General features: G+C 35.7%; 51 protein-coding genes (1 of these 51 only partly in view). 15 read left to right on the forward strand and 36 right to left on the reverse strand.

The features are described from left to right. Positions 1 to 110: 110 nt before the first annotated feature. From fsa to PQF83_RS21245, 9 genes are all read right to left on the reverse strand, one after another. Positions 111 to 758, reverse strand: a complete 648-nt coding sequence (gene fsa / locus PQF83_RS21205) for a fructose-6-phosphate aldolase (protein ID WP_000667661.1) — start codon at positions 756 to 758, stop codon at positions 111 to 113. 34 nt (positions 759 to 792) lie between these two features. Continuing rightward, positions 793 to 1,719, reverse strand: a complete 927-nt coding sequence (gene rbsB / locus PQF83_RS21210; RefSeq protein WP_000758976.1) for a ribose ABC transporter substrate-binding protein RbsB — start codon at positions 1,717 to 1,719, stop codon at positions 793 to 795. Between the two features lie 14 nt (positions 1,720 to 1,733). Then, entirely contained in the window at positions 1,734 to 2,669 is a 936-nt protein-coding gene (locus tag PQF83_RS21215) for an ABC transporter permease subunit (RefSeq protein ID WP_001074635.1), read from the reverse strand. A 2-nt stretch (positions 2,670 to 2,671) separates the two neighbouring features. Further along, positions 2,672 to 4,156, reverse strand: coding sequence for a ribose ABC transporter ATP-binding protein RbsA (gene rbsA / locus PQF83_RS21220; protein ID WP_001217681.1), 1,485 nt, complete (start codon positions 4,154 to 4,156; stop codon positions 2,672 to 2,674). Positions 4,157 to 4,174: 18 nt separating this feature from the next. Then, complete coding sequence (gene rbsD, locus PQF83_RS21225) at positions 4,175 to 4,570, reverse strand: D-ribose pyranase (RefSeq protein ID WP_000716155.1); 396 nt, start codon at positions 4,568 to 4,570, stop codon at positions 4,175 to 4,177. Then, on the reverse strand, positions 4,567 to 5,463 hold the full coding sequence (rbsK, locus tag PQF83_RS21230; RefSeq protein ID WP_001132854.1) for a ribokinase: 897 nt from the start codon (positions 5,461 to 5,463) through the stop codon (positions 4,567 to 4,569). Before rbsK ends, rbsD begins: the two co-directional genes overlap by 4 nt. 13 nt (positions 5,464 to 5,476) lie before the next feature. Next, positions 5,477 to 6,448 carry a ribose operon transcriptional repressor RbsR gene (gene rbsR, locus PQF83_RS21235; protein ID WP_000104043.1) on the reverse strand — a complete coding sequence of 324 codons (972 nt, stop codon included), beginning with the start codon at positions 6,446 to 6,448 and terminating at the stop codon, positions 5,477 to 5,479. Positions 6,449 to 6,585: 137 nt separating this feature from the next. Continuing rightward, positions 6,586 to 8,199 carry an MDR family MFS transporter gene (locus PQF83_RS21240; protein WP_000437635.1) on the reverse strand — a complete coding sequence of 538 codons (1,614 nt, stop codon included), beginning with the start codon at positions 8,197 to 8,199 and terminating at the stop codon, positions 6,586 to 6,588. Positions 8,200 to 8,218: 19 nt separating this feature from the next. Then, on the reverse strand, positions 8,219 to 8,677 hold the full coding sequence (locus PQF83_RS21245; RefSeq protein WP_001132356.1) for a MarR family winged helix-turn-helix transcriptional regulator: 459 nt from the start codon (positions 8,675 to 8,677) through the stop codon (positions 8,219 to 8,221). A 271-nt stretch (positions 8,678 to 8,948) separates the two neighbouring features. Here PQF83_RS21245 and glpT point away from each other — a divergent pair, with 271 nt between their 5' ends. The 6 genes from glpT to opp4A all read left to right on the forward strand — a co-directional run bounded on the left by glpT (position 8,949) and on the right by opp4A (position 16,217). Next, complete coding sequence (gene glpT / locus PQF83_RS21250) at positions 8,949 to 10,298, forward strand: glycerol-3-phosphate transporter (RefSeq protein ID WP_000466372.1); 1,350 nt, start codon at positions 8,949 to 8,951, stop codon at positions 10,296 to 10,298. A 283-nt stretch (positions 10,299 to 10,581) separates the two neighbouring features. Beyond that, positions 10,582 to 11,601 carry an ABC transporter ATP-binding protein gene (locus PQF83_RS21255; RefSeq protein WP_000795374.1) on the forward strand — a complete coding sequence of 340 codons (1,020 nt, stop codon included), beginning with the start codon at positions 10,582 to 10,584 and terminating at the stop codon, positions 11,599 to 11,601. Further along, positions 11,588 to 12,514: an ABC transporter ATP-binding protein gene (locus PQF83_RS21260; protein WP_001196380.1), complete on the forward strand. Its 927-nt coding sequence runs from the start codon at positions 11,588 to 11,590 to the stop codon at positions 12,512 to 12,514. Before PQF83_RS21255 ends, PQF83_RS21260 begins: the two co-directional genes overlap by 14 nt. A 14-nt stretch (positions 12,515 to 12,528) precedes the next feature. Then, complete coding sequence (opp4B, locus tag PQF83_RS21265) at positions 12,529 to 13,497, forward strand: oligopeptide ABC transporter permease (protein WP_000265445.1); 969 nt, start codon at positions 12,529 to 12,531, stop codon at positions 13,495 to 13,497. Positions 13,498 to 13,515: 18 nt separating this feature from the next. Further along, positions 13,516 to 14,421, forward strand: a complete 906-nt coding sequence (locus PQF83_RS21270; protein WP_000880733.1) for an ABC transporter permease — start codon at positions 13,516 to 13,518, stop codon at positions 14,419 to 14,421. 14 nt (positions 14,422 to 14,435) lie between these two features. Beyond that, on the forward strand, positions 14,436 to 16,217 hold the full coding sequence (gene opp4A / locus PQF83_RS21275; protein WP_001039724.1) for an oligopeptide ABC transporter substrate-binding protein: 1,782 nt from the start codon (positions 14,436 to 14,438) through the stop codon (positions 16,215 to 16,217). Positions 16,218 to 16,321: 104 nt separating this feature from the next. On the opposite strand, the gene PQF83_RS21280 is transcribed toward opp4A, so the two are convergent. From PQF83_RS21280 to PQF83_RS21295, 4 genes are all read right to left on the reverse strand, one after another. After that, positions 16,322 to 16,447 carry a DUF4027 family protein gene (locus tag PQF83_RS21280; RefSeq protein WP_000738299.1) on the reverse strand — a complete coding sequence of 42 codons (126 nt, stop codon included), beginning with the start codon at positions 16,445 to 16,447 and terminating at the stop codon, positions 16,322 to 16,324. A 208-nt stretch (positions 16,448 to 16,655) separates the two neighbouring features. Then, on the reverse strand, positions 16,656 to 17,078 hold the full coding sequence (locus PQF83_RS21285) for a universal stress protein (protein ID WP_000278002.1): 423 nt from the start codon (positions 17,076 to 17,078) through the stop codon (positions 16,656 to 16,658). A gap of 65 nt (positions 17,079 to 17,143) precedes the next feature. After that, entirely contained in the window at positions 17,144 to 18,595 is a 1,452-nt protein-coding gene (locus PQF83_RS21290; protein ID WP_000487887.1) for a SulP family inorganic anion transporter, read from the reverse strand. A gap of 157 nt (positions 18,596 to 18,752) precedes the next feature. Then, on the reverse strand, positions 18,753 to 20,000 hold the full coding sequence (locus PQF83_RS21295; protein ID WP_000738893.1) for a cell wall-binding repeat-containing protein: 1,248 nt from the start codon (positions 19,998 to 20,000) through the stop codon (positions 18,753 to 18,755). Between the two features lie 173 nt (positions 20,001 to 20,173). Between PQF83_RS21295 and PQF83_RS21300 the strand changes: the two genes are divergently transcribed. Further along, positions 20,174 to 20,851 carry a response regulator transcription factor gene (locus PQF83_RS21300; RefSeq protein ID WP_000565459.1) on the forward strand — a complete coding sequence of 226 codons (678 nt, stop codon included), beginning with the start codon at positions 20,174 to 20,176 and terminating at the stop codon, positions 20,849 to 20,851. Positions 20,852 to 20,862: 11 nt separating this feature from the next. Beyond that, a complete protein-coding gene (locus PQF83_RS21305) occupies positions 20,863 to 22,254 on the forward strand; it encodes a sensor histidine kinase (RefSeq protein ID WP_000822577.1) in 1,392 nt (463 codons plus the stop codon). Positions 22,255 to 22,267: 13 nt separating this feature from the next. Here PQF83_RS21305 and PQF83_RS21310 read toward each other — a convergent pair whose 3' ends face one another. Next, complete coding sequence (locus PQF83_RS21310) at positions 22,268 to 22,789, reverse strand: dihydrofolate reductase family protein (protein ID WP_000085793.1); 522 nt, start codon at positions 22,787 to 22,789, stop codon at positions 22,268 to 22,270. A gap of 76 nt (positions 22,790 to 22,865) precedes the next feature. On the opposite strand from PQF83_RS21310, the gene PQF83_RS21315 reads away from it, so the two are divergent. Beyond that, entirely contained in the window at positions 22,866 to 23,861 is a 996-nt protein-coding gene (locus tag PQF83_RS21315) for a helix-turn-helix transcriptional regulator (RefSeq protein WP_001996681.1), read from the forward strand. 29 nt (positions 23,862 to 23,890) lie between these two features. Here PQF83_RS21315 and PQF83_RS21320 read toward each other — a convergent pair whose 3' ends face one another. From PQF83_RS21320 to PQF83_RS21395, 16 genes are all read right to left on the reverse strand, one after another. After that, positions 23,891 to 25,309 (reverse strand): DUF4367 domain-containing protein, encoded by a 1,419-nt coding sequence (locus PQF83_RS21320; RefSeq protein ID WP_000185093.1) that lies wholly within the window; start codon positions 25,307 to 25,309, stop codon positions 23,891 to 23,893. Continuing rightward, on the reverse strand, positions 25,275 to 25,832 hold the full coding sequence (locus PQF83_RS21325; protein ID WP_000869279.1) for an RNA polymerase sigma factor: 558 nt from the start codon (positions 25,830 to 25,832) through the stop codon (positions 25,275 to 25,277). Before PQF83_RS21325 ends, PQF83_RS21320 begins: the two co-directional genes overlap by 35 nt. Before the next feature lie 178 nt (positions 25,833 to 26,010). Further along, entirely contained in the window at positions 26,011 to 26,448 is a 438-nt protein-coding gene (locus PQF83_RS21330; RefSeq protein WP_000969619.1) for an HIT family protein, read from the reverse strand. 59 nt (positions 26,449 to 26,507) lie between these two features. Further along, positions 26,508 to 26,885 (reverse strand): OsmC family protein, encoded by a 378-nt coding sequence (locus tag PQF83_RS21335; RefSeq protein WP_000778858.1) that lies wholly within the window; start codon positions 26,883 to 26,885, stop codon positions 26,508 to 26,510. Then, on the reverse strand, positions 26,860 to 28,281 hold the full coding sequence (locus PQF83_RS21340; protein ID WP_001187115.1) for an amino acid permease: 1,422 nt from the start codon (positions 28,279 to 28,281) through the stop codon (positions 26,860 to 26,862). Before PQF83_RS21340 ends, PQF83_RS21335 begins: the two co-directional genes overlap by 26 nt. Positions 28,282 to 28,484: 203 nt before the next feature. Continuing rightward, complete coding sequence (locus PQF83_RS21345; RefSeq protein ID WP_000345989.1) at positions 28,485 to 29,129, reverse strand: amino acid ABC transporter permease; 645 nt, start codon at positions 29,127 to 29,129, stop codon at positions 28,485 to 28,487. Continuing rightward, a complete protein-coding gene (locus PQF83_RS21350; RefSeq protein ID WP_001112658.1) occupies positions 29,130 to 29,786 on the reverse strand; it encodes an amino acid ABC transporter permease in 657 nt (218 codons plus the stop codon). Positions 29,787 to 29,856: 70 nt separating this feature from the next. Next, on the reverse strand, positions 29,857 to 30,687 hold the full coding sequence (gene glnH / locus PQF83_RS21355) for a glutamine ABC transporter substrate-binding protein GlnH (protein ID WP_000916479.1): 831 nt from the start codon (positions 30,685 to 30,687) through the stop codon (positions 29,857 to 29,859). 12 nt (positions 30,688 to 30,699) lie between these two features. Beyond that, positions 30,700 to 31,428, reverse strand: coding sequence for an amino acid ABC transporter ATP-binding protein (locus PQF83_RS21360; protein WP_074564835.1), 729 nt, complete (start codon positions 31,426 to 31,428; stop codon positions 30,700 to 30,702). Between the two features lie 136 nt (positions 31,429 to 31,564). Next, complete coding sequence (locus PQF83_RS21365; RefSeq protein WP_000387151.1) at positions 31,565 to 33,025, reverse strand: alanine/glycine:cation symporter family protein; 1,461 nt, start codon at positions 33,023 to 33,025, stop codon at positions 31,565 to 31,567. 157 nt (positions 33,026 to 33,182) lie between these two features. Then, positions 33,183 to 34,154 (reverse strand): phosphotransferase enzyme family protein, encoded by a 972-nt coding sequence (locus PQF83_RS21370; protein WP_000401656.1) that lies wholly within the window; start codon positions 34,152 to 34,154, stop codon positions 33,183 to 33,185. Positions 34,155 to 34,177: 23 nt separating this feature from the next. Further along, the gene (locus tag PQF83_RS21375) at positions 34,178 to 34,864 is read right to left on the reverse strand and encodes a CPBP family intramembrane glutamic endopeptidase (protein ID WP_002163753.1); all 687 of its coding nucleotides are present in this window, start codon (positions 34,862 to 34,864) and stop codon (positions 34,178 to 34,180) included. A gap of 305 nt (positions 34,865 to 35,169) precedes the next feature. Further along, positions 35,170 to 35,769 (reverse strand): TasA family protein, encoded by a 600-nt coding sequence (locus PQF83_RS21380; RefSeq protein WP_000023363.1) that lies wholly within the window; start codon positions 35,767 to 35,769, stop codon positions 35,170 to 35,172. Positions 35,770 to 36,023: 254 nt separating this feature from the next. Continuing rightward, positions 36,024 to 40,265: a S8 family serine peptidase gene (locus PQF83_RS21385; protein WP_272792338.1), complete on the reverse strand. Its 4,242-nt coding sequence runs from the start codon at positions 40,263 to 40,265 to the stop codon at positions 36,024 to 36,026. Positions 40,266 to 40,666: 401 nt separating this feature from the next. Then, positions 40,667 to 41,308, reverse strand: coding sequence for a response regulator (locus PQF83_RS21390; RefSeq protein WP_000590668.1), 642 nt, complete (start codon positions 41,306 to 41,308; stop codon positions 40,667 to 40,669). Between the two features lies 1 nt (position 41,309). Next, positions 41,310 to 43,142, reverse strand: coding sequence for a GAF domain-containing sensor histidine kinase (locus PQF83_RS21395; RefSeq protein ID WP_002163754.1), 1,833 nt, complete (start codon positions 43,140 to 43,142; stop codon positions 41,310 to 41,312). A gap of 352 nt (positions 43,143 to 43,494) precedes the next feature. Here PQF83_RS21395 and gerKA point away from each other — a divergent pair, with 352 nt between their 5' ends. From gerKA to gerKC, 3 genes are read left to right on the forward strand one after another with little or no spacing between them, the layout of a single operon-like run. Further along, a complete protein-coding gene (gene gerKA / locus PQF83_RS21400; RefSeq protein WP_000139275.1) occupies positions 43,495 to 44,997 on the forward strand; it encodes a spore germination protein GerKA in 1,503 nt (500 codons plus the stop codon). Then, entirely contained in the window at positions 44,978 to 46,084 is a 1,107-nt protein-coding gene (locus PQF83_RS21405; RefSeq protein WP_000185779.1) for a GerAB/ArcD/ProY family transporter, read from the forward strand. The genes gerKA and PQF83_RS21405 overlap by 20 nt, the downstream gene beginning before the upstream one ends. Further along, entirely contained in the window at positions 46,065 to 47,189 is a 1,125-nt protein-coding gene (gene gerKC / locus PQF83_RS21410) for a spore germination protein GerKC (protein ID WP_000474039.1), read from the forward strand. The genes PQF83_RS21405 and gerKC overlap by 20 nt, the downstream gene beginning before the upstream one ends. 31 nt (positions 47,190 to 47,220) lie before the next feature. Here gerKC and treC read toward each other — a convergent pair whose 3' ends face one another. From treC to treR, 3 genes are all read right to left on the reverse strand, one after another. Continuing rightward, positions 47,221 to 48,882: an alpha,alpha-phosphotrehalase gene (treC, locus tag PQF83_RS21415; protein ID WP_000656119.1), complete on the reverse strand. Its 1,662-nt coding sequence runs from the start codon at positions 48,880 to 48,882 to the stop codon at positions 47,221 to 47,223. A gap of 13 nt (positions 48,883 to 48,895) precedes the next feature. After that, positions 48,896 to 50,323, reverse strand: a complete 1,428-nt coding sequence (gene treP / locus PQF83_RS21420; RefSeq protein WP_000513946.1) for a PTS system trehalose-specific EIIBC component — start codon at positions 50,321 to 50,323, stop codon at positions 48,896 to 48,898. A 137-nt stretch (positions 50,324 to 50,460) separates the two neighbouring features. Next, entirely contained in the window at positions 50,461 to 51,171 is a 711-nt protein-coding gene (gene treR, locus PQF83_RS21425) for a trehalose operon repressor (protein WP_000987250.1), read from the reverse strand. Between the two features lie 450 nt (positions 51,172 to 51,621). On the opposite strand from treR, the gene PQF83_RS21430 reads away from it, so the two are divergent. Beyond that, positions 51,622 to 53,019: an amino acid permease gene (locus tag PQF83_RS21430; RefSeq protein ID WP_000448454.1), complete on the forward strand. Its 1,398-nt coding sequence runs from the start codon at positions 51,622 to 51,624 to the stop codon at positions 53,017 to 53,019. 31 nt (positions 53,020 to 53,050) lie between these two features. On the opposite strand, the gene PQF83_RS21435 is transcribed toward PQF83_RS21430, so the two are convergent. The 3 genes from PQF83_RS21435 to PQF83_RS21445 form a co-directional block, all read right to left on the reverse strand. Next, a complete protein-coding gene (locus PQF83_RS21435) occupies positions 53,051 to 54,754 on the reverse strand; it encodes a putative bifunctional diguanylate cyclase/phosphodiesterase (protein ID WP_000893367.1) in 1,704 nt (567 codons plus the stop codon). A gap of 292 nt (positions 54,755 to 55,046) precedes the next feature. After that, a complete protein-coding gene (locus tag PQF83_RS21440; RefSeq protein ID WP_001106388.1) occupies positions 55,047 to 55,385 on the reverse strand; it encodes a hypothetical protein in 339 nt (112 codons plus the stop codon). A gap of 30 nt (positions 55,386 to 55,415) precedes the next feature. Next, complete coding sequence (locus PQF83_RS21445; protein WP_000274352.1) at positions 55,416 to 55,652, reverse strand: hypothetical protein; 237 nt, start codon at positions 55,650 to 55,652, stop codon at positions 55,416 to 55,418. 234 nt (positions 55,653 to 55,886) lie between these two features. Here PQF83_RS21445 and PQF83_RS21450 point away from each other — a divergent pair, with 234 nt between their 5' ends. Both PQF83_RS21450 and PQF83_RS21455 read left to right on the forward strand, forming a co-directional pair. After that, positions 55,887 to 57,416, forward strand: a complete 1,530-nt coding sequence (locus PQF83_RS21450; protein ID WP_272792339.1) for a cardiolipin synthase — start codon at positions 55,887 to 55,889, stop codon at positions 57,414 to 57,416. Between the two features lie 127 nt (positions 57,417 to 57,543). Further along, positions 57,544 to 57,671 carry the start of an ATP-binding protein gene (locus PQF83_RS21455; RefSeq protein WP_000892977.1) on the forward strand. Its footprint extends 766 nt past the window's final position, so 128 of the gene's 894 nt are visible here — the first part of the coding sequence; it begins with the start codon at positions 57,544 to 57,546; the stop codon falls past the right edge of the window.

The following is a 57,671-nucleotide window of genomic DNA, read 5'->3' on the forward strand; positions in this document are numbered from 1 at the left end:
TAAATAGTTTATATAACAAATTTAAAAGACAATATGCAAAATTGCATGAAAATTCTCTTAAATACAAAAAAAGAATCCTAGTCACTTAAACTAGGATTCTTGATTTTCTATTATTTCTCTTGTGTTTTTTCCCAATCAGCTAAGAATTTCTCAATTCCTTGATCTGTTAGTGGATGCTTCACTAATGAAGCAATTACGTTTGCTGGGATTGTTGCAATATGTGCACCATTTAATGCTGCGTCAGTTACGTGAACACTGTGACGTACAGATGCTGCGATGATTTCTGTTTCGATGCCGTGAATTGCAAAGATTTCTGCGATTTGGCGAATTAAGTCCATACCGTTATGACCGATATCATCTAAGCGACCTAAGAATGGTGAAACGTATGTTGCACCAGCACGAGCTGCAAGTAATGCTTGAACTGCTGAGAACACTAATGTAACGTTTGTACGAATTCCTAAGTCAGAGAACGCTTTTACTGCTTTTAAACCTTCTGTTGTCATTGGAACTTTTACAACAACGTTTGGAGCAATTTTCGCTAACTCTTTTCCTTCTTCGATCATTTTATCTGCTTCTAAGCTAATTACTTCTGCACTTACAGGTCCTTCTACAACGTTGCAAATTTCACGAATGCGCTCGTGGAAGTCTACGCCTTCTTTTGCTACAAGTGATGGATTTGTCGTTACTCCAGCTAATACGCCTAATGCATTTGCCTCTTTAATTTCGTTAATGTTTGCTGTATCAATAAAGAATTTCATTTGTTATTCTTCCTTCCTAATTTTCATTTTATATTTATTTATTTTTCTTAATAAGCTCTAATTCAATCGGAATAGATTTGTCCACTTTTTTACCTTGCGTGATCTCTTTTGCTGTTTGCATCGCCTTCTCTCCGATTAATTCCGGTTTTTGAGCGACTGTTGCAGCCATACGCCCATCGTTAACCGCTTTCACAGCATCTTCTGTTGCATCAAATCCAACAACGACTACATCCGTTTTTCCAGCAGACTTCAATGCTTCAAGTGCCCCTAATGCCATTTCGTCGTTGTGCGCAAACACGGCTTTAATGTCGCTATTCGCTTGCAAAATGTTTTCCATAACAGATAATCCTTTTGCTCTATCAAAATCAGCCGCTTGTTTAGCAACTACTTTTAAAGATTTATCCGCTACGTTATGGAATCCTTTCCCGCGCTCACGAGCAGCAGAAGATCCAGGGATTCCTTCTAATTCAGCAACGTTTGCTCCTTCGCCGACTAATTCACGAATGTAATCACTAGCCATTTGACCACCTTCGATATTATTAGATGCAATGTGAGAAACAACCTTACCTGAATTCGCAACGCGGTCTACTGTAATAACAGGAACATTTGCTGCATTTGCTGCACTTACTGCTGAAGCAACAGCATCTGAATCAGTTGGATTAATAACAACTACATCGACACCTTTTTGAATTAAATCTTCAACATCATTTGTTTGCTTTGCTGCATCATTTTGTGCATCAACAGCAATCAATTCGATGCCACTATCTTTCGCTTTCTTTTCTGCACCTTTTTTCAAAGTTACAAAGAAGGGATTATTTAAAGTTGAAACAGAGAATCCAACTTTAATAGTTTTATTTCGACCTTTATCGCTAGAATCCTTTGCCCATTCTGGTGGTTCCATTGAACAACCAGCAGTAATGACCATAATACATGCAACGAGTATAAGTAACCATTTCTTCATGAACTGTCCCTCCATTACGCTTCTTTTCTGCGATCAATTAATACAGCTAGTAAGATTACAAGTCCTTTTACAACTTGTTGGAAGAAAGAAGATACACCTAATAAATTTAAACCGTTATTTAGTACACCGATAATAAGTACACCGATGAATGTACCAACAATCCATCCTCTTCCCCCAGAAAGACTAGTTCCACCTAATACAACTGCTGCAATTGCATCTAATTCGTAAGAAGTACCTGCAGTCGGCTGTGCAGAATCTAGTCGTGATGTTAAGACAATACCTGCAAGCGCTGCCAAAACTCCGGAAAGACCGTAAATCATTACTTTAATTCTCGTAACATTAATACCTGATAATGCTGCTGCTTCTTCATTTCCACCAATTGCAAATGTACGGCGACCAAATGTCGTTTTCTTCAAAATGAAGTACAGCACTGCGAAAGCGATCATCATTGTAACAGCTGGTACTGGAATACCAAGAAAATAACCGCGGCCAAACATTTGGAACATTAAATGATCACCAAGACCAGTGATCGGACGTCCGTCCATATAAACAAGCGTCAACCCGCGAAAAATAGTCATTGTTGCTAAAGTCGCAATAAATGGAGCTACTTTTCCCTTCGCTATGATGATACCGTTTACAATTCCCATTACAAGACCAGCTAATAATCCAACTGCCATCGCAAGGAACGGGTCCATGCCACTTGCCATCATTCCAGCAACAAGTGCACTTGATAATGCTAAAATAGAACCTACCGATAAGTCAATACCCCCTGTTAAAATTACAAAGGTCATTCCGAATGCAATAAGCGCATTAATCGATACTTGACGCAGTATATTAAATAAATTTGGAATTTCAATAAACGCTGGATTTAAAGCCGTAATTACTACAATAATTAGCGCTAGTCCAATTAAAGACCCAAGTTGTTGTAATACATTCCCCTTCTTAGCCATCCTTACTCTCCCCCTGTAGCTAGTGCCATAATAGACTCTTGTGATGCCTCATCTTTCTCTAAAATGCCGCCGACTTTTCCTTCATGAATAACAAGAACGCGATCACTCATCCCTAAAACTTCTGGAAGCTCAGATGATACCATAATAACGGCATCTCCTTCTTCGGTAAGCTTATTCATAATAGAGTAAATTTCTTTTTTTGCTCCAACATCAACACCCCTTGTTGGCTCATCTAAAATGAGTAACTGCGGGTGGATACCTAGCCATTTTGCAATTACAACCTTTTGCTGATTTCCACCAGAAAGAGATTTTACCGCTTGCTCTCCACTAGATGCTTTCACATTAAGAAGCTTCATCATGTCCGCCGTAAACTGTTGTTCTAGTTCGTTACTTACGACACTCCCCTTTGAAAGACTTTCTAAATTCGTTAAAGCCAAATTTTCCCGAATTGAGAAATCTAACACTAATCCTTCAGATTTTCTATCCTCTGTAATGAAAGCGATTCTTTGTCTAATCGCATCTATCGGACTATCAATCTTTACTTCTTGTCCATTTATAAAAATTTGGCCAGAATCTAAAGGTTCGTATCCAAATATCGCTTTCATAATATCTGTACGGCCAGCTCCCATCAAACCAGCAACACCAAGGATTTCACCTTTTCTCACCTGAAACGATACATTTTCAAACTTCCCTTTTTTCGTTCCATTACGCATCTCAAAAATCACATCGCCAATTTGACTATTTCGTTCTGGGTAACGTTCACCAATGCTGCGCCCCACCATCATACTCACTACTTCATCAAATGATGTTTCTGGAATTAATCTCTTTCCCACGTATTCTCCATCACGCAAAATCGTAATAGCATCACATATTGAGAAAATCTCTTCCATACGATGCGAAATGTACACGAATGAAACACCTTCTTTACGTAACTTATTGATTACTGTAAAGAGCGTTTCGATTTCACGATCCGTCAGTGCCGCAGTAGGCTCATCCATAATAATAACGCTTGCATTTGTCATTAGTGCTTTCGCAATTTCGATAATTTGCTGTTGTCCAACCGATAACTCTCCTGCCAACATAGCTCCTTTTACATGTAATCCTAACTCTGCTAGTTGCTGCTGCGCAATCGCGTTCATTTGGCGCGTACGTAAAATACCTGTCTTCCCATACATTAACTCTTTACCGAGAAACATATTTTCAGCTACTGTTAAATTCGGTAATATGTTCAATTCTTGATGTATAAATGCAATACCGTACTCTTCAGCTTCTTTCGCATTTTTAAAAGTTCGTTCTTGTCCATCAATCGTGATCGTTCCACCATCTCTTTTGTATACACCTGTTAAAATCTTCATGAGCGTTGATTTACCCGCTCCATTTTCCCCCATCAATGCATGGACTTCTCCTGTTTCAATCATAAATTGTGCATTCTTCAAAACAGGATTTCCATTGAACGCCTTTGAAATATTTTTCATTTCAATACGCATTCCCATCACTTCCCTTTATTAAAAAATCACGCCTGCATGTAAAATTACATTGGCATAAGGCGTAGCCTCGCCTGTACGAATAATGGCCTTCGCTTTCTTTGTATGCTCTTTAAATTGTTCATGAGATACATATTCAAACGCTGGCTCTACTAATTTCAGCTCAATCTCTTTATTTATTTCCGCATTATTGTTAATAACCTCTTCTGCTAACGTCACTTTTTCAATTGCCATATCATCAGCTACCACTTGCAATACATCTAAAAAGCTAGGTTTTCCTATTTCAACAGCTAAATCAATTCTTTTTACTCCGTCAGGAATTGGTAAACCGCAATCAGCAATTACAATCGTATCCGTATGCCCAAGTGAAGCAAGGATTGATGCAATCTCACTATTTAATACGCCGTGCTTCTTCATCCGACAATCACCTGCACTTCACGTACTCTATCTCTCGTTGGCATACCGCCTTGCGCCCCAAGTTTCGTTACAGAAAGACCACCAGCAATATTCGCAAAACGAATTGCTTTTTGAAGTGTTTCTCCTTCAGAAAGCGCAACTGCTAATGCACCATTAAATGTATCACCAGCTCCAGTCGTATCTACTACATCAACAGCAATGCTAGGAACATGTACAATCTCTGTACCATTATGGAAACGTACACCGTTAGAACCTTCTGTCATCAATAGTTTGTTTGGATATTTAGCCAGTAACTCTTCAATTGGTGATGTGAAATCATCTAATACGATGCGACACTCATGTTCATTTGGCGTAATATAAGTTGCCTTTTCTAAAATATCTTCTGATAACACTTGTGCTGGCGCTGGGTTTAACATAACCGGGATTTTGTGTTCCTCACAAATAGCTAATACATATTTTACTGTTTCAAGCGGAATCTCTAGTTGAAGCACAACCATATCAGCTTTTATAAGAAGATCTTTTGAACGATTTACAACCGACTCATTGACAAGAGCATTCGCTCCTTGCACGACAACAATACTGTTATCCTCTTCTGCTAAAACGATATGAGCAATTCCTGTCGCCGCATCTGTAACCGGTACCACATAGTCGATAAAAACGCGTTCGTTCTCTAAATTTTTTCTAACTACAGTTCCATAATTATCGTCTCCTACCGCTCCAACCATCGCTACATTTGCGCCTAATCTAGCTGCAGCAACCGCCTGGTTAGCTCCTTTCCCTCCTGGAATTGTATGAAATGCTTCACCAATTACTGTTTCCCCTGCTTTCGGACGTTTTTTTGAAACGGCCACTAAGTCCATTGAAATACTACCTACTACTGCAATATTTGGCATCTATTTCATCTCCTTACTTCGTTGTATTTCGTTCTATAATTTCAATCGGTAAACGATAATGTTTCTCTTCTAATACGTTTCCTTCCATCTGCTCTAACAGCAGTTCTGTTGCAATTTTCCCCATTTCATAAATTGGCTGTGCAATAGTTGTAATAGATGGATACATCATCTCTGTTAAAGAAATTCCATCGAATCCGATAATTTGTAAATCATCCGGAATAGAAATCCCCTTTTGAAGCGCAGCCTTTACGATACCTATTGCAATTAAATCATTCCCAGCAACAATTCCATCAATATGCGGGTATTGTTCTAATAGTTCCACCGCTACACGCTCACTATTAGCTGGATCAAATGTACTCTCTGCAATCATATAAGAAAGATTATTTTGTGTAATAACGTCTACAAAGCCTTCAAAACGTTCATTTGCTGTGCTTACGTCACGCGGTCCACGAATATGTGCAATATGTTTACAGCCCTTATCTATTAATAACTTTGTCGCTACCTGACTTCCCGCATAGTTATCTGCATACACAGCAGGTATACGCTCATTAAACATACGGTCAATTGCAACGACTGGTACTGACAAGTTCATGTAATTCACACTATTTTGTGGATTTGTCGCTACAATAAATCCATCTACATTATTTTGCCTAAGTACATCAATATATTGCTTTTCTTTCTCTAAACTTTCATCAGAGTTACAAAGTACAACTGTATACCCTTGCTTATGCGCTACATCTTCTACGGCACGTGCAACTTCTGGAAAGAATGGATTCACGATATTTGGAACAACTAAGCCAATTAAACGAGATTTTTTATTATACAGTGAACGCGCTACTGTACTAGGCTTATAGTCTAGCATCTCAATCGCTCGTTCTACTTTCTTTAAAGTATCTTCATGAACATATCCATTTTTATTTAACACTCTGGAAACGGTCGCAACAGATACTCCCGCTAATTTTGCAACGTCTTTAATCGTACTCATTTTCTTTCCTCTCCATTTCATGTAACCGTTTACAGAAAATAATATAACGTATTTCTAGAAATACGTCAATCATTTCTCACGAAAAAGCTTTTAAGGTTATACTCAAAAAAGCACCGCCATAAGGCGATGCTTTTTCATTACGAATAGGATACAGTTTGTTCTTTTTCCTCTGTAGCTGGCTCTTCAGCATCTTTTTTACGATCTGACAGTTTAATCTTCTGTAAGAAAATCGTAAAGATAGCGCCTACTACGATAAATACTAATCCTGTTAAGAATACAGTATGAAGTGAGTCTACTAAAGAGTTTTTCAAAATTGGTACAATGCTATTAGCGAATGCTTCTGGCATTTGTTTTAATGCCTCTGGACTAAATAACATTGAATATAAGCCTTGCGGATCTGTATGAATCATATCTTTAAATTTCGTTACCATTTGTCCCGCTTCTTTTGGGAATGTATCTAATACAGGTACTAAATTTTTTGTTAACGTTGTACCTGAAGTGTTATTCATGATTGATCCTAAAATTGTAATACCAAATGTTCCGCCGATTTGACGGAAGAACTGACTTGATGATGTTACGACACCAAGATCCTTTTTCGGGAAGCTTTCTTGTAACGCTAATGTTAATGTCGGCATTACAAGACCCATTCCTAAACCGATAACCATCATATAAGAAGTAGCAGTCAATTTAGTTGTGTGCATATCCATCGTTGTTAATAACCAGAACCCTCCAGCCATTATAAGCATTCCTGTAATAATTTGTGGTTTTACACCAACTTTTAATACAAGTTGCCCGCCAATAATACTCATCACAATCATTGTAATCATCATTGGCGTCATAATTGTTCCTGATTCAGCAGCACTTACTCCTACAATTCCTTGCATGAAGAATGGTACGAACATAATCGCACCGAACATTCCAATACTCATAAAGAATCCAATCGCATTTAGTAATGTAAATGTACGATTTTTAAAGAAATGCATCGGTAAAATTGGTTCTTCCGCTTTCGTTTCAACGATAACAAAGCTAACGATACCAATTAAAGCTAATGCAAATAACCCGATAATTTGCCAAGAATCCCATGCGTAATCTTTTCCACCAAACGTTAATGCAAGTAATAAACTTACAACACCGAGAATCATCGTAAAGATCCCAGCGATATCAATTTTAATTGGTCCTGTTTGTTTATGTGATTTTAATCCCATTGCAATAAAGATTGTTGCTAAAATACCAACTGGCAAGTTAATGTAGAATACCCATCTCCAGTTCACTGCATCTACAATCCAACCACCCACTTGTGGTCCAATTACAGAAGCAAGACCGTATAACGCACCAAAAATACCTTGCCATTTCGCACGTTCTTTCCCCGTGAACATATCTCCGATAATAATCATAGCCATTGGCATCATAATACCGCCACCAAGACCTTGAATACCACGGAAAATAATTAATTCTGTCATACCATTTGCCATACCACATAATGCTGAGCCAACCATAAAGATAACTAGCCCTGTTATATATACGTTACGACGGCCAAGTAAATCCGCTAATTTACCTGCGATTGGTACAACTGTCGTTGATGTTAACATATAAGCTGTTGTTAACCACGTCATTAAGCTTAATCCGCCTAGTTCACCGACGATACGCGGCATTGCTGTACCAACGATTGTTCCATCTAAGGCAGCAAATAGCATCGCAATGATTAAACCGATTAACAACAACTTTCTATTTATATTTTCTTGTTGCTCCATGTAATCTCCTCAATTCCTCTTAGTTATTCTCTTTTTTCTCTTGTGTCCCGCAAATAATTGTTTCTAACTTCTCAAAGAGGCGTAACAAATCTTCTCTTTCTTGTAATTCTAAATGTGAGAAATATTTTGCAATGTGCTCATTACGAGCGGTCATTGCCTCTTCTACTCTAGCTTTCCCCTTTTTGGTTAACTCAATGACGACAACACGACGGTCCTCTTTGTCGTGATAACGCTCTACAAGCTCTTGGTCAATTAAGCGATCGATCATCACTGTAATTGCACTAGGCTTTACATACATCTTTTTTGCTAATTTTGTCGCCCTTGAAGCTCCATAATGATCTAAAATCTTTAAAATATAAAACTGCGGTGGTGTAAGTCCTGTTGCTTGCATTTGTTCTAATAACTCCGTCTGCATTTTCTTTCCAATTGAAAAGGCAAGAGCTTGAATTTTATCGATATGCATCATATCATTTGGCATGTTATCCACCTCTTATTTAAACAATAAAATATTTAATGTATTTAAATATTAATCCGACGAATAAAATCCGTCAACGTTTTTATTTATAAAAACGTTTACATTTTTGTCACAAAGTTGTATAATTTTCGACGAAGTTAATATTGACAGTCACGGAGAATCGGAGTACACGGCTATGAATCATAAAAAAGGAAACTTTTTTATATTTCATGGCCTTTTTATATTCTCTCTGACTTACGACACTTCGAATTAATTTGGGGAGGATTTTCATTTTATGTTTTTTACACAATTCTTTAAACCTGCGCCCCACGCGGAACGCTTACCAGCTGACCGCGTTGATAGTGAATACCGTAAACTACGTTTACAAGTATTTTTAGGTATCTTCATCGGCTATGCAGGTTATTACTTTGTTCGAAAAAACTTTTCACTAGCAATGCCATACTTAATTGAACAAGGCTTTAGTAAAGGGGAACTTGGGGTTATCCTTTCAGCAGTTTCTATCGCTTACGGATTAAGTAAATTTCTTATGGGTATCGTATCCGATCGTTGTAATCCTCGCTACTTTTTAGCAGCTGGGCTATTTTTATCAGGTATCATTAATATTATTTTCGGCTCATTTTCTTTCATTACAACGAGCATTATACTTATGTTTGTACTTCAGTTTTTAAATGGATGGGTACAAGGGATGGGATGGCCTCCTTGTGGTCGTACAATGGTTCACTGGTTCTCTATTAGTGAACGTGGTACAAAAATGTCTATTTGGAACGTCGCTCATAATGTCGGTGGCGCACTTATGCCTTCCCTTGTAACATTAGGGTTATATTTCTTTGCAAATGACTGGAAAAGTATTTTTTACTTCCCAGGTATTCTTTCAATTTTAGTTGGTATTTATGTATTAATTACGATGAGAGATACACCTCAATCTTGCGGATTACCTTCTATTGAAGAACATACTGGAGAATATCCACCAGATGAAAAAGTACAAGATCGCGAACGCGAACTTTCAGTAAAGGAAATTTTATTTACATACGTACTAAACAATAAATTTTTATGGTACATCGCTATTGCGAACGTTTTTGTTTATTTCGTACGTTACGGTGTTGTAGACTGGGCTCCTACTTATTTAGTAGAAGAAAAAAGCTTTACTCATAGTAGCTCACGTACAGCTTATGCTCTATATGAATGGGCTGGTATTCCAGGTACACTTCTTTGCGGCTGGATGAGTGATAAACTATTTAAAGGACGCCGCGCACCTGCTGGTATTTTATTCATGGTTGGTGTATTTATCGCCGTTCTTGTATACTGGCTAAACCCTCCTGGTAATCCAATGGTTGATAGTATCGCACTTGTTGCAATTGGATTTTTAATTTACGGACCTGTTATGTTAATTGGTCTACACGCTCTTGACTTAGCACCAAAGAAAGCGGCTGGAACTGCAGCTGGATTAACTGGCTTCTTCGGTTACTTAGGCGGAGCAGCTTTCGCTAGTGCTGCTATGGGCTTTATCGTCGATGCATTCGGATGGGATGGCGGATTCATCTTATTACTTGTATCTTGTGTACTTGCAATGTTCTTCCTTGCTCTTACTTTAAAGACAGGATCTCCAAAACAAAAGCAAGCTTAAGCACTAATATTATTCTTATCAAAAAAAGAGAGTCTGTTCTTTCCAGAACGTCTCTCTTTTTTCTACATATAATACTTTTTTCTTACAAAAGATTTATTTCCCTTTCTTATACATGTTAGCGTTTTCAAAGCGCTTCAACTACTTATATACATGCATCCAATCTCTATATAAAAAGATTTTTGAATATTTTCTCAACTTATGCTTGTCAAACATTGTCAATTTATATTAAAATAACAACAACATACAAAATATTTAGTCTTTTCAGAAAGATGGAGGGATAGCCATGAAGAATCCACTTCTTCGCATTGAAAACTTACAGACTTCCTTTCGCATACAAGATCAATATCATGCCGCAGTTGATGATGTTTCGTTAACTGTCCATGAAAATGAAATTGTCGCGATAGTTGGTGAATCAGGTTGCGGAAAAAGTGCACTTGCCCTTTCCATTATGCGACTGCATAATGAAGCAAATACAAAATTACAAGGGCAGCTTAACTATAGAGATAAGGATTTACTAACGATGTCAGCCGCAGAGATGAATAAAGTACGCGGATCAAACATCGGTATGATTTTCCAAGAACCTCTTACAGCACTCGATCCTCTTATGACAGTTGGAAAACAAATCGAAGAAAATTTAGACTACCACACAAGCCTTTCAAAAGTTGAAAAGAAAGAACGCACCTTAGAACTACTTCATCAAGTTGGTATTCCAAAACCAGAACTTACATATAAACAATACCCACACGAATTATCTGGCGGAATGAGACAAAGAATTGTTATCGCAATTGCAATTGCTTGTAACCCAGCACTTATTATTGCAGATGAGCCAACAACGGCTCTTGACGTAACCATCCAAGCACAAATTTTAGACTTACTAAAATCTATTCAAGAACAAACGAAAATGGGCATTATTTTAATTACTCACGATTTAAGTGTTGTCGCAGAAACAGCCGATCGTATCGTCGTTATGTACGCTGGACAAGTTGTAGAAACAGGAAAAGTTGAAGAGATTTTTAACAACCCTCTTCACCCATATACTCGTTCTCTATTAAACTCCATTCCATCTGCGTATGCTGAAAAAGAAAAATTGCATGTAATTCAAGGGGTGGTTCCTTCGTTAGCGAAGATGCCTCGCACAGGTTGCCGCTTCCAAGCTCGAATTCCATGGATTAGACCTGATCAGCACGAGGAAAATCCAATTTTACATGAAGTAAAACCAGACCACTGGGTGCGTTGTACTTGCTACAAACATTTTAACTTCCAAGATAAGAAAGGAGATGACGTAACTCATGGCACTGCTTAAAGTAGAAGATTTAAAAGTACACTTTCCAATTAAAGGTGGTGTTTTCGGTCGTACATTAGATTACGTTCGTGCTGTTGATGGCGTAAGCTTCGAACTACAACCTGGCGAAACGTACGGAATCGTTGGGGAATCTGGGAGCGGCAAATCAACAACTGGAAAAGCAATTATGCACTTAACAAAAGCAACAGGCGGTAGCATTCATTTTAATAATAGAGATTTAACAAAATTAAGTCGCTCAGAACTAAGAGAACAGCGAAAAGATATTCAGATGATTTTTCAAGATCCTTATTCATCCTTAAACCCGAAGAAACGTGTTATGGATATTATCGCTGAACCACTTCGGAATTTTGAGAAACTCTCACCTGATGAAGAGCGTAGAGCTGTTCAAGATTATCTTGATAAAGTTGGCTTAAATCCAGAGTCTATTTATAAATACCCACATGAATTTTCCGGTGGACAAAGACAGCGGATTGGTATTGCACGCGCACTTACACTAAAGCCGAAGCTTATTATCGCAGATGAACCTGTATCTGCACTCGATGTGTCAGTACAAGCGCAAGTTTTAAACTTCTTACAAGATTTACAATCTGAACTCGGACTAACATACTTATTTATTAGTCATGATTTAGGTGTAATTCGCCATATGTGTGACCGTATCGGTGTTATGTATCGCGGACGCATTGTGGAAGAAGCAACTAGTGCTGAAATTTATAATAACCCACAGCACATCTATACGAAGCGCCTAATATCAGCTATTCCTGATATTCGTCCGGAAAACCGCGAACAACAGCGTAAATTGCGTCGTGAAGTAAGCACTGAGTACGAAAAATCATACGAAAATTATTTCAATGAAAATGGACGTGCTTACGATTTAAAACCAATCTCGCCAACTCACCGGGTGGCATTACCATAAGGGAGTGATAAAACATGTGGAAATTTATATTACGCCGGATTTTAGTTATGATACCGCAATTATTCGTATTAAGCGTACTCGTCTTTACACTTGCTAAAGCAATGCCAGGTGATGCATTAAGTGGCGCTGAACTAGCAAACCCAAAAGCCGATCCAAAAGTAATTGAAGAACAACGTGAGAAACTTGGGTTAAATGATCCTATTCCCACACAATATGTAAGGTGGATTTCAAACGCCGTACAAGGAGATTTCGGTATTTCTTACGCACATAAAATACAAGTAACAGATATTATTGGGGAACGCCTTGGTAATACAGTGCTGTTAGCTCTTCTAATTCTTATTCTTACTTATTTAATTGCCATTCCACTTGGCGTTATAAGTGGGCGTTGGAATGATACGTGGGCTGACCGACTCATTACACTCTATAACTTTTTAGGATTTGGTACACCCCTATTTATTTTCGGATTAGTAATGTTATTCTTATTCGGCTTTTTATACCCGATCTTCCCTACAAGTGGTAGCGTTGATCCACAAGTGGCAGCCGGATCATTTGATTACTATTTAAGTAAATTAAATCATATGATTTTACCAGCTTTATCTGGGGCATTAATTGGCACTGTAGGAACTGTACAATATTTACGAAGTGAAATTATTGATACGAAACATAAAGATTTTGTACGCACAGTAAAAGCAAAAGGTGTACCAGAATCTAAAGTATATTCCAGACATATTTTACGAAATTCATTTTTACCAATTGCAGCATTTTTAGGATATGAAATTACAGGTTTAGTTGGTGGCTCTATTATTCTAGAAAATATTTTCGGCTACCCAGGAATTGGACAACTATTTTTCCAATCTATCACTCAACGTGATTTCAGTGTCGTAACTGCTCTTGTATTATTTACTGGATTCGCAACGCTACTCGGGACTCTTCTTTCCGATATTATTCTAAGCATCGTTGATCCACGTATTCGTATTGATTAATGGAGGTGAAGAAACGTTATGTTAGCAAATCCTGAAAAACAAACTGAGGTCATTCATTACGAAAAGAGCCCTTCTGGTTTCTCCATTATGTGGCGAGAATTTCGTAAAGATAAACTAGCAATGTTTTCCCTATTCTTTTTAGCTTTAATATTAATAGCCGTTTATACAACTTCATTTATTATGAAACAAGAAGATATCGTTCGAGTCGATCTGTTCGCCATTTATGATCCTCCTTCTGCTGAACATTGGCTAGGAACTGATTATGGAGGCCGTGATATTTTCGGACAATTAATTATTGGTACACGTAATTCCTTTACAGTTGGTTTAGCCATCACTCTTTTATCAACTCTTATCGGTCTTACAATGGGACTAATTGCTGGCTATTTTGGAGGAGTTGTCGATAACATCATCATGCGTTTTATCGACTTTATGATGATTTTACCATTCTTAATGATTGTTATCGTATTTATCTCACTCGTTCCAACTTTCAATATTACTACATTTATTCTCATAATGACCGCTTTCTTATGGGTCGGAAAAGCAAGACTTATACGCTCTAAAGTATTAACTGAGAAAGAACTTGATTACGTATCTGCATCTAAAACGTTAGGAACACCAAATTGGAAGATTATCTTCCAGCAAATATTACCTAATTTGAGCTCTATTATTATTGTAAATATTACATTAAATCTTGCTGGTAACATCGGGATTGAATCTAGTTTGACTTACTTAGGCTTCGGTCTACCAGAAAGCACACCGAGTCTTGGTACACTTGTAAGTTATGCAACAAACCCAGATGTATTGCAAGAAAAATGGTGGATTTGGTTACCCGCATCAATCATGATTTTAGTGTTGATGCTGTGTATAAATTTTATTGGTCAAGCGTTAAAGCGTGCGGCTGATGCGAGACAAAGAAAAGGTTAAGGGGTGGAGAAGTTATGAACAAACCAAAATTGTACAAAGTATTAAGTACACTTGCTGCTTCAACATTATTACTATCTGCATGTGGGGGTGCTGATAGCGGTAGCAAAAAAGCAAATACGAAAAAAGTAGAAACAAATAAATTTAGTGCTGCTGTAAAAAATGATGGTAAAGAAATTAAAGACGGATCATTAACTTATGGACTCGTTTCAAATTCACCTTTCGCTGGTGTTTTAAGTAGGGTATTATATGAAGTTGCTCCAGATTCAGAAATTATGGATTTCTTTGATGAACAATTATTAGCTACAGATAAAAACTGGGAAATTACAAATGATGGTGCTGCAACTTATACAATTTCTGAAGATAAAAAAACAATTACAATTAAGATTAAAGATAATGTAAAATGGCACGATGGTAACCCTTTAACAGCTGAGGATTTAGAATATTCTTACTTAATTATTGGGAATAGCAAATATACAGGTATTCGTTACGATACACAAATGCAAATGATTGAAGGTATGGAAGAATATCACGCTGGAAAAGCTGACAAAATTTCTGGTATTAAAGTAGTCGATCCAAAAACAATTTCTATTACTTATAAAGAAGTAAACCCTTCACTGAAAACTGGTATTTGGACATATCCTACACCAAAAAAATATTTAGGTGATGTACCAATTGAAAAACTAGCTGAATCAGATAAAATCCGTCAAAATCCAATTGGATTCGGACCATTTAAGGTGAAGAAAATCGTCCCTGGTGAATCAGTTGAGTATGAGCGCTTCGATGATTATTGGGGTGGCAAACCTAAACTAAAAAATATAACGCTAAAGGTTGTAAATCCATCTATTGTTAGTGCATCTCTGAAAAAAGGTGATATTGATATTGCAGCAATTACTGCTGATCAATATCCGAACGTAAGTAAATTAAAAAACACACAACTAATTGGTAAAACTGACCTTGCTTACACTTATATCGGATTTAAGTTCGGACATATGGACAAAGCAAAGAATGAAGCTGTAATGGATAACGATAAGTTCAAAGACGTTCGTTTACGTCAAGCGATGGCACATGCAATTGATAGAGAAAAATTGGCAGAGAAAGTATATCACGGCCTTCGCGTTCCAGCTAACTCTCCAATTCCACCATCTATGCCAAAGTACCATAATAATGATGTTGGTTCATATAACTTAGATGTAGATAAAGCGAAAAAACTATTAGATGAAGCTGGCTATAAAGATAAAAATGGTGATGGATTCCGTGAAGATCCAAAAGGTAATGAATTTAAAATTAACTTCCTAGCTAGTAACGGTAGTGAAACAAGTGAACCACTGGCTAAATTCTATATTCAATCTTGGAAGGATATCGGCTTAAAAGTAGAACTTGTTGATGGACGCTTACATGAATTTAATGCTATGCGTGAAATGATTAAAAAAGATGATCCAAAGGTTGATATTTTCTCTGGTGCTTGGAACACTGGTTCTGATCCTGACCTTTCTGGTCTATGGGGTAAAAATGCTGGTTTTAACTATCAGCGCTGGGTAAATGATGAAAATACGAAGTTATTAGATGCTGGATTATCAGAAAAAGCTACTGATGAAAAATATCGTAAAGAAGTATACGATAAATGGCAAAAATTAATTCATGACGAAGCACCGATGATTCCAATTCATTACACATTTGATTTAACAGGTGTTAATAAGCGCGTAAAAGATTTTGATGTCAATGCTGAAGTGAATCAAATAACTTCACATTGGAAAGACGTTACTGTAACAAGTGAGAAGCCAGAAGTAGAAAAATAATCATAAAAATAGCTCCTAGCATCTATATACATGCCAGGAGCTATTTTTTATTTACAACCTTTTTAGTGCTATTAATAACAACCAATTCCTTCCCCACTCTAAAATTAAAAGATTTGATGAATCATCTTTATTACAACAGCTAATGTAACAGATGCAGCAAATCCCCCTAAACAAATAAGACCGACACCTTGGCTATATGATAAATTTTGAAGTGCTTTCATCTTTTTCATCCTCCCTATCTCCCCTTCGTTATTTTTATTTTACCAATGGAATAATTTTCATAACATCGATTTTTCTGACAAAAAACTTACAAATTTGTAAGTTAATATTTTCTAAAACTTATGTATCTATTATGTCCACACTCGCCCCTTTTATACGTCAAAAAAGACCTCGAATTATATCAAGGTCTTGCTTACACTACAAAATATTTCACTCAATTTATTTAATAATCATCACCGGACATTTCACACGCTTTGCTATTTTATGACTGACACTACCAAGCACCATTTCTTGCAATGTATTTAACCCTCTACTCCCAGCAATAACAAGATCTATATCTCCTGTATTTACGTATTGAACAATTGTATCTCCTGGATCGCCATGTAATATCGTAATTTTATAAGAAATGTTCTCTTTCTTTAATAAACTTTCAATCTCTTTTAATTTATCTTTTCGACTAGCTGATACCGTTTCTAAATCCGTTTGGCCTTGTATAATATCTGATTTTGCTGTTCTATTATCTACTACGTACACAACTTCAACATTTGTTTCTTCACTACATTTCGCAATATATGTTGCATGTTCCGCTGCTCGAAGTGCATGTTCAGAACCGTCACATGCTAATATAATTTGTTTGTACATATGCTGAATCTCCTTTTCGTTATCCTACTCATATTATATAGTAAAGCCCCCTAAAAAGGAGGCTTCTAACTAGCAATTCTTTTATTATAAGTAGCTAAATTAGTAACAAGTTTTGCACTACGTTCATTTAATCCCGTTATACTTACTTTCACGCCACTTTGTTCATACTTCATAATAACTTTATCAATTGATGCCACTGCTGAATCATCCCATACATGTGCATGAGTAAAATTCATCTCAATTTCTTTTACATCTTCATCAAATGAAAAAGCATTTATAAAGTCTGCCGTAGACGCAAAGAAAAGTTGACCATGAATTTCGTATATTTTCTTATTTTCAATATATAAATGTTTCACGTGAATCTTTGCCATATTGAATGCAAATAAAACCGCACTAATTACTGTTCCGATAATTACACCTAATGCTAAATTATGTGTAATTAAGACAACCACAACTGTTACGATCATAACAAATGCATTCCCTTTTGGTACTTTATGAATCGTTGTTACAGAGTTCCAATCAAATGTTCCGATTGAAACCATAATCATAACTGCAACTAAAGCTGCCATCGGAATATGAACAACATAGTCCCCTAAAACGAATAGTAATACGATTAAAAATCCGCCCGCTACAAACGTCGATAAACGACCGCGTCCACCTGATTTAATATTAATAACAGATTGTCCAATCATTGCACATCCTGCCATTCCTCCGAAGAAACCAGCAACAATGTTTGCAATACCTTGCCCACGTGCTTCTTTATGTTTATTACTTTCCGTATGCGTCATATCATCTAAAACTGAAGCTGTTAATAAAGACTCTAGTAAACCGATAATTGCAAGCATAACTGCGTACGGTAAAATAATCCCTAATGTCTCAAGTGTAAAAGGCACGTCTGGAATACTAAAGAACGGTAATTCTTTCGGCAAACTTCCCATATCCCCTACTGTTTTTAACTGTAATCCGCTCATAATTGCAATACTTGTCACAATAATAATGGAAATAAGTGTCGATGGGACAGCCGTCGTAATACGTGGAAATACATATATAATTACAAGTCCTAATGCGACAAGCGCGTACATTTGCCAAGTTGCATTTTTAAAATGTGGCAATTGTGCTGTAAAAACTAAAATTCCAAGTGAATTTAAAAAACCACTCATAACAGATTTCGGAACAAACTTCATAAATGAGCTCAGTTTGAACACGCCAAAAATAATTTGGACAATACCTGTTAATATTGTTGTAGCAAATAAATATTGCAAACCATGATCTTTAACAAGCGTTACCATTAACAATGCCATTGCACCTGTTGCAGCTGAAATCATTCCAGTTCGTCCACCAACAAATGAAATGGTAACGGCAATACAAAAGGCTGCGTACAACCCAACGGTCGGATCCACGCCTGCAATAACAGAGAAAGCAATTGCTTCAGGGATTAACGCTAAAGCAACAACTATTCCTGATAGCACATCCCCTTTCACGTTGGAGAACCAATCATTTTTTATCGTCTGAAACAAAATACCACTCCTCTACTCTTTTATCATTTGATTTTCTCCGTAAGAAAATCAAGGCCGACTGCACGAAGGTTATTATATAACGAGTAGAGGATTTTGTGCTATGTAAAAGTTTCCTAAAGAAAAAGACCCTACCTTAGTAGCGCCTTTGCTCCTTTTATTAGTGCCCACCGTGCCCTTGACCACTTTCTTGCACAATCTCTAATCTCTCATCTAATATTCCTTGTGTTTCAAATGAAATATCACTCGTACTTCCTAATAGGAAGCCGTGGTTATACGGGCCAAGTGTTGGGTCATCTTTAAACTTCGGTTGAATAGTAGCAAGGAAATCATACACTGGTTGTGAAGCTTTTCCTTCCTCTAATAAGATAACGGGGGCATGTTTACCCATATGTGAAAATGGTGCTCCTGCAACTGCTAAGTCTGGTGTTTTGCTTGAAACAAATGATACACCGTGACCTGGTTTTGTGAACCCCCATCCAAATTTTGCTTTTTCATCTTTAAACTTTGCAAATGCAATAGAATTCTCTACTGGAGTCTCTCCACTAATACGCGTTACTTTCCCGTATTTGCTTAACTCTTTTTCTACTTCTTTTGAAATGATTTTTTCTGGTCCTAGTACATATATATTTGCTTTATCTTTTCGCATCTTTAATGCCTCTATCGTCGCTTCTGGCACTTTATTCTTTTCTGTATAAAGTAGTGGTTCTGGCATATGAGAAATCCAGTTTACAGCTGGTGTTGTATATAAACGCCCTTCCTCTTCGGATGAGCCGATAATAACACTATTCGGATAACTACCTGTTATATCCGCATACTCTTTATCAACATCTTTTGCAAATGTAGCTGGATCCGTTTCTTTTATTTGCTTTACTTTATACTCTTTTAATTGCTCAAGGATAGATGCATCGACATCCCCCATCACCATAATTTGTGTTCCATCTTTCGTTCCGAGCGGATTTAATCGTTTTATTTCTTTTAATGTCATTTCGGGTACCTTTTCTTTTTCTATAAATAGAATCGGTCCGTTATTCGGATGATGAATAAGGTCTGCACTTGCAATACCTAATTGCCAGTCTTTTACTGGTACTAAAATAACAGCGCCTGGCTGATTCTCTTTATGTGTTGCTGGCCATATCGTCTGCGAAGTTAATACTGCCATTTGAAGAGGATCATTTGTGTTTAATCTCGTTACATTTTTTAAACTTGTCGTTAATAAATCATTTGATGCACCCTGATTCATTTCTTTCGGCGCAGTTACCTCCTGATTCATTTTCATTTCCTTCTGCTCTGTTTTCTTCGCTTCTTTAGATTCATGATTTTTATGATCTGCATTTGTTTGTCCACACGCCGCAAGACCAACTGCTGTAATTATTGTTATCCCAAAAACTCGGGTCATCTTTTTCACTATACCGCCTCCGTATAAATCATTTTCGAGCCAATATCATTACCTAAAATGGAATTTCAACTTTACAATAACAAGCAATTCTGAAGAAATTATGCAGACGCATTACAATCTGCACCATTTCTTCATGATTTTGCATTACAATTTAAGTAAAGATTACATATGGAGGGCTCTCTATGATTGATATACTGCTCGTAGACGATGAACCGAGAATGCTTGAATTATTAACGCTTTATCTTACTCCAATTGGATATAACTGCATATGTGCACGATCCGGAGAAGAAGCGATTTCACATATAGAAAATCAAAACTTTAAATTTATTTTACTGGATATTATGATGCCAAAGATGGACGGATGGGAAACGTGTAAAAAAATCCGCTCATTTAGTAACGTTCCTATCATTATGGTAACAGCTCGTGATCAAACGGTAGATGTCGTCCAAGGATTAAAAATCGGAGCAGATGATTACGTAACGAAACCTTTCCATGAAGAAGAGCTTTTCGCGAGAATTGAAGCTGTTTTAAGGCGAACGAATCAACGGACGCAAATCCAATATCACGGCATTTTATGGGATGAGGCAAAGCATTTCGTTTCTGTCTATAACGAAGAACTTCTTCTTACACCAATTGAATTCTCTTTACTCGGATTATTTTTACGTCATGTGAACTACGTATTGAACCGTGATCAGCTCATTGAACGAATTTGGGGATTAAATACAAATACAGAAGATAGAACTGTCGATTCACATATTCGTAATTTGCGTGATAAATTACGAAAAGTAAATTTCCCTATTGATGATCATTTAAAAACTGTGTACGGAGTTGGCTATCGATGGGTTGATACTTTAGATTAAGGAGCAAAGCAATGAAGCGAATTTCTATTCAGCTCGGATTTTATTTTTTGATTGTTACACTTTTAATCGAAAGTGTTCTATTTGTCTCGCTTTATTATAGTCTTGTCAACAATAGAGTAAATGAAGAAATGACAGCTTTATTAAAGCGCGGAAATAGTCACAGAGATGTCCTTGAAAAGTATTTTGATAAGCAAACAATCTCTCATGTTGCACTAATGGAATCCGAAGCCGAAACCACTGTTGTTATTACAAATGCAAATAAGGAAGTACTAGCTAAATCCAATGAAATAAATACTACTATAAAAAAGCATATTGAAAAGATGCAAACACGGACAGATCATGACGGAGCAATTATAGAGAATCACTGGAAAACATCTAATTATATATGTACGGTTAGTCCCATCATAGTAGCTGGAAAACATGAGGGGTATGTGTATATGTTTCTTGGGACAGAATCCATTGAAAAGTTGGTGAATGGATTAACAAAACAATTCATTATCGCTGGTGCCATCACGTTTCTACTCACAGTCATTACCATTTTTCTTTTATCTCGGTTATTAACAAAACCATTGTTACACATGAAACATGCCACTGAAAAAATGAGTAAAGGAGATTTATCAGTTTCATTAACGACTACTCGAAATGATGAAATTGGTGAACTAGCATCATCTATTCAAACACTCGCAAATGATTTACATTATATGAAAACAGAGCGAAGTGAATTTCTGGCAAGTGTTGCTCATGAATTACGAACACCATTAACATACGTAAGAGGTTATGCTGACATTGCTTCAAAAGAAGCAACATCTCCTGAGCAACGTTTGCGGTATTTATCTATTATAAAAGATGAGTCTGATTACATCACAAACTTAGTTCAAGATTTGTTCTCCCTTGCACAAATGGAACAACATAACTTTTCTATTCAAGTAAAGGAAGTGCATTTACACACCTTCCTTACGCGTATATGTGAAAAAGTAAACGCCATGTATAAAGAAAGGTACATTACAGTTTCTTTCTCTTGTCCTCCTACACTGCTAGTAAACTTAGATGAACAACGATTCGAACAAGTTGTGGTGAATATTTTAAATAACGCTTATAGACATTCAAAAGAGCATTCTCATATAAACATTTCTGTTACAGAAGAACATAAAAGTATTTCCATTGCAATTGAAGATGAAGGCGAAGGTATTCCGCTTGAAGACCTCCCTCACATTTTCGACCGCTTTTATCGAGTTGATAAAGCGAGATCACGAGCTACAGGCGGAACTGGTTTAGGATTATCTATCGTGAAAGAAATTGTAGAGCTGCACGGTGGGAATATTACTGTAACGAGCGAAGTTGATCACGGATCTTGCTTTATTATTTCATTGCCATCTATACAAAAACACGACTACCATCAGTAGTCGTGTTTCTTTATCATTTTACTTTATAATATAAGTTTACAAATTGCCCAAAACGTTTCGTATCCGTTAAAGTTAAATGAATTTCTGGGTTCTTGTCTTGAAATAACGGAACTCCAGAACCTAATATATGCGGTGTAATCGTAACAACATATTCATCAATTAGATTATTCTTAAAGAACTCTCTCAGTAGACTCCCTCCACCGACCATCCATATTTTAGATCCTTCTTGCTCTTTCAACCTTTTTGTAAACTCCACTACATCTTCATTTACAAACTCCACGTGTTCGTTCGAACCTTTTTCTGAGTTAGAGAAAACATAACATTTTTTATCTACATACGGGAATGTTTCCATATGCTCTACTACATAATCGTACGTTCTTTTTCCCATGATTATCGTATCAATTGTTTCATACATTTCTGTATAACCGTTATCTCCCTCTCCTTCTGTTTCCATTAACCACTCTAAATCATCATTTTCTTTCGCAATATATCCATCTAAGCTCGCCGCAATAAATAAAACTATTTCACGTGACATATCTTTTCCTCCTTGCATCTCATCTTGATAATCATCTTGATAACATATGATGTAAACAATATACTAACAATAAAACATGACAATTTATGTCATGTTAAAAAGAAAAAAGGTGATACATTTGTCAAAAGCTAAACGCTTATTAGATATTCTTATATTTGCTTCTGCCAAAAAGACATTTACAGCGCAAGAAATAGCTGATGAATTTAATATCTCCGTTCGTACTGTCCATAGATACATTTTAGATTTAAGTGATATGGGGTTGCCCATTTACGCAGAACAAGGTCGTAACGGCGGCTATAAAGTATTAACGAATAGAGTCATTCCACCTATCTTATTTACGGAAGAAGAAGCAGTCTCCATCTTTTTTGCTTTTCAATCTTTAAGTTACTATCGTGACTTGCCTTTTAACACAGAAATCAATTCCGTTACACATAAACTGTATAGCTCCCTACAACATGATGCGAAAGTGAAAGTTGATAAAATACGTTCTTACATCGCCTTTTGGAATCCGAAGCGTACAATTGATACACCTCTTTTAAACGAAGTACTAACTGCGGCTATTGAAAATAAAAATTTACAATTTCAATATGAATCTAAATCGGGGATAAAAACAAAACATGTTCATCCTATCGGTGTATATGCTCATGACGGACTATGGTACTTACCATCCTATGACTTCAGTAGAAAAAAAGTATTACTGTATCGCGTTGATCGTATTCTTTCTATATTATCAACGGAAAAAAATGAAAGTACATTCATGAATTTAGCAGAATGGTTTGACTCTAGCTCTAACGTCGTACACATTCCTACGCAGTTACATGTTTTACTGACAAAAGAAGGTGTGCGCCAATGTAAAAGCGTGCCTTACCTTGAAGAATTCGTTGTAGTAAACGAGGACGGGACAGGATATATACATTCAACAATTGATAAAGGTGAAATAAACTTTATTATCCCTTTATTTTATAGACTTGGAAAAGATGCAAAAGTGTTAGAACCGAAAGAATTAATAGATGGTTTACGTATACGTGCGAAAGAAATTTTACATATGTATGAAGACGAAAAAAGCTGCTAGATGTAAGCAGCTTTTTAGTCTCTTTGTTACTATTGACGAATATCAATCCACCAACGATGTTTCGCATTCATATTTTCAGTGTCGCCAGTCCCTCTGTAATTGAAAGCATCCAAAAAGATTGAATCTAGTTTATCCTCATCTACAAAATAACCTAAGTTAACCTTCACCGTTTCTCCTGGTCGGATACTACCAATATTGTAGAAGCTTTTTCCATTTCCATGAGGCTCTAAATAATCAACTTCGCCTGTCATAATATTTTTTTCTACGATTCCATCTTCTTTAGCGTAGTTCCATGCATTCCCTTCAAATTTAAGCTGTTTTATAGATGGATGCATATAGATTTCTTCTGTCGACTTTTTACCAATATTTTTTACTGTTGTTTTTAAGTAAACAAACTTAGGATTAATTAATTTTGTTTCTACTAATTTATGAATTGAATCTTTACCATTTCCAAGTTTATATACATCGCGTCTATATGGTATCAATTGTCCCTCTTGATCCAAAGCTTGATTCTTGCTTAATATCTCTAGGCCAAGTTCATTAAAGTTCTCTTGTTTAAAATCTTTGATTGAATCAAAGACTTCAACTTTTTCTATCACATATTCAATTTGGCTGTTATCCATAGATATCGTTACTGGAACCTTTTGCCCTATATGAAATAGTCGTTTGCTATCCTTCTTCAAAGGAATTACCTTAGTTGTTTTACTTTCTTGGCTAAAATACTTTTTATCATAATCGCTTATATATGATGACTTTTCTTTTGACGTGGGCTCAAGTGAAATGCTCCCTAGCACATCTATCATTTGTTCTTCGTTTATATCATTTCCAATATAACTTTGTAACATAATTCCTTCTTCCTCAAAATAGAGAAAAATTACTCTATTAAACATTAAAGCTTTATTACCATTTTCTCTATGAACAATTACTGCCTTCTTACCATTTATCTCTTTTTCTTCATAACTTTTCGAGTACAGAGTTGGAAAATCTGAATTCCCTCCTACTCTCCAAAGAACGAATGAAAATCCCCCCATTGCGTAGTTATCTTTAAATGAATATTTCATAGCTCTATCATCAATTGCTTCCATATTTTCTGGCAATTTACCTATTTTCAACTTATACCACTTATCACTCTTTTTTGAGTCCTTGTTTGATACCGAAACATTTACTTCGTAATTTTGTTTTTGGACAATCATATTATAGACTTTCACTGCACCAAAAACGGTTGTCGGCATACCAATCAATAAGCAAGCAGCAGCGATTAACATACGATGTTTTTTACGCTTTTTCTGTGGCTTCTCGTCTTTCAGCTTCATTTCTTCCATAAACAATTTCTTTTTGCGCGTATATGTATGTGAAAATTCATGTTGTTCTTCGAGTTTATCAAAATCATCTAAAGCAATTTTTTCAGCAAGTTCATATATTTCTTTGGAGTTCTTTGAATTCGTCATGTTGTATACCTCCTATCATATTTTGGACTCTTTTTCGAGCACGCTCAAACTGCTTTCGGACATTAGCCTCCGTTATCCCCATGACGCTTGAAATTTCTTGATACGTTAAGTTATAGAAGACTTTATACTTAAACACCTGTTTGTTAGATTCATTTAACTCTTTTAACAATGCATCAATTTGAACCTCGGACATTACACGTTTTTCCCACTCTTCAATATTTTCATCTACTGCTTCTGCTGATTCTCTTTCATATTCTTCTAAAAATGTTTCATGTCGTCTATTTTTCCGGTAGCTATCAATCGCCTTGTTTTTCGCAACCCTCAAAATGTATCGTTTAAGCTCTTCAGTACTCAAGCTATGGAGCTTTTCCAAGTTCTTATAAAGAGTAATAAACGTCTCTTGAACTGCATCTTCTGCCTGCTGAATATTATTTAAAATAGAATAAGCTACATAATAAATCTTTTGTTCATACAACTCATATAGCTCTTCCATCTTTTCATAATCGTTGTTTGTAACTTTCATATAATTCCTCCTCTCACTCTATATAACGAATGAGCACCATACTTTGTGACACTGCAAAATCTTTTTATAGATAAAATTTAATAATAGAATAAATAAAAGCCCAATTTCTCTATTTTAACTGAGAAATTGGGCTTTTGTTTATTAGAATTTTCCTGAAAACTTCTTTAAAACATCCCTCTTACACTTTTTCATTAAGCAGTATTTGCTCTATCGCCCCTTTTAATAAGCGCTTAGTCTCTTCAAAATTATGATTCTGCTTTTCTCCCGATTGTACCGTATAAAATTCAGCAAACGAGCGCTCTTTATATCTTGGTACGACATGCATATGGTAATGTGTTAACTCGTTAAATACTCCACCATTTTGACAAACTGTAACTCCATCTGGTTTATATAATGCCTTAATCGCTTTTGCAATAGGCTTAGAAGCATCCATAATGGATTTTGCTACAACATCATCTAATTCATCTACTTCTACAACATGCTGTTTTGGCACAATTAAAGTATGTCCTGGATAGAAAGGTGCATGATCTAAAAAACATGTTACATACTCATCTTCGTATACTCTGTAAATTTTCTCCTCTTCGTTTGCTAATTTACATCCTAAACATTCCATCATACTTCCCCCCCTCTCTAAAACAGAAAAACGTGAGAGCCGTATTCTCACGTTTTTCTGTTTTACTTTATTAGCTCAATTGTTTCCGTAACTTTTATACTATCCTTTACAGATTGAACAATTGTGCAATTTTTCACTGCAAGCTGCAACGCCTTGTCCAACTGCTCTTCTGTAATGTTTTGTGCTTTAATTTTATAATGCAAATGAACACTTTCAACTGGTTTTGATAAAGCATCACTTCTACCAATTTCCGTTTCAATTGTAAACGTATCGTATGGAATACGTTTCTTTTCTAAAATTGTTCGAAAGACAATTGCACTACATCCTGCGATTGAAGAAATAAGTAATTGTAACGGTGAATACCCGTTTTCTTTTCCAATCGCTAATTGACCATACGATAAATCTGCCTCAATATCATCTTGTTTGATGGTTAGTTTCATTTGTTGTCTCCACCTTCATCGGTTTCTGCCGTTTCTTATTTATATAATAATATATGTAGCAGAAAATGATAAATGGAATACCACAATATAACGCCATTCTTTGTTCTGGAATAAACGCTAAACTAATAACAACGATACTATTTGTAATTAAAGCTAAAATAGGAACAATTGGATATAACGGTGTTTTATATTTTAAGTCCTCTAACTTTCCTCCGCCTTTTATATACTGACTTCTAAAGCGCAATTGCGACAGGGCAATAATGATCCAACTTGAAACAGCTGATAAACCAGCTATAGATAATAAGTACATGTATACTGTATCTTCTGCAAGGAAACTTGTTAATAAAGATAAAGCAGCTACAGCAATTGTTACGACTAGCGCTGTAATTGGAATACCACGCTTATTTACTTTCTGGAAAGACTTTGGTGCCATTCCTTCATTTGCAAGTGACCATAGTATACGAGTTGCCGCATATAATCCTGAATTCGCTACAGATAGTAACGCTGTAATAATAACAAAGTTCATAATATCAGCTGCATATGGAATACCAATTTTATCAAACACAACTACGAACGGACTTTCAATTACGCCAGCTTCTTTCCAAGAAATTAATCCTACTAAAATCGTCATTGTTAAAATGAAGAATAACATAATGCGCCATACTGTATTACGGATTGCACGTGGAATTGTTTTTTCTGGATTTTCACTTTCTCCCGCTGCAATCCCGATTAACTCTGTTCCTTGGAACGAGAAGTTAACTGTAATCATTGTAAGTAATACGGCAGCTAGTCCATTCGGGAATAACCCGCCTTCGCTTACAAAGTTAGAGAAAAGAGGTGCTGCTTCTTTTCCGTCATATGATATAAATCCTAATAATGCACTACCACCAAGAACAACAAAGGCAAGAATGGTAACTACTTTAATACTAGAGAACCAAAATTCTAATTCAGCATAACTTTTCGCCGAAATTGCGTTTGAAGCATATAAAATAACACCGAATACAAGACACCATACCCAAACATCAACATTCGGAAACCATCTTTTCATCATTAAACCGATTGACGTTAATTCTAATCCTACTGTTACTGCCCAGCCAAGCCAATATAGCCAGCCGATCATAAAGCCCGTTCCTGGTCCAATAAACTTCGTCGCATACTTTTGGAAAGAACCTGAAACTGGCATCGCTACCGTTAATTCTCCAAGACAAAGCATTGTTAAATACATAATAAATCCGCCTACTAAATATGAAAGGATGGCTCCCCCTGGTCCAGCCTGATTAATGGTGTAACCTGAACCTAAGAAAAAACCAGTTCCGATTACACCACCTAGTGCGATCATAAATAAATGTCTACTCTTCATCGTACGATGTAATTTCTCATTCGTTGGTTGCTGCATCTAAATCCTCCCCTACCAATACCCCTATATCTTGTTAAAATTTTCTGATAATAAAAATATACACGAAAGCGATTACATTTTCTATATAAAATTAAAACTTTTCTGATAAAATAATATAAAAAATTGAATTATTGCAAGATTTAGATTCTATTTAGAGGAAAATAAGGAGAAACAAGGAAAAACCCTTACATATATTGTAAGGGTTAACGAAGTTCTAACCTTCTCGATAAAATTGATAAACTATAGTTTACAATAAAGTACATACAAGCTACTACTATAAACGTTGGAATCATATAATTTACATTTTGTCCGCTAATAATTTGAGCATTATGCATAAGCTCTGGGAGTGATATAACGACTGCTAGCGCTGTATCTTTCAGCAATGAAATAAACTGACTGACAAGTGGCGGGACCATTCTTCTTAATGCTTGTGGTAAAATAATGTGCCAAAGTGCTTGCACATACGTTAATCCTGAAGATCTTGCAGCCTCAATCTGTCCTTTTTCAATAGATAATAGGCCACTTCGAACAATTTCAGATATCATTGCAGCTTCAAATATTGTTAAAGCGACAATTACGGCTGTTATAATTTCTAATTTCAAGCCTGCTTCTGGAAGTGCAAAATATGTGAAAAATATAATTAAAAGTAGTGGTAAGTTTCGAATTACTTCAACGATAACTCCTAATATTTGTGAGAAGACGGGTATTTTTGTGTACCGTACAATCCCTATTACACTACCGATAATAAAGCTAAGTACAATCGCTACGAGTGCTACCTCTAATGTGATGAGTAATCCTTTTAATAAAAAGAGAATATGATCTCCTGTAATTGCTCCCTTAAAATCCATTTACACCGCCTCCTTTGCTAAGCGTTTTTCTAAATAACGCACTAGCATACTGAGCGGAATTGTTAATATTAAATAAAACATCCCGACAAATATATACACATCGAACGTAACAAACGTCTTCGTTGAAATTAAATCTCCTTGATACATTAAATCAGCACCAGCAATAATTCCGAGTATAGAAGAGTTTTTTGCTAAATTGAGAAATTGATTTCCTAAAGGAGGGATTACGATTTTCATCGCCTGGGGTAAAACAATATAATACATTCCCTGTACATACGTTAATCCTGAGGAACGTGCTGCTTCCATTTGACCTTTTGCAACGGATAAAATACCAGCGCGAATGACTTCCGCAATAAACGCTGCAGTATATACGGTAAGCGTAACTGTTCCTGCTACAAAACCATTTAAAGTAATTCCTACTACAGGTAAAGCGAAATAGAATATGAATGCAATTAATACGAGCGGAATATTTCTTACAAATTCTACAATAGCAGCTCCCAACCAATTTAAAATGCGAATTGGTGCAATACGCATTACCGCCAATACTACCCCTAAAATAAAACTGCCTATTAATGCGATTACACTAGACAACACTGTATATTTAAAACCCTCTAAATACATATCAATGTTATTCGTTAATATAGAAAAATCAGGCACATATTCTCCCCTCTTTCTTTACAAGAAGAGGATGAGTACTCTCATCCTCTCACTTTTACTATTTATCACTTTACTTCTCTGGTTTCTGCCCAATCCATTTCTCATATAATTTGTCATACTCTCCGCTTGCTTTCATGTCTTTAATTAAATTATTAATCTCTTTCGTTAAATCATCTGCACCTTTTTGCACTGCAATTCCGTACGGCTCATCCGTGAAAATTTTCCCGACAACTTCATAATTCGAATCTTGTTTTGCCATACCGTAAAGAATTGCATTATCTGTCGTTAACACATCACCTTTTCCTGCTTTTAACGCTGTAAATGCCTCACTGTAATTTTCAAATTCTAATACAGTCGCTTCCGGTGATTTTTGGCGAATGTTATTTGTCGATGTTGAACCTTTTACTGCTAACACTTTTACGCCCTTTTTCACATCATCAATACTTTTAATATCGCTTCCTTTTTTCACGAGTAACGATTGCCCTGCTTTAAAGTATACATCTGAAAAATCGACCTCTTTTTTACGTTCTTCTGTAATTGTCATTGTTGCAATAATTGCATCAATGTCACCATTTTTCAGGAGTGGAATACGCGTTTTAGACGTTACCTCTTTTAATTCTAATTTCTTTTCATCTCCAAGAATTTTTTTCGCAAGCGCCTTTGCAACATCAACATCAAATCCTTCTACCTGCCCTGTTGAAGGGTTTTTCAATCCAAATAAGTTCGTATCATTCTTCACCCCAACTACTAATTTCCCGCGCTTCTTAATTTGCTCAACAGCCCCGCCTTGCTTCGTATTCGTTTCTTTTGCCTCATCTTTTTTACTTCCGCACCCAGCAACGACAAGTACGAATAGACATGAAAATACGATTAACGTAAACAACTTTTTCATTTTAAGCATAAAACTCCTCCTTTAATGGTTTAACACTCGGCTTAAAAATAGACGCGCTCTTTCTTGTTCAGGACTTGCAAAAAATTGCGCCGGTGTTGTATCCTCAATGATTTTGCCATCATCCATAAATAAAATCCGATCGGCTACCTCCCGCGCGAATCCCATTTCATGCGTGACAACGACCATCGTCATCCCTTCTTTAGCTAGCGTTTTCATAACATCAAGTACTTCCCCGATCATCTCTGGATCAAGAGCAGACGTAGGCTCATCGAATAGCATAATTTCCGGCTGCATCGCAAGTCCTCTAGCAATTGCCACCCTTTGCTGTTGTCCACCAGATAATTGATGTGGATATACACTGGCCTTCTCCGGAATTCCTACTTTCTCTAAATAAAACATCGCCGTTTTCTCTGCTTCCTCTTTTGAAATTTTATTTACTTTAATAGGTGCTAGTGTAATATTTTGAAGAACCGTTTTATGTGGATATAAATAAAAATGTTGAAAGACCATTCCGATATTTCGGCGTAATTCATTCATATCTGTTTTCGCATTGTGTACCTCCGTATTTTGTACAATTAACTCTCCATCTGTAATTGACTCTAACTGGTTTATACACCGAAGCAACGTGCTTTTTCCTGATCCTGAAGGCCCAACAACTACTACCACTTCACCTTTTTTCACTTGTACATTAATATCTTTTAAAACTTGAAAGTTACCATAATATTTATTTACATTACGAAACTCTATCAACATACTCCCCCCTTCCCCTAACAAAGCATGTACATTCTTTTTATATTCAAAAATAAGCAAAAAAATAACTTTGATCCTCATTTCACCCATAAAAAAAGCAAAGGGGTTTCCCTTTTGCTTTTTCATCTCTATTCCATTACGATACTTCTTCTTTCTTATCTTTTCCGTATTCATGCTCCCAGAAATCAGCATTTTTAATTCCTAATGGCCCTGGATCGAATACTGGATCTTTTCCTTCTTTTTTCTGCTTTTCATAATCCTTTAATGCAACTAATGCAGGTTTTTGTAATAGTAAAATCGCAATGATATTTACCCATGCCATAATTCCTACACCGATATCGCCTAAAGCCCAAGCCGTTGCTGCTGTTTTGATACAACCGTAGAATACAGCTCCTAAAAAGACAAACTTTAGTACCATAGACAGCCAAGGGCGGTCTTTATCACGGTTTAAGTACGCGATATTCGTTTCTGCAATGTAGTAATACGCCATAATTGTTGTAAATGCAAAGAATAGTAACGAGATTGCAACGAAACCGTTTCCAAATCCAGGGAAAACAGATTCTACTGCTGCCTGTGTATATCCCGGTCCTGGCTGTGCACCATTTAATTTATTTACGATAAAGTTTTTTCCGCTTGCATCAAATACGTTATACATGCCTGTAATAATCATCATAAATGCTGTTGCTGAACAAACAAATAATGTATCAATGTAAACGGAAAATGCTTGCACTAAGCCTTGCTTAGCTGGATGTGATACTTCTGCTGCTGCTGCTGCATGTGGTCCAGTTCCTTGCCCTGCTTCATTAGAATAAATACCACGCTTTACTCCCCAAGAAATTGCTAAACCGATAATACCACCAAATGCTGCTTCTAATGCAAACGCACTTCTTATAATTAACATAAATGCTTCTGGCAGTTTTTCAATATTCATAGCGACAATAACACAAGCTACTAAAATATACCCAACAGCCATAAACGGTACGACAACTTGCGCTACGTTAACAATTCGTTTTACTCCACCGAAGATGATAAGAGCCAATACAACAACTAATAAAGCCCCTGATAGAGTAGTATTAATTCCAAAAGCTGTCTCTAAACTTACAGCAATACTATTTGCTTGCACGCCTGGTAATAAAAGCCCAGTTGCAAGGATTGTCGCTGCAACGAATACTAATGCATACCATTTAACCCCTAAACCTTTTTCAATGTAATAAGCAGGTCCACCGCGAAACTGTCCTTGATGCTTTGTCTTATAGATTTGCGCGAGTGTTGATTCTACATAAGCTGATCCTGCTCCTAAAAAGGCTACTGCCCACATCCAAAATACAGCCCCTGGTCCACCGAAGGCAACCGCTGTAGCTACCCCAGCGATATTCCCTGTCCCAACGCGCCCTGATAACGAAAGTGCTAACGCTTGGAATGAAGAAACACCAGCCTCTGATTTTTCTCCTTTAAATGTCAGCTTCACCATTTCTCCTACGTGCCTTACTTGTAAAAACCTCGTTCGAATAGAAAAATATAAACCTGCTCCTAAACATAAATAAACAAGTGCTGGACTCCAAACAATATTATTTAACCAATTTACGAAAGCTTCCAATATTCCCCCTCCTTTTTATCAAGAATATTCAGAATATATAAAAATTATAAGTGTATACCGAATCTATGACAATATTATTTTAATAAAACAAACATATTTTTGTATAAAAAAACAAAGTATATATTTGTTTTATATACTTTGTTTTGAACAGAATGTATTATATATTCACAATTGCTTCTTTTTTTATAATTCTTTCGTATAGCTCTTCTGATAACTTTCGGAAATTATCTGGCATATCTTTCCCTTTAAATTTCTTTTGGAGCGTGCCGTATAGACCTATGTCACGCAAACGTAAAAATAGTGGTAATGATTCATACCAGCTATCCGCCAGTCTGTGCTCATACTCATAGCCTTTCCGTAATACTTGTAGCTGTTTACGAGCAAAATCGGTCTTCTCTTCCGCTGTCCACGGTGTAAATAGAACAGAGTAATAAAGAACCATCGCTAAATCATGTATAAAGTAATTATAAGCCGCATCATCAAAATCAAAGATTGTTAGCTCTTTTCCATCATAATGAAAATTACCTGGATGAATATCACCGTGCATAAGGCCGAACGTTTCTTTTTCAATTGGAAGAGCCTTTATCTCATCCATTAATACCGCAGCGATCTTTTTCACTTGATCATTTTCTAATTCATTAACAATCCCACTCTCATCTTCTTCCCACGTATCACGGTAGTCTGTTTTAGGATAATCCATTGTAAGGCGATGCAGTTGTCCAATCGCTTTTCCCCATGCTTCAAAGTAAGCCTCTCCCCAATATGGTGATTCCTCTCCTTTTACTTGCTCACCTTTTGCATATGTAAATAAGGAAACGAAAAAGAAAGTTTCATCCTCTGCTCCGATTTCTTCTACAAGATTTTGAAACGTTGAGTACAGGGGGCCTGCTACCTTTGCTCCGTTCTCTGCAACATATCGTAAAAAATCTAGTTCAGCCTCGACTTCTTTTTTAGAGCGATGCGACGAATGCGTTAAACGTAATACATAGTCTTCATCATTATCACCCTTCGCCTTAAAAATATAATTCTCAAAATCTCCAAGCGGCTTGTCTTCCACTGTTACACGAAACAAACTCGCTGCTCTTTTTAAAATCTCTTTCGTAAAAACACGTTCTACAGCTATTTCCATATGTATCCCTCCTATATATCTTCTTAATTCGACATAAATGTTAAAAGTACTGCTATGAAATTGAATAATGCGTGGGCAATCATAGCTGATAAAATAGAATTTGTTTTCTCATATAACCAAGCAAATACTACTCCACTTAAAAAATTCACTGGTAATGTGTTATATGTGGGAATATGAACAACAGTAAATATTATAGAACTTACAAGCACTCCACCCCATATACCATATTTATCACGAAAAAATGTATAAAAAACACCTCGATATAAAATCTCTTCATAAATTGGTGATATAACTGCTGCTCCAATTACCGCGATACAGAACGAATATATTGATTTATCATTTTGGACCGTCTCCGTTTTACTATTTTCAAAAGAAATACCCATTTTCTCCATTATCATTAATACAGCAATACTAACTACAATTAAGGTAATCAATGCTATAACTGTCCATAAAAAATCTTTCCATGAAAGTTTTCGAATTCCAATATCTTTCCAAGACAGTTGATATCTTTTTATACAAAAAAGATAAACTACAGTAGTAAATATCACCGCCATTATAAATCCCATTAATACTCCAGCATATAATGAGTTCCCTATTATCTTTAAAGCATATTCATATAAAAGAGATTCAACTGTTACTGGGACAATAAGAAATACGAAAACTAATAAATATAAAATTTCTTTCCATCCCCACATATACCTCAAAGTCACCTATATCATCCCCTATATCCTATTTTCTATAGTATAAAAGATGACGTAACGTAACTTTCAAGCTACTTTTTCAAAAATAGTCCAAGCATAAATTTCTCGCAAAAAGAACAACAAAAGAGTAAAAACCAAAAGCATATGTTTCCATCACTTCCATATATCCTCTATTCAATTCACCATACATATTAGAAGTACTGCTATGAATACTATAAAAAATCTAAAAACAAAAAAAGGTTGATTCACTAAATCAACCTTTACATTATTAAAAGTTTTATTTATCAATTGATTCTCGTATATAACATTTATTTTTATTTCTCTTCACCTTTTGTCTGCATTGAATTGAAAGTCCAATTTAATTTTAATGAATCTCCTTGAAATACATTTTGCTCTGCATTATTATCTACAAATGTGAACATTACATAGAAAGTATCATCATCACCAGAAGCAAGTCCATTTCCTTCTCGGTCTACAACACCTTTTTGTACAAGATCAGGAATACTTCCATTTTGCGTAGATACCTTTAAATCAGATAATGTAGTAGACCAAATTGGAACCTCATTTTTATCCAAATTCCACAAGAAATCAACACGGATATGATCACCAAAATCAGCATTTCCATTATCTCCTTTAGCATCGATTACACTGTAATCTGTCAGGAGTTTCACATCTCCTATTGCTAAAGTTCCTTTGTTTACTAATTGAAAACCACGCTCCATTTCATCACCTGGTTTAATATTATCGACATTAATAACAACTTCAGGATTCACACTCAAATCTAAAGTCCCCGCTGCAAAAGTGTTTTGTGACACTTCCTTATCACTAAAATACGCATATGTTCCCCCGCCAATTAAAGATAAGCCAAGTGCTGCAGTTACAACACCCATACCAAGTTTTTTCTTAATGCTCATTTCACAAGTCCCCCTATTTTTAAAGTTCAAACTACAAACCTTATTTCCATCCCACAAAATAATTTAAGCAACTACCTTGTCCCACAGCGAAAGTGAACCAACTTTAAACTAGTTACTTCATGTATCAAAACGACTATTACTTTTAAAATAACCGGTAATGTTACCGTAAATTATTACCGGTTATTTGTTAGCCAATCTCATTTCATTTACTATTCATTGTCTGATTGCATTATTTACTCTAGAGTTTTGCCCACTTATTTTTTTGGTTCTAAGCCAATAGAGCGTAAGATTTTATCTAATGTCACCGGACCTACATTTTCTTTCGGTTTCTGATTTTCTTTAGCATCTGAACTCTTTTTCAAGAAGTTTTTCTCAATAAAACGAATATCTGTTTCATCTACAACACCATCTTGATTTATATCTCCATCTTTTACAGATACTTTTCCTTTTCCATACGATAAAGCTGCTATTCTAGCATCTTGAATGTCTACCATTTTATCTCCATTTACATCACCTGCAAGGTTATCATCCATGTCAGCTCTAAAGTTTTGTCCCACTAATTCACCATCTTGCACCTTCCCTATTTTTGCTGTTAATTTACTATTTAAATGACCTGGCATTTCTACGAAAATATCATATTCTTTATCACTTACTGGGACACTATGAATTTCAAATTGCCCGTTATCACCAATCGTTCCTGTATATTTCTTTCCATCCTTGCCAACTGCGTACACTTTTGCTCCTAGTTTTGTATAGTCTTTCTTACCTAAATACCCCTCTTCATTCAAGAAAGCTTCCGGGCCAATATATCCTGTAATCGTTGAATGTTTCGAAACAATAGCAAAAGATTTATCTTTAAACGCAGGAATCTCAATGCCTTCTGATGCACCAGCTTTTGTATAAGAGAACTTCTCTACTCCAAATGCAGTTAAATCATTAAAGTATTCATCGTTCGTCATCTCGAATGTAACATCTAAAAATGGTGTATCTCCATCTAATCCTTTAAATTCTTTTCCTTCTAATGATGCCCCAACTTTCACCTTGTTTTCCCAAGCTCCTTCTTCACTTATCTTCGGATCTTCTAATTTAAGGTTCAGTCCATGTTGTTTTACATATTCCGTAAGTGCTGGATTTGGTTTCACATCTGTAAATTTAAAGAGCTGCTTGTAATAAGGAATTTCAAATGTACCTGACATAAGCTGTTTTACATTATTAAGATTCAAAGTTAACGTAATTTTCTCTCCTAATTTGATTTTATCTTTGTCATAACTTGGAACAGCGTATTCTGTCCCTTCCTTTACAAAGACGTAATCTTTATATCCAGTTGCCATATTCCCTGCAGTTGCAAGATCATATCCAAATAATTTTAAATTTAACGGCTCATTTATTTCCTCTGGAAGTACTCCAAATTTAAAATCACCATTTGCTTGAATTGTATTCAGCCAACCTGATGGAAAGGCTGAGTTTTGATAATATACAATTTGGTTCGCTTTTTGACTATACTGCAAGCCTTTTGCTTTTAATGCATCTACTGTAGAATCATAAATATTACCATGCACCCATAATGCACGTTTGCCGTCTTCTTCTTTAAACATAGAATCATTTACTTCATGTATACCAGGTTGTACATCCTTAAATTTCATTTCCGGTATAACATTATCAATGATAATGCTATCGCCTTTTGTATACGATTTTCCTTCTTTATCATATCCAACGAAGTTCAATTCGTAATCTCCATCAGGCAACATAACAGGTTTATCCCCAATTGGATGAGCTGGGTCTCCTGTGAATGGAAGTACATACCCTCCCATACCAGAAAACATCATATATTCAATATTCGGTGTTAGACTACTTGCATTAAGTGTACCAACGACTCCTAATGCCTTTCCTGTCTTTCGGTCCTTCACAACTGCATCAATAGTTTCAAGAGGACTATTTAGTTTAAATGTCAAAGGCGAACTTGGTCTCTCCATAAACGGATGGAATTTAGATGCATCTGTTGCCATTGCATCTCTCAGTAAATCTACAGACGCAATCCCTTTTTCTGTGAATTTAACTGCAAATGGTACTTGATACACTTCTTTTTCATTGTTTTTATTTGAAATATGAATATAGCCCTCATATCTACCAAATTCAGCGTTTTCTGGAATGATAATTTCAGGGCTAATTTCCTCTGATGTACTAGGAGCTACTTTAATAGAATCTGGTACATTTAGCTTCACACCATTCTTCGCTGCATCTTGCACACCTACACTTGTAGATGAAAACTCTACTTCTAATTTAAACTCTTTTCCATCAGTTTTACTGCTGTTCTTAATTAAGACTTTTCGACTATCTTTAATAGGCCCATTTTCAATTTGATTTTTATACCCAAACGCAATAGAACCTGTTTTTTCTTCAATTTCTACTTCTTCATCATCTACAACGTTTGATGTTTTATCGATAACCTCGATAGATGTATCTGCATGAACTGCACGATATGCATCAATTCGTCCAGAACCCACCTCAAATACAGAACGCTCTTCTTTTAGGTCAACTGCGGTATTCATAAGTGCTTCTTTTACTTCAAATGGACTATAGTTTGGATGTTCTTGTAAAATAAGTGCCGCTACCCCTGCAGTATGAGGAGTTGCCATAGATGTACCTGACATACGTCCATACGCTACCGGATAATTTTCTCCATCTTTTGGATCATTAATATATTCAGGAACAGTTGAGAAAATAGACACACCTGGTGCTACAATATCTGGCTTAATATCATCTGTTTTAGTTGCAGGACCACGGGAGCTGAAATCAGCCAAATGATCTCCCTCTGTTTTTATATTACTAAGTTCTCCAAATGCTAACGACACATCTCCTTGTACAGCTTTTGCTTGCAATTTCTCACCATCTACTTTTGTTAAGCGGAACGATGGAATAGATGAAGTACTTTCCCCAAGATAACTTGTAATTTCCCCATCTACATTGTTGTATACAATTACCGCCTTTGCGCCTGCTTCCTTAGCATTTTTAATTTTTTCATCAAATGTAATCTCACCACGTTGGATAAGAGCTAACTTCCCTTTTACATCTTTCCCTGTAAAATCATCTAATTTCCCAAGTCCTGCATATACAACCGATAAGGATTGTCCTTTCAAATCTTCAATCTTATCAGTAAAGCTTTTTCCAAGTAGCATCATCTTATCTACATGTACATCACCTGCATCGGCGGAAAACGTTGGAATATTCATTGCAGCGTCACTGGCTCCAACTGTAATTGGAAGTGCTGCTGCACTAGGTGATCCTATCGTACCTTCTTCCGGACCACTATTACCAGCTGCTACTACTGTAACAACACCTGCTAACATCGCATTGTTCACTGCAACAGAAGTAGGATATAAAGGATCATTAATAGACGCTCCTAGTGATAAATTGATAACATCCATATCGTCTTTCACTGCTTTATCAATCGCAGCAAGAATACCGCTTGTTTGTCCACTTCCATACGGACCTAGTACGCGATATGAATATAAATCTACATCTGGAGCAACGCCCTTCACTGCATAATCCACACTATTCTGTTTGTCTGCAGCAATTGTCCCGGCTACATGCGTACCATGGGATGTATAATATGCACTTCCCTCATAAATTTCAGGATATCCTCCAGAATTTTGCCAATCCTTATACGTTGTCTCCATTGGATCAGCATCATTATTCACAAAGTCCCATCCTTTTATTGAGTTCGGATCTACTTTACTTGGATCTTCACCTTGTTTTGCACGATATCCTTTATATGCATCTTTCAAATCCGGGTGGTTGTAATCAATACCTGTGTCCAGTACACCTACCTTAATTCCTTTACCTGTTATTTTTTCATCATGCAGCTTGTCCACACCAATTTGCGGTACACTATCTACCATTTTTGGTTCAACAGCAGTCTTAGCTGTTTCTTTCGGCAAATCAATTTTAACCTCATGATCTTCCCATACGCGCTTAACGATACCGGTACGAACTAAGTCTTCGATCATATTTGCTGGTAAAGAAATCGCTACACCATTAAAAGCATTCTTATACTCTCTTGTTATTTTTGCAGATTTTACATTTGTCCCTTTCTCTTTATTCTTTTGAAGCTGTTCAAGCTCTGCTTTAAATCCTTTATGTGATGCCTCTACCTTTTGTTCCGCATTTGAAAGAGCTATCTTTTTCCCTTTAGCCGCTTGTTTTAATACCTCAATTTTGCTAGGCGCTTGCTTAAATTCTATAATCACATTTACATTATTAGGACTTGCTGTATTGATACCTGGCGAAATAACAAAACCTGGTTTTGTATCTAACGTTTTTAAGGCATTACGTTGTTCCTTTGTAAGGCCTTTTAAGATAGCATCTGCATCATCAATTCCAGTTAAAGTAGATGTATTTACCTCTTCCGCTAATACGTTATATGGAATCCCTTGAGACAATAACATTCCAACTGTTAACGTTCCAATAAGAACCTTTCCAAATTTCCCTCGTTTCATATTGCATCTCCCCATTATTCATATTATTTTTGAAACAAATTGATTCTTACATTCCCATGTAGCATCGGAAACTCTATCAATCTTAATCTTTTGTATCATGAAAGATTCCAACACTACTACCATCCCCATACCTCATATAGCTAACCACTCACTTTACTCTTTTTATAAGAGCCCCCCATCATTTGTTTCCAACAAAAGATTTTCATGAAATGAATTATTAACAATATTAAAATGTAATTCTATTTTTATTATTTCACATTTTGATTATTCTGAAAATTAAACAAAAGGAGTATCTTTTCTCTAATTATTCTATGCCTACATAGTACAAAAGAACTATCTTGTCATTTATTCTTTGTGATACAGAATAAATCGACACGATAGTTCTTTGATAAATTTCTTATTTAATCTAGCGGAACCAATTGATTTCGAACTGCATAAATCACTGCTTGCGATCGACTTTTCACATTTAGTTTTTTAAAAATTTTATTGATGTGTATTTTAACTGTTTTATCACTAATATATAAAACTTCAGCAATTTCTTTATTACTAAGTCCTTTTACTAGTTCAAAGAGAATTTCCTTTTCACGTTCCGTCAGTTCATTTTCATTTGATTCTACTTTCATTTTTTGCTGATGATATGTAATTAATTTTTTAGTCATACGCGGATGAATAACTGAATCACCTCGATATAACATTCGAATTGCTGCTACTACCTGCTCTGATGAGGAATCCTTCAATAAATAACCATCAGCACCGGCCTGAAGTGCATCCATTAAATACTCATCATGTTCATACATTGTAAACACAAGTACTCGGCAACTCGGATAAATTTTTTTCACTAACTCTGTAGCTTCAATCCCATTTTTCCCTGGCAGGTTAATATCCATCAAAATACAATCTGGTCCGCATTCTTCTACTTTTCCCAATACTTCATCCCCAGAGCTAGCTTCTCCAACCACTTTCATATCAGATTCATCTTCTAGTATGCTCCGAATTGCATCCCGTAAAAAAGCATGATCATCTACTACTAATATTTTAATCATTTTACGCACCCCTTGTTTGTGAATCTGGAATTAACAGTGTAATTTCTGTCCCCTTTCCTATAGAACTATCAATCTGTAAAGTAGCCCCTAATTGGTCAGCTTGTTCATTCATATGTAATATACCATAATGTGGCTCATTCTTTGTTTTAACCATAGACTCAAATAGTGAAAAGCCAACTCCATTATCCTTAACCCTTAAAAGAACGTGTTCACTTTGATAACTGAGTAAAACATCAGCCTTTTTTGCTTGTGCATGTTTTACAATGTTTTGCAAACTCTCTTGTAATGTATCAAATATAACTCTTTCTTTTGAAAAACTAAGCGCACGTGCATGGCCTCTTTCATGATAGGTAATGTCTAATTCATATTCTCGTTTTAAAGATTTTATTTTACTTGCTATTGCCTGCTTAAGACCTAATTGTTGTGTCGGATATGGTTTTAAAGCATAAATAGAATAGCGAACTTCTCCTAGACTTCCTCTTAAATCTTTTATGCTTTTCTCAACTACTTGCTGCATATCTTTTGGTTTATCATGGTATTTTTTCCGTGCGGATTCTAGTTGGAATATTACCCCCGCTAATGTTTGCGCAATACCATCGTGAATTTCACGGGCAATTCTATTTCTTTCTTCTAAAATCATTCTTTTTTTCTGTTCAGAAATCAATATCCTTGTTTTAACAACGTTAGCTAATTGGTTAGAAAATGTAGCTAACGACTGTACATCTTCCGGAAAGAAACCCGCATTTCTACTTTTCCCTGCAACAAACATTCCGACTAATTCATCATTTACTATAAGAGGAAAATATACAAGTGAGCGTATAACACTATCAAATATTTCATCTCCAGGAGCCGTACCAATTTTCCAATCATTAAATACAAGATTTTTAGAAAGTTCCTCAAACGCCCTTGATATTTCTGAATCATCAGAAATATAAGAGCGCACTTTCCCATCTTTTAATAGAATACTCCAGTTCCCATCATCTTTTGTCCATATTACATATGCTTGTATGCCAAAAAAACCTTTAAGTGCTTGTTTAATATGTTTCAAGTTTCCTCCAGTTAATCCTCGACTAATTTCGGTCGTAATAAGAAATAACTCATATAATCGTTCCTTCTCCATCCTTATCCGTACAGAAAAAGAACTAATAACTGAAGCTGCTACAAGTGGAAAAAAGAAAAACAGTACTGTAATCTCGTTTATTTCCACACTATATATACTAATTAATACATGCATCAGGGCCGCATAAGAGAAACCAAAAGTTTCGCAAAGAAATACCGTTACAGTTTTTTTATACCACTGATATATTGAATATGGCTGTGGAAGAAGTATCATCAACAAATCGTAAAAACGATTGTTGAAAAAACAAAAAAACACGCAAAATAATAACAAAGATATTAAATTTTCATATAGAACTGGCATAACTATCTTATTAAGTAATAAGGACATACATTTGTTTGAAAACCATTCGGCCAAAATCAAACTAAGTGCATGCTGAGTACTATTAAATAACATTCTTTGTATCGGTGAACGACGATGCAGGTGAATAATTAGCGTTACGAATACAATAGCAGTAATAGTTATATGGATTCCAAACTGCCAACTCATAGCGTAAATGATCGGAAAAGTAAGCGAGCTAGTTCCTCTCCAAAATCTTACAGGAAAATACTCTGCAATCCCCATAAATAGTAACAACATTATTAGTATTGTTGGATGAGAAGGGATTTTAATTTCAAGTAAAGATATAGTTATAGTAACCAAACCAAGAAAAGAAATAAAATAAAGATAAGAACTAGCAATCTTTTCTCTCATAAAGATAGAATTTACATCCTTCAAAACAACCCCTTCTTTCTTTATAAAAACTTCATTTTCCCTATTATCCAATAAAAAACCGGCACTGGCAAAATGGAAGAACATCCACTAGCCAATCACCGGCTGTGTACTGTACCTAAAAAGGCAAGACACAATACTAGTATTATAAATCGTTTTTCTTAAATTTCCTATTCATCAAATGATGTAATTATGCATCCCGCTAGATTTACTCTCCTATAGTACAAAAGATATATATTAATATCGCAAATATATACGTTCTTTCCATTTCCCTACTTTTCTAAAAAATCCAAGCATAATTTTCTCACAAAAAACAAAAATTAACAGAAATAATTTCAATGTAAAGGAGATGGAAATTATGACCGAACAGAAGCACTCACAACAAGATAATAACAAAAAGCATATGTTTCCATCACTTCCGGAAAATATTAATTACATTGAAAATAAGCTATGTCACTCAGATGATATAAAAAAATTAGATGTCCCATTTCAAAACGGCAAAGGAACAATCTTATATATCGAATCTTTAGCAGATTTAAATTTAATTCACCAATTAGCTCTTGAGCCTTTATTAACTCGGTCGGATTTGTCTTTAGATAAAGCTTTTGCCACATTAAGTATGAAGAAAGAAACAAATTTAAATTACGGTGTGCAACTTTTATTACAAGGCAAATCATTATATTTTCATGAACAAGTCGACAGTTTTTGTATTTTCGAAACAGCTTTATCTTTAAAGAGAGATATAGCAGAGCCTGATAATGAAGGCATTGTACGTGGACCACATACTGGTTTTGTAGAAGATTTAGCAACCAATTTAGCTTCCATTCGTAAACTCATAAAAAGTCCAAATATCGTCGTTAAATATTTCACACTTGGTGAAGAAATGCATACGAAAGTGGCAATTGCTTATATGCAAAACATAGCGAATGACGATTTAGTTACAGAAGTAAAAAGAAGGTTAGAAACGATTAAGACAGATGCACTTATGCCTCCGGGATATATACAAGAATTTATAGAGGATACGTCTTTCTCACCATTTCCGCAGCAATTAAATACAGAGCGTCCAGATAGAGTCGCAGCAAATTTAATGGAAGGACGAGTTGCTATTTTATCTGATGGAGATCCAACAGCGCTCATCGTTCCTGTTACATTATTCGCTTTCTATCAATCACCAGATGATTATAATAACCGCTGGATTGTCGGTTCTTTCGTCCGAATGATTCGCTTAGTGAGTTTTTTGATTGCTTTTCTCTTACCAGCTATATATATCGCAACCGTAGCCTTTCATCCTGATGTATTGCCGCTCGAACTTGTATATACAATTAAAGCTTCATTAGAGAAAGTACCACTTCCTCCTATTTTTGAAGCTCTCTTAATGGAGCTAATTTTCGAGTTATTACGGGAAGCTGGTATTCGTTTGCCGAGCAGAGTTGGACAAACAATCGGTATTGTAGGCGGTTTAGTAATTGGTGATGCAATTGTAAAAGCCGGACTCGTTTCTTACACAATGATTATCGTTGTAGCTTTAACTGCAATCTCATCTTTTCTCGTTCCATCAAACGATATGAGTTCAGCAGTCCGGATTCTTCGATTTCCATTAATGCTCCTTGCTGCCCTATTCGGATATGTAGGAATATCGTTCGGTCTCATTATAACTTTCGTTCATTTATGTCAGCTTCATTCTTTTCATACACCATATCTTTCTCCTGTTGCACCAATGCGGATTAAAGATATGAAAGATTCTTTTGTCAGACTACCAATTTGGTCATTTTGGGAACGACCACATGATCCAAAACCGAAAAAAATGCAGCGCCAACATGTAACGAGAGAGGATGAGGACGGTGACAAACACGCAAAGTAAAATTTCGCTAGTTCAATTTACCTTTTTCGTTATTCAATGCCAAATTGGAGTGGGTATACTTTCCCTGCCTAACCGTCTTCACCCAATAGCAAAAGGCGGTGGGTGGATTTCCGCGCTCATCGCCGGGCTTGCGATTCAGCTTATTATTTTACTTATGTGGCTTTTCTTAAAACGATTCCCTGATGCAGATATGTATGAAAGTGTTTGTATGCTATTTGGGAATAAGTTTGGAAAACTATTAGGTTTTGCTTATGTTTTTTATTTTACCCTTATTGGTATGACGGTTATGTTGAATGCTTGTAATGTCATTAAAGTGTGGATATTACAAGCAACTCCTTGGTATGCCATTCTCATACTATTTACAATAGCTTGTTGTTATGTAGCTTATAACACTTTTAAAGTCATCGTACGATTTTATGTCATGGCCTCTATTCTCATTTTACCAATGGCTCTTTTAATTGCCCTAGGGCTTTCCCGAGCTGATTTCTCTTATATTTTTCCCATTACAGAAGCCGGCTGGTGGAATATAATTCAAGCATCCAAGGAAACAATTACAGCCATGTATGGTTTTGAAATCATTCTTATCGCTTTTCCAAAAGTAAATGGCAGTTCTGTCGCAAAACTAAAGGCAATTTCTATCGCGAATGGATTTGTAACCCTTTTTTATACTTTTACTGTTTGGATTTGCTTTATCGTATTTAGTCCAAAACAAATTGAGCTTATTCCAGAACCAGTTGCTTACTTATTACGATCCTTGCATATCGGGATTATAGACCGAACTGATTTACTATTCATACCAATTTGGATGATAACAGTTGTAGCTTCTATCGCTAGTTATTACTGCGCTGCTTCTATAGGAATTGGACATATATTCAATCTTGGTAATCATAAAAAGGCTGTCCCAATCGTTGGTATTATTGCTTTTAGTATAGCCCTATTTATCGATACACCTGAAGAATTAAAAGTGATTGCAACTTTCACAGATAAGTTCACCTATATTTTCATCGTTGTCCTCCCTCTTTTATTTCTACTTTATTCAGTAATAAGAAATAAGAAAGGAGAACAGTATGTTCAAAAAAAGAGTTAAATTACTTTTTGTATTATGCACTAGTGCATTCCTTGCTGGCTGTTGGGATCAAGAACCATTAAGGGAAGCAAGGTTAGCTTATAGTATTGGATCTGATATTACGGAAGAGAATCAACTCCAGCAAACAATTGAGCTCGTAAAAAGTTCAAGCGGCGAACAATCTTCATTCGAGAATGAAATACATTCAGCAACCGGGCATAACATAAGAGATACAAGCGATGCACTGAAAAAAAATGTGACTGGAAATATTCGTTATTTTAAATATGGTGTTCAATTACTAGGAACCAAAATTTTAAAAAAAGGTATACTACCTTATTTAGATGTCAGCTTTCGGGACCCAACAAACCCAACTGCTTTAGTAAAACTTATTGCAGTAGATGGTGAAACATCCGAGATACTAGAAAAAAAGAAAGTAGGAAATTTACTAATTGGAGATTTTCTAAAGAAAAAAGTGAAAAGCTTAGAAGATATGAGTGTATTTCCAAAAGAAACTTTAGAAACAGCTGCTACAAAAATGTTAGATCCGGGTAAAGACTTTACCCTCCCTTCTATAAAAATAAAAGGAAAAGAAGTAATTACAAACGGATTAGCTTTATTTAACAATGATAAATTGACCGGGCATTTACCTTTAAAACAATCTGTTTTATTCGTATTATTAACTGGAAAAATGGGAACAAGTGCCCGTATAACCCAAAAACTTACTAGCGATGAATCCGAGAAGACATCTGACTATTTAACAATGGAAGTGAGCAATCGGAAATTAAAACGAGACTTAAAAATAACAACAGATAAAAAAGGAAATGTTTATGCTCACATTAAGCTTCAATTAAAAGTTATAGCCCTTGAAGCTCCGAGAGATAATCTTTACAAAATGGATGAAAGAAAAAAACTAAATAAGGAACTATCCAAACAGCTCACGAAAGAAGCGAAAAAAATAACGAAAAAGTTACAAAAGGCAAATTGTGATGCTTTCGGAATTGGTAGACATCTTATCGCTTATCATCCTGACCTATGGAAGAAAAAAAATTGGAATAAAGATTATGCAAAAGTAAAATTTAAGCCTGAGGTAGAAGTAAGCATTTTGTATAGTGGTGTCTTAAAATAAAAGGTTGTATGCCACGCAGGCATACAACCTTTTATTTCGTATATCGATATACAATTGATTCATATGGTCTTAAGTCAAGGTTTGTAATATCCTTGCTGGAATCTTTATAATTCGACAGTAATACTTCTTGTTGCATTCCATCTAATTGAACGTGCGCTGGTACAGAGTACGTTATTTCCTCTCCATAGAAGTTATTGATAACAAGTAGCACTTCACTTTCTGTAGTACGAGTATATGCCCAAATTTTAGGATCATTTTCATCCAAAATAGCATATTCTCCTTCTGTAATTACATCATACGTTTTTCTAAGTTCTATTAACTCTTTATAATGATAAAATACAGACTCTTTATCTTCTAATGCCTTCTCTACGTTTATTTCTTTAAAGTTTTCAGCCACTGAAATCCAAGGTGTACTTGTTGTAAAGCCACTGTTCATCTCTTCATTCCACTGCATTGGAGTACGGGAGTTGTCACGAGATTTTTGTTTTAAAATCCCGATAATCTCTTCTTTTGATAATCCTTCTTCCAACTTTATATCATATATATTTAACGATTCCACATCACGATATTGTTCAATAGACTCAAAATTAGGATTCGTCATACCGATTTCTTCGCCTTGATAAATATAAGGCGTTCCTTGCAACATATGCATAGCCGTTGCTAACATTTTTGCAGATTCATTTCTATACTTCTCATCATTACCGAAGCGTGACACAATACGAGGCTGGTCATGATTACACCAGAATAACGCATTCCATCCCCCGCCCTTTTGCATTTCAATTTGCCAATTAGACATAATCTCTTTTAATTTAATAAAATCAAAATCAGCCTTCGTCCACTTATCACCATTCGTATAATCAACTTTTAAATGATGGAAACTAAACGTCATACTTAATTCATTACGCTCAGGGTTTGAATATTTAATACAATTATCAATTGTCGTAGATGACATTTCTCCAACTGTAATTACATCTTTCCCTTCAAAAACATTTCGGTTCATTTCTTGTAAATATTCATGAACACGTGGGCCATCTGTATAATATTTACGGCCATCGCTTGTCGCCGTACTTCCATTATCATTTAAGAACTGTTGATCTTTTGAAATTAAATTAATAACATCTAATCGGAATCCAGTTACCCCTTTATCAAGCCAAAAGCGCATCATATCATATACTTCTTCACGAAGTTTTTCATTTTCCCAGTTTAAATCTGCTTGTGTCTCATCAAATAGATGTAAATAATATTGCTCTGTCTTTTCATCATATTTCCAAGCAGACCCACCAAACTTAGATTGCCAATTATTTTTTTCATCACGCCAAATATAGTAATTACGATATGGACTATTTTTATCTTCCTTCGCTTCTTTAAACCACTTATGCTCCGTCGAACTATGATTTACAACGATATCAAGCATAATTTCAATGTTACGTGCTTTTGCTTCTTCTAAAAGCTCTTCAAACTCTTCCATCGTTCCGTAAGATGGATCAATACTGTAGTAATCACTTACATCGTATCCATTATCATTTTGTGGCGATTGGTATATCGGTGTTAACCAAATATAATCTACTCCGAGTTCTTTTAAGTAATCTAGTTTTTCTGTAACCCCTTTTATATCACCGGTTTCTTTATTGTAATAGCTATTAAAGCTCTTCGGATAAATTTGATAAACTACACTTTTATGCCAATCCTTCATGTTTAACTTCCTCCTACTTCTGTTTTACTCGTTTTGCAAATAACCACGTTAACGTAAATGGAATTACAATTGCGATAACCATTCCGACAATAAACATTGGAATCGATTTCGGAATGATAGAAATAAATGCTGGTAATCCACCAATTCCGATAGCAGGTGCTAATACACCATTTAATGTAATGAATATCGCCGCCACAGCCGATCCGATAATCGCTGCATAGAACGGGAATTTATTTCGTAAGTTTACACCAAACATAGCTGGCTCTGTAATACCGAAATATGCCGAGATTGCTGATGTCGATGCCATACTTTTATCATTTTGATTTTTAGAAATCCAGAACATCGCAAGTGCCGCACTACCTTGCGCAATGTTAGAAAGAGCAATCATTGGCCAAATGAATGTACCACCGTGTTGTGCAATTAATTGTAAATCGATAGCAATAAACATATGATGCATACCTGTAATTACAAGTGGTGCATACAATGCTCCAAATAATACCGCTCCAACTACTGGTACTGTTTCATATACACCTACTAATCCTACTGTTAATAAATCTCCAATATGACGTGTAACCGGACCAATAATCCCTAATGCTAATACACCTGTCACAACGATTGTTGTAATTGGTACAACTAATAATTGAATTGCATTTGGTACATGTTTCTTTAAAAAGATTTCTACTTTACTTAATACAAATGCTGCTACTAAAACCGGCAAGATTTGTCCTTGATATCCTACCTTCTCAATTTGGAACAGCCCTAAAATATTGAAGTACTCAATCTTTTGACCATCTAAACCAGTCGCTGCTTTTCCATAGTCCCAGGCATTTAATAAGGCCGGATGCACAAGCATTAATCCCATAACAATCCCTAGTATTGGACTACCACCAAAACGTTTTGTTGCTGACCACCCGACAAGTGCCGGTAAGAATACGAATGCTGTATTGGCCATCATATTAATTAAATCCCAAAGCCCGCCTAAGTTTGGATACACATCTAATAAATTTTTCCCATCAAAAAATAAGTCCTTTGCGCCTAATAGATTGTTAATACCCATTAATAAACCAGCTGTTACGATTGCTGGTAATATCGGCATAAATACATCTGAAAATACTTTTACAAACTTTTGAGCTGGATTTAACTTTTGGTTTCCAGAATCTTTTACATCAGCTACTGTCGCTTCCTTCATACCTGCAAGCGTTATCAATTCAGCATATACTCGATCAACATCTCCTGGACCAATTACAATTTGAAATACCCCAGCGTTATGAAACGCTCCCTTCACTAATGAAACAGACTGCAATTTATCGTTATCTATTTTACTTTCATCCTTTAAAGCGATACGGAGTCTCGTTACACAGTGCGCAGCTTGTTCAATATTGTCTTTCCCGCCAATATACTGCAACACTTCCTCTGCTGTTTTACGATAGTCTTTCCCCATATTCCCGTCCCTCTTTTCTTTTTTTGATACCGTTTACAATTACATATTAACTCGTATATATAAGTTAGTCAACACTCGTATATACGAGTTTGTCATTTTTTTATAAAAAAAGAGATGAAACATTACGTTCCATCTCCTTATTTTCTCCGCGCCACATCCGAAAAATGAAAAATATCTAAGCGGTGGCGGGATTCTGTATATTCGAACTGACTTCCATCATACAAATGCGTAAAGTTTTTCACGACAACAACATAATCTGTTCCATTTAAATCTAAATACTTTCTATCGTCCTCTGTACATGGTTGCACTTCAATTACTCTCTGTGAGTAACTAATATGAAGACCTAGTTCTTTCTCAATATATTTATAAATGGACCCCGCTGCAATCTCACTCGTTAATCCAGGAATATATTCCGATACAAAATGATTAATATCCAAAATTACTTTTTCTCCATCAATATTTCGTACGCGTTTAATATGATCTATGTCTGTTTTCTCTTTCACATTTAATAGCTTTGCAACCTCTTTTGTCGCTTTTACTTTCTCCATTTCCACGACTTCTGTAATACAATGGCGTCCTAAACGTTCATTTTCTTCTTGGAAACTTACAATACCACCAAAGTTGAATTCAATGTTTTTTCGCTTTAAAACAAAAACACCTTTTCCGTGTATTTTTTGAACATATCCACGTTCTTGTAATAAATCTACAGCTTTTCTTACAGTACCGCGGCTCGCTTCATATTGCTTCATTAATTCAGTTTCTGATGGGATTTTGCATCCCTCTTTTAATTGCCTATTATCAATAGAATTACTGATTTCTGTATAAATTTGTTCATACTTACTCATCATCTACAATAGCCCCTTGTCACCTTCTAGTTCTATATGTATTATACCATGCTACACTCTTCTGCCAATCTCTCACTTATTTTCCAGTATAGGAAAAATAAAGGTAAATATTTAATCTCTAAAACGTATTTTTATAAAAATTTTTATATTTTTCTTTTCATTCAAAAAAACATGTAGTATACTAACTTCAAAATCAGAGGAGAAAGGGAGCAAAGAACTATGCTTACTTATACAACAATTGTAGTTACATTTGCACAAAAACATCATCATCATACGTAACCCTTGAAACCTAGCGGAAAAATTACGCGTAGGTACAAGGGTTATTCCCGTTGTACCTACGCTTTGGCGAAGAGCCATGTAGGTATTTTTTATCTACATGGCTCTTTTTTTATTGCCAAAAAGCTAGTAAAAAATGATGTTTAAGCAAATATTACTACAAAGGAGTTAACAAAAATGGAAACGAAAAAATGGGGATTATGGGTTTTAACAGCTTTTGTTATCGGGAATATGGTTGGCGGTGGCGTATTTATGCTCCCAGCAAATTTAGCACAAGTATCAGGTCCAATGGGTTCTACACTTGCATGGAGTATTACAGGACTTGGCGTATTTATGATTGCACTCGTATTTGGAAATTTAGCAATCCGAAAACCAGAATTAAAAGCGGGACCACAAAGCTATGCTCAAGCGATGTTCCCTTCAAAAAAAGCGGGTAAAGTTGCAGGCTATAGTATGGCATGGGGATATTGGGCTGCGAACTGGGCTGCAACAGCATCTGTTATTATTTCCTTTGCTGGATATTTATCAACATTCTTTCCAGTTTTACAAAGTAAGCAAATTCTCTTTTCAACGAACGGATTTTCACTAGAACTTGGAAAAGGGTTAACGTTCCTCGTATGTAGCCTTATGTTATGGGGAATTCAATATATTCTTTCTCAAAATATTGATCGTGCTGGAAATATGAATCTTCTTGCTACTATTGCAAAAATTATCGGATTTACAATGTTTATTGTAATCACATTATTCATTTTCAATGCCTCTAATTTCGGAGACGGGCAAACATTTATGAATGAAGCAGGACAATCAATTTCGTTAGGTGGACAAATCAATTCAGCTGCTATTGCAACACTTTGGGCATTTATCGGTATTGAATCAGCTGTCATGCTTTCTAATCGTGCAAAATCTCAGCGCGATGTAAAAAAAGCGACTATTTTCGGATTAATTATCGCTCTTCTTATTTACATGTCAATTACTCTACTTACAATGGGCGCTCTCCCGCAAGATGCTTTAAAAGAGTCTCAAAAACCATTAGTAGACGCATTAAATTTAGCAATTGGCAATAAAGGCGCATATATAATGGCTTTACTTGCACTTGTATCTTTATTTGGATCTACAGTTGGCTGGATCGTTGTTAGTTCAGAGGTTCCTTATCAGGCAGCAAAAAATGGGCTTTTCCCTAAATTTTTCGCGAAAACAAATAAAAAAGGTAGTCCTTCAAAATCATTATTTATTACAAATGTGATGACGCAAATTTTCTTATTCTCAACGATTTCTGGTACCGTATCAGAAGCTTATAATTTCGCTATCGTTGTAGCAACATTAGCTTATTTAATTCCATACCTTGTTTCTACACTGTACCAATTCAAATTAGTTATTACAGGAGAAACGTATGATATAATGCCTGGCTCTCGAATAAAGGACGGCATCATTACTACATTAGCATTCATATATTCTATTTGGGTTATCAAAACGGGAACTGCTGATTTAAAAACGTTCTTCTTAGGAATCGGATTGTTCGTATTAGGTCTTATTCTTTATCCTGTACTAATGAAAGACTCACAAAAAATGAATTAAAAAAGGAGAAGCTTCTGGCTTCTCTTTTTTATTAGAAGTCTATAATTAACTTTTCCTTTAACTCTGCTACAGATAAAGGTTTTGCATAATAAAATCCTTGTACATAATCACAGCCCATCGATTTTAATAAGCTTTCTTGCTCTACTGTCTCTACCCCTTCAGCAACTACTGCTAAATGTAAGCTATGGGCAATTTCAATAACAGATTTTACAATCGTTCGCTCTGGCTGTGCATGATCATAATGAAATTCACGAATAAAATTACGATCAATTTTTACTATATCCAGCGGTAGTTGTTTTAAATAATATAAGGAAGAATAACCCGTTCCGAAATCATCTAAAGCAATTAAAATACCCATATTTCTTAATTCTTGTAATGTAGCAATAATATAATCAAAATGACGAACAGCAATGCTTTCCGTTATTTCTAAAATTAAACGATTTGCAGGAAATCCAGTTCTCCTTAAAATGCTACGTACAGATAAAATAAAACGCTTTTGCATTAATTGTTGTATGGATAAATTCACAGATAACTTTAGTCCTTCTTCATACTCTGGCAATGTTTTAAACAAGCGACATGACTTTTCTAATACCCAGTCTCCTAATTTTATAATAAGTCCAGATTCTTCAGCTACTGGGATAAATTCGCTTGGTGAAATAGGTCCTTCTTCTGTCGAACAACGCGCTAAAGCTTCAATACCAGTATATTTCTTCGTTTTCAAATCAATAATAGGCTGCAGTGCCACATCTAACTCTTCATCACGAATTGCCTTTTGCAAAGCAAATTCAATTTTCATTCTACGATTTATTTTCGCACGTAACTCATCTGTAAAGAAACACGCTGCATTTCTTCCTTGTTCTTTCGCACTATACATAGCTAAATCTGAATTCTTCAATAGAGTTTCTACATCTTGTCCATCTTGCGGATATGAGCACAGTCCTAGACTAGCTGAAATGTATACTTCATGACCTTCAAGTATAAATGGCGCCTGAAAGCATGACAACACAGATGTCGCTAGCTGCCTCATCTCATCTTGTGTATGATTTTTTGTTAACAACACAAATTCGTCGCCACCCAGCCTAGCCAGAACATCTTTCTCTCCTAGCACATAATGCAACCGTGAAGCAACTTCGCTTAAAAGTAAATCTCCTATCATATGACCTAGCGTATCGTTTACTAATTTAAAACGATCCAAATCAAAATAAATCATACCAAACTCTCTTTTATCTGCAATTAATTCGTTAACAGTCGTTATTAATTGTAAACGGTTCGGTAAACTCGTTAAAGCATCATGATACGCAAGCTCCCTATAACGACTTTCGCTTAACCGTAACCTCTGTTCTGCTTCTTTCCTACTACTAATATCATTTCGGATCGCAATAAATTGATATGGCTCTCCTTTTTCATTTAAAAATGGAACAATTGTTGTTTTAACCCAATAATATGTACCATCTTTTGCTTGATTTCGAATCTCCCCTCTCCATACTTTTCCGCTCAAAATACGCTTCCATAGCATTTGAAAAAATGTTTTCGGATGATGTCCTGAATTTAAAATACGATGATCTTTCCCTATTAACTCTTCTCGTGTATATTTGGAGATTTCACAAAACTTATCATTTACATATGTAATAAGACCCTTTCGGTCTGTAATCGCAACAATTGAAGACTCATCTAATGCTAACTTTAAATCTCGCAATGAAGATTCATATAATGCATGACCTCTTTGTTCTAGCATGCGCATCTCTCCTTGCTTCCTATCTGACTAAAACACAACTTGTTTCTTTTCATAGAAATAGAGATATTTCATTTCCTAATAATCGTTCTTTACATACATCACGTTTTGAAATATGTCGATTAAAATAACATAATATTATTTGTAATAAAAAGCAATATAATACCGTTTCGATTATAAATAGTAGTTTTTGAATTATAATAACAAAATATTAACATATTTTCACCTTGATTTTGGAAGAATTTTATAAATAAATACTGTATTAAACAAAAAAGAGGATATCCTCTTTTTTTGTTTAATACGGATATGGTGTTGGATATGGCGCTGAATAAGTTACTGGGTACGGTGCTGGATATGGCGCTGGATAAGTTACTGGGTATGGTGCTGGATAGTAGCCTCCACCTGCTGCACCCGTTAATGCACCAGCTGTAAGCCCACCTAACACACCTCCAGCAAAACTTCCAGGGAAAAATCCACCGCCCCATGAGCCGCCACCCCAGCCCCATCCACCTCCGTGATGGTGATGATGATCATGGTGATTGTGCCCACCATGGTGGTGATGTCCGCCGTTATGATGGTGCCCTCCATGATGATGATTACGATAATACAATCCGTTATTTTCTATATAATTCATATTTCCCCTCTCCTTTTCCATTTTCTCATCTTAATAGGTATTGTAAGAATAATATGGATCTTGTTGGTAACCTGTATAATAAGAATAATCCGAGTAATACGGATAACCATATCCGCCATAACCAAATCCAGGGCTGAGTAATGCACCGGCTACAAAACCTGGGAAGAAACCTCCACCAAAAAATGGTGAATGTCCAAAACCACCATGAAAACCTCCGTGACCGAAACCACCACCGTGACCAAATCCTCCAATTGGACGACCATACATTTTATTCACCTTCCTTTTCTCTTTAAAAACGTAACAATACACTGTATGTAGGACAAATGCGGAAAGTATGGGGAAATACCTACATTTTGTAAAAAACAGAAAACACTTTATAATAAAGTGAAACTTTAATCAGTGGGGGGGGCTTACTGCCCATTAAAGTGGGATAAAAATGTCACATTACATCCGCTATTTAGGAAGTCTATATTGAAGAAAGATTAGAGGAATTATATAGAAATGAAGAAACCTATTGTCAAATTACTATTAATATTTACAATTGTATCTATCGTTCTTTTCCTATTAAATACATCGTATATTTCGTTATATACATTTGTCGGCGTTCTCTGGTCCATCACAATTGTAGGAATTTCATTCGTTATTTTTATCGAAAATAGGTCTCCTCAAAGTACCTTAGCGTGGTTTTTAGTATTAGCACTTCTTCCCGTTGTAGGTGTACTTTTATACTCTATTTTCGGGCGTAGCCGTTGGAGAAGAAAAAAGCATCTCCACCGTTCAGAAGAACAAAGAAAATTATTCCGTGAAATATTAGAAGGAAAACGACTAGAGTTATCACTCAAAGTCCCATTAAGTGAACGCTCTACCCATTTAACAGAAGTTGTACAAAAATTTGGAGGCGGGCCTGCCGCAGATAGAACAACTACAAAACTTTTAACAAACGGAGATCAAACATTTTCAGCAATTTTGCAAGCGATCGAGCAAGCAAAACATCATATACATATTCAATACTATATTTATAAATCTGATGAGATTGGTACAAAAGTTCGGGATGCTTTAATAAACAAAGCAAAAGCTGGTGTTATTGTACGCTTCCTTTATGATGGATTAGGAAGTAATACGTTAAGAAGACGCTTTTTAAAACCTATGAAAGAAGCTGGGATTGAAATTGTTGAATTTGATCCTATTTTTTCAGCTTGGTTACTTGAAACCGTCAATTATCGTAACCACCGTAAAATCGTCATTGTAGATGGAGAAATCGGTTTTACTGGAGGACTTAACGTCGGTGATGAATATCTTGGCCGTTCAAAAAAGTTTCCCGTTTGGCGTGATAGTCATTTAAAAATCGAAGGAAAAGCGTTATATAAATTACAAGCAATTTTTCTAGAGGACTGGCTCTATGCATCTAGTGGTTTGAAAACCTATTCTTGGGATCAATTTATGAATAGACAATACTTCCCAGGTAAAGAAATTTCAAGTGCAGAAGGTGCCGTGCAAATTGTAGCAAGCGGGCCAAGCTCAGATGATAAGAGCATTCGCAATACATTATTAGCTGTTATGGGCTCGGCAAAAAAATCTATTTGGATTGCTACACCATACTTTATTCCAGATCAAGAAACTTTAACATTATTACGTTTAAGTGCAATATCTGGCATAGATGTACGCATTTTATATCCTGGTAAAAGTGATAGTATTATTAGTGACCAAGCATCTCAGTCCTACTTCACTCCACTTTTAAAAGCTGGTGCCTCCATTTATAGTTATAAAGATGGCTTTATGCATGCAAAAATTGTACTTGTTGATGATAAAATTGCAACAATCGGAACAGCAAATATGGACGTACGCAGCTTTGAATTGAATTACGAAATTATTAGCGTACTGTATGAATCAGAAACTGTTCATGATATTAAACGTGATTTTGAAGATGACTTTAAGCATTCTACTGAAATTAAATGGAACGCTTTCCAAAAGAGAAGTATCAAAAAACGAATATTAGAGTCTTTTATGAGGCTCATTTCTCCTTTACTATAAGTAATCAATGTACTATTGATTGCTTTTTCTTTTATATTTGTCCCCTCTCCTTTTCTTTGCATACCATATTAAAACAAGTTATCATAAGATGTATTACTTTATGAAAATAATGTTAGGTGGGACATACATGTTAGAACAATTTCATATACATGCTGATTTAAAACAGCAACTTTCTACAATTCACGAAAAGAATAAACAAGAAGCTGGTGAAAATGCACATTTAATCGGTACAAAAATATATAAAGCATCTGATAA

It is taken from the genome of Bacillus sp. FF-1, assembly GCF_028548245.1.
GTDB lineage: Bacteria > Bacillota > Bacilli > Bacillales > Bacillaceae_G > Bacillus_A > Bacillus_A paranthracis.

What these genes read in the sequence shown, in the direction of transcription:
- fsa (WP_000667661.1), bottom strand. Translation starts at nt 758, where the DNA reads ATGAAATTCTTTATTGATACAGCAAACATTAACGAAATTAAAGAGGCA.
- rbsB (WP_000758976.1), bottom strand. Translation starts at nt 1,719, where the DNA reads ATGAAGAAATGGTTACTTATACTCGTTGCATGTATTATGGTCATTACT.
- PQF83_RS21215 (WP_001074635.1), bottom strand. Translation starts at nt 2,669, where the DNA reads ATGGCTAAGAAGGGGAATGTATTACAACAACTTGGGTCTTTAATTGGA.
- rbsA (WP_001217681.1), bottom strand. Translation starts at nt 4,156, where the DNA reads ATGCGTATTGAAATGAAAAATATTTCAAAGGCGTTCAATGGAAATCCT.
- rbsD (WP_000716155.1), bottom strand. Translation starts at nt 4,570, where the DNA reads ATGAAGAAGCACGGCGTATTAAATAGTGAGATTGCATCAATCCTTGCT.
- rbsK (WP_001132854.1), bottom strand. Translation starts at nt 5,463, where the DNA reads ATGCCAAATATTGCAGTAGTAGGTAGTATTTCAATGGACTTAGTGGCC.
- rbsR (WP_000104043.1), bottom strand. Translation starts at nt 6,448, where the DNA reads ATGAGTACGATTAAAGACGTTGCAAAATTAGCGGGAGTATCTGTTGCG.
- PQF83_RS21240 (WP_000437635.1), bottom strand. Translation starts at nt 8,199, where the DNA reads ATGGAGCAACAAGAAAATATAAATAGAAAGTTGTTGTTAATCGGTTTA.
- PQF83_RS21245 (WP_001132356.1), bottom strand. Translation starts at nt 8,677, where the DNA reads ATGCCAAATGATATGATGCATATCGATAAAATTCAAGCTCTTGCCTTT.
- glpT (WP_000466372.1), top strand. Translation starts at nt 8,949, where the DNA reads ATGTTTTTTACACAATTCTTTAAACCTGCGCCCCACGCGGAACGCTTA.
- PQF83_RS21255 (WP_000795374.1), top strand. Translation starts at nt 10,582, where the DNA reads ATGAAGAATCCACTTCTTCGCATTGAAAACTTACAGACTTCCTTTCGC.
- PQF83_RS21260 (WP_001196380.1), top strand. Translation starts at nt 11,588, where the DNA reads ATGGCACTGCTTAAAGTAGAAGATTTAAAAGTACACTTTCCAATTAAA.
- opp4B (WP_000265445.1), top strand. Translation starts at nt 12,529, where the DNA reads ATGTGGAAATTTATATTACGCCGGATTTTAGTTATGATACCGCAATTA.
- PQF83_RS21270 (WP_000880733.1), top strand. Translation starts at nt 13,516, where the DNA reads ATGTTAGCAAATCCTGAAAAACAAACTGAGGTCATTCATTACGAAAAG.
- opp4A (WP_001039724.1), top strand. Translation starts at nt 14,436, where the DNA reads ATGAACAAACCAAAATTGTACAAAGTATTAAGTACACTTGCTGCTTCA.
- PQF83_RS21280 (WP_000738299.1), bottom strand. Translation starts at nt 16,447, where the DNA reads ATGAAAAAGATGAAAGCACTTCAAAATTTATCATATAGCCAAGGTGTC.
- PQF83_RS21285 (WP_000278002.1), bottom strand. Translation starts at nt 17,078, where the DNA reads ATGTACAAACAAATTATATTAGCATGTGACGGTTCTGAACATGCACTT.
- PQF83_RS21300 (WP_000565459.1), top strand. Translation starts at nt 20,174, where the DNA reads ATGATTGATATACTGCTCGTAGACGATGAACCGAGAATGCTTGAATTA.
- PQF83_RS21305 (WP_000822577.1), top strand. Translation starts at nt 20,863, where the DNA reads ATGAAGCGAATTTCTATTCAGCTCGGATTTTATTTTTTGATTGTTACA.
- PQF83_RS21310 (WP_000085793.1), bottom strand. Translation starts at nt 22,789, where the DNA reads ATGTCACGTGAAATAGTTTTATTTATTGCGGCGAGCTTAGATGGATAT.
- PQF83_RS21315 (WP_001996681.1), top strand. Translation starts at nt 22,866, where the DNA reads ATGACAATTTATGTCATGTTAAAAAGAAAAAAGGTGATACATTTGTCA.
- PQF83_RS21320 (WP_000185093.1), bottom strand. Translation starts at nt 25,309, where the DNA reads ATGACGAATTCAAAGAACTCCAAAGAAATATATGAACTTGCTGAAAAA.
- PQF83_RS21325 (WP_000869279.1), bottom strand. Translation starts at nt 25,832, where the DNA reads ATGAAAGTTACAAACAACGATTATGAAAAGATGGAAGAGCTATATGAG.
- PQF83_RS21330 (WP_000969619.1), bottom strand. Translation starts at nt 26,448, where the DNA reads ATGATGGAATGTTTAGGATGTAAATTAGCAAACGAAGAGGAGAAAATT.
- PQF83_RS21335 (WP_000778858.1), bottom strand. Translation starts at nt 26,885, where the DNA reads ATGAAACTAACCATCAAACAAGATGATATTGAGGCAGATTTATCGTAT.
- PQF83_RS21340 (WP_001187115.1), bottom strand. Translation starts at nt 28,281, where the DNA reads ATGCAGCAACCAACGAATGAGAAATTACATCGTACGATGAAGAGTAGA.
- PQF83_RS21345 (WP_000345989.1), bottom strand. Translation starts at nt 29,129, where the DNA reads ATGGATTTTAAGGGAGCAATTACAGGAGATCATATTCTCTTTTTATTA.
- glnH (WP_000916479.1), bottom strand. Translation starts at nt 30,687, where the DNA reads ATGCTTAAAATGAAAAAGTTGTTTACGTTAATCGTATTTTCATGTCTA.
- PQF83_RS21370 (WP_000401656.1), bottom strand. Translation starts at nt 34,154, where the DNA reads ATGGAAATAGCTGTAGAACGTGTTTTTACGAAAGAGATTTTAAAAAGA.
- PQF83_RS21380 (WP_000023363.1), bottom strand. Translation starts at nt 35,769, where the DNA reads ATGAGCATTAAGAAAAAACTTGGTATGGGTGTTGTAACTGCAGCACTT.
- PQF83_RS21385 (WP_272792338.1), bottom strand. Translation starts at nt 40,265, where the DNA reads ATGAAACGAGGGAAATTTGGAAAGGTTCTTATTGGAACGTTAACAGTT.
- PQF83_RS21390 (WP_000590668.1), bottom strand. Translation starts at nt 41,308, where the DNA reads ATGATTAAAATATTAGTAGTAGATGATCATGCTTTTTTACGGGATGCA.
- gerKA (WP_000139275.1), top strand. Translation starts at nt 43,495, where the DNA reads ATGACCGAACAGAAGCACTCACAACAAGATAATAACAAAAAGCATATG.
- gerKC (WP_000474039.1), top strand. Translation starts at nt 46,065, where the DNA reads ATGTTCAAAAAAAGAGTTAAATTACTTTTTGTATTATGCACTAGTGCA.
- treC (WP_000656119.1), bottom strand. Translation starts at nt 48,882, where the DNA reads ATGAAGGATTGGCATAAAAGTGTAGTTTATCAAATTTATCCGAAGAGC.
- treP (WP_000513946.1), bottom strand. Translation starts at nt 50,323, where the DNA reads ATGGGGAAAGACTATCGTAAAACAGCAGAGGAAGTGTTGCAGTATATT.
- treR (WP_000987250.1), bottom strand. Translation starts at nt 51,171, where the DNA reads ATGATGAGTAAGTATGAACAAATTTATACAGAAATCAGTAATTCTATT.
- PQF83_RS21430 (WP_000448454.1), top strand. Translation starts at nt 51,622, where the DNA reads ATGGAAACGAAAAAATGGGGATTATGGGTTTTAACAGCTTTTGTTATC.
- PQF83_RS21435 (WP_000893367.1), bottom strand. Translation starts at nt 54,754, where the DNA reads ATGCTAGAACAAAGAGGTCATGCATTATATGAATCTTCATTGCGAGAT.
- PQF83_RS21440 (WP_001106388.1), bottom strand. Translation starts at nt 55,385, where the DNA reads ATGAATTATATAGAAAATAACGGATTGTATTATCGTAATCATCATCAT.
- PQF83_RS21445 (WP_000274352.1), bottom strand. Translation starts at nt 55,652, where the DNA reads ATGTATGGTCGTCCAATTGGAGGATTTGGTCACGGTGGTGGTTTCGGT.
- PQF83_RS21450 (WP_272792339.1), top strand. Translation starts at nt 55,887, where the DNA reads ATGAAGAAACCTATTGTCAAATTACTATTAATATTTACAATTGTATCT.